The organism is Paenibacillus tengchongensis (genome assembly GCF_008973665.1).
GTDB classification, from domain to species: Bacteria; Bacillota; Bacilli; order Paenibacillales; family Paenibacillaceae; genus Paenibacillus_AQ; species Paenibacillus_AQ tengchongensis.
Genome location: NZ_WACP01000005.1, coordinates 344,696 through 391,215, shown reverse-complemented (window position 1 = coordinate 391,215; position 46,520 = coordinate 344,696). Strand labels below are relative to the sequence as shown.

The 46,520-nt window shown below is 55.2% G+C and carries 37 protein-coding genes (1 of these 37 cut by a window edge); 23 read left to right on the top strand and 14 right to left on the bottom strand.

The window, feature by feature from the left end:
- Nucleotides 1-262: 262 nt before the first annotated feature.
- A complete protein-coding gene (locus F1381_RS11500) occupies nucleotides 263-2,380 on the bottom strand; it encodes an ATP-dependent DNA helicase (protein WP_246187992.1) in 2,118 nt (705 codons plus the stop codon).
- A gap of 109 nt (nucleotides 2,381-2,489) precedes the next feature.
- Between F1381_RS11500 and F1381_RS11495 the strand changes: the two genes are divergently transcribed.
- From F1381_RS11495 to F1381_RS11485, 3 genes are read left to right on the top strand one after another with little or no spacing between them, the layout of a single operon-like run.
- Nucleotides 2,490-2,924 (top strand): MarR family winged helix-turn-helix transcriptional regulator, encoded by a 435-nt coding sequence (locus tag F1381_RS11495; protein WP_151734976.1) that lies wholly within the window; start codon nucleotides 2,490-2,492, stop codon nucleotides 2,922-2,924.
- Nucleotides 2,921-3,775: an SDR family oxidoreductase gene (locus F1381_RS11490; RefSeq protein WP_151734975.1), complete on the top strand. Its 855-nt coding sequence runs from the start codon at nucleotides 2,921-2,923 to the stop codon at nucleotides 3,773-3,775. Before F1381_RS11495 ends, F1381_RS11490 begins: the two co-directional genes overlap by 4 nt.
- 45 nt (nucleotides 3,776-3,820) lie before the next feature.
- Nucleotides 3,821-4,111 carry a DNA-directed RNA polymerase subunit alpha C-terminal domain-containing protein gene (locus F1381_RS11485; RefSeq protein ID WP_151734974.1) on the top strand — a complete coding sequence of 97 codons (291 nt, stop codon included), beginning with the start codon at nucleotides 3,821-3,823 and terminating at the stop codon, nucleotides 4,109-4,111.
- Nucleotides 4,112-4,200: 89 nt separating this feature from the next.
- Here the strand turns inward: F1381_RS11485 and F1381_RS11480 are convergent, their stop codons facing one another.
- A complete protein-coding gene (locus tag F1381_RS11480) occupies nucleotides 4,201-5,388 on the bottom strand; it encodes an ROK family protein (protein WP_151734973.1) in 1,188 nt (395 codons plus the stop codon).
- A 244-nt stretch (nucleotides 5,389-5,632) separates the two neighbouring features.
- On the opposite strand from F1381_RS11480, the gene F1381_RS11475 reads away from it, so the two are divergent.
- On the top strand, nucleotides 5,633-6,268 hold the full coding sequence (locus F1381_RS11475) for a chromate transporter (RefSeq protein ID WP_151734972.1): 636 nt from the start codon (nucleotides 5,633-5,635) through the stop codon (nucleotides 6,266-6,268).
- 13 nt (nucleotides 6,269-6,281) lie between these two features.
- On the top strand, nucleotides 6,282-6,815 hold the full coding sequence (locus tag F1381_RS11470; protein WP_151734971.1) for a chromate transporter: 534 nt from the start codon (nucleotides 6,282-6,284) through the stop codon (nucleotides 6,813-6,815).
- A gap of 13 nt (nucleotides 6,816-6,828) precedes the next feature.
- Here F1381_RS11470 and F1381_RS11465 read toward each other — a convergent pair whose 3' ends face one another.
- Complete coding sequence (locus F1381_RS11465) at nucleotides 6,829-7,890, bottom strand: isocitrate/isopropylmalate dehydrogenase family protein (RefSeq protein ID WP_151734970.1); 1,062 nt, start codon at nucleotides 7,888-7,890, stop codon at nucleotides 6,829-6,831.
- A 236-nt stretch (nucleotides 7,891-8,126) separates the two neighbouring features.
- Here F1381_RS11465 and nrdI point away from each other — a divergent pair, with 236 nt between their 5' ends.
- The 4 genes from nrdI (at nucleotide 8,127) to F1381_RS11445 (ending at nucleotide 14,147) form a co-directional block, all read left to right on the top strand.
- On the top strand, nucleotides 8,127-8,486 hold the full coding sequence (gene nrdI / locus F1381_RS11460; RefSeq protein WP_151734969.1) for a class Ib ribonucleoside-diphosphate reductase assembly flavoprotein NrdI: 360 nt from the start codon (nucleotides 8,127-8,129) through the stop codon (nucleotides 8,484-8,486).
- Nucleotides 8,473-10,557, top strand: coding sequence for a class 1b ribonucleoside-diphosphate reductase subunit alpha (nrdE, locus tag F1381_RS11455; protein ID WP_151734968.1), 2,085 nt, complete (start codon nucleotides 8,473-8,475; stop codon nucleotides 10,555-10,557). Before nrdI ends, nrdE begins: the two co-directional genes overlap by 14 nt.
- A 25-nt stretch (nucleotides 10,558-10,582) precedes the next feature.
- Nucleotides 10,583-11,542 carry a class 1b ribonucleoside-diphosphate reductase subunit beta gene (gene nrdF / locus F1381_RS11450; protein ID WP_151734967.1) on the top strand — a complete coding sequence of 320 codons (960 nt, stop codon included), beginning with the start codon at nucleotides 10,583-10,585 and terminating at the stop codon, nucleotides 11,540-11,542.
- Between the two features lie 268 nt (nucleotides 11,543-11,810).
- Nucleotides 11,811-14,147: a histidine kinase gene (locus F1381_RS11445; protein WP_151734966.1), complete on the top strand. Its 2,337-nt coding sequence runs from the start codon at nucleotides 11,811-11,813 to the stop codon at nucleotides 14,145-14,147.
- Nucleotides 14,148-14,228: 81 nt separating this feature from the next.
- On the opposite strand, the gene F1381_RS11440 is transcribed toward F1381_RS11445, so the two are convergent.
- The 3 genes from F1381_RS11440 to F1381_RS11430 form a co-directional block, all read right to left on the bottom strand.
- On the bottom strand, nucleotides 14,229-14,630 hold the full coding sequence (locus F1381_RS11440; protein ID WP_151734965.1) for a VOC family protein: 402 nt from the start codon (nucleotides 14,628-14,630) through the stop codon (nucleotides 14,229-14,231).
- A 70-nt stretch (nucleotides 14,631-14,700) separates the two neighbouring features.
- Nucleotides 14,701-15,645, bottom strand: coding sequence for a mannose-6-phosphate isomerase, class I (gene manA / locus F1381_RS11435; protein ID WP_151734964.1), 945 nt, complete (start codon nucleotides 15,643-15,645; stop codon nucleotides 14,701-14,703).
- A gap of 17 nt (nucleotides 15,646-15,662) precedes the next feature.
- A complete protein-coding gene (locus tag F1381_RS11430; protein ID WP_151734963.1) occupies nucleotides 15,663-16,580 on the bottom strand; it encodes an ROK family protein in 918 nt (305 codons plus the stop codon).
- A 135-nt stretch (nucleotides 16,581-16,715) separates the two neighbouring features.
- On the opposite strand from F1381_RS11430, the gene F1381_RS11425 reads away from it, so the two are divergent.
- From F1381_RS11425 to F1381_RS11395, 7 genes are all read left to right on the top strand, one after another.
- Nucleotides 16,716-17,738, top strand: a complete 1,023-nt coding sequence (locus tag F1381_RS11425) for a LacI family DNA-binding transcriptional regulator (RefSeq protein ID WP_151734962.1) — start codon at nucleotides 16,716-16,718, stop codon at nucleotides 17,736-17,738.
- A gap of 82 nt (nucleotides 17,739-17,820) precedes the next feature.
- Complete coding sequence (locus F1381_RS11420) at nucleotides 17,821-18,969, top strand: GntR family transcriptional regulator (RefSeq protein WP_187355296.1); 1,149 nt, start codon at nucleotides 17,821-17,823, stop codon at nucleotides 18,967-18,969.
- Nucleotides 18,970-19,242: 273 nt separating this feature from the next.
- Complete coding sequence (locus F1381_RS11415) at nucleotides 19,243-20,496, top strand: glycoside hydrolase family 125 protein (RefSeq protein ID WP_151735003.1); 1,254 nt, start codon at nucleotides 19,243-19,245, stop codon at nucleotides 20,494-20,496.
- A 103-nt stretch (nucleotides 20,497-20,599) separates the two neighbouring features.
- On the top strand, nucleotides 20,600-21,979 hold the full coding sequence (locus tag F1381_RS11410; RefSeq protein ID WP_151734960.1) for an extracellular solute-binding protein: 1,380 nt from the start codon (nucleotides 20,600-20,602) through the stop codon (nucleotides 21,977-21,979).
- A gap of 70 nt (nucleotides 21,980-22,049) precedes the next feature.
- Nucleotides 22,050-22,916, top strand: coding sequence for a carbohydrate ABC transporter permease (locus F1381_RS11405; RefSeq protein ID WP_151734959.1), 867 nt, complete (start codon nucleotides 22,050-22,052; stop codon nucleotides 22,914-22,916).
- 22 nt (nucleotides 22,917-22,938) lie between these two features.
- Entirely contained in the window at nucleotides 22,939-23,760 is an 822-nt protein-coding gene (locus F1381_RS11400) for a carbohydrate ABC transporter permease (protein ID WP_151734958.1), read from the top strand.
- 17 nt (nucleotides 23,761-23,777) lie between these two features.
- Entirely contained in the window at nucleotides 23,778-26,558 is a 2,781-nt protein-coding gene (locus F1381_RS11395; RefSeq protein WP_151734957.1) for an alpha-mannosidase, read from the top strand.
- A gap of 865 nt (nucleotides 26,559-27,423) precedes the next feature.
- Here the strand turns inward: F1381_RS11395 and F1381_RS11390 are convergent.
- The gene (locus tag F1381_RS11390) at nucleotides 27,424-30,090 is read right to left on the bottom strand and encodes a cation-translocating P-type ATPase (RefSeq protein ID WP_246187991.1); all 2,667 of its coding nucleotides are present in this window, start codon (nucleotides 30,088-30,090) and stop codon (nucleotides 27,424-27,426) included.
- Nucleotides 30,091-30,388: 298 nt separating this feature from the next.
- Between F1381_RS11390 and F1381_RS11385 the strand changes: the two genes are divergently transcribed.
- The 3 genes from F1381_RS11385 (at nucleotide 30,389) to F1381_RS11375 (ending at nucleotide 35,815) form a co-directional block, all read left to right on the top strand.
- On the top strand, nucleotides 30,389-31,438 hold the full coding sequence (locus tag F1381_RS11385; protein WP_151734955.1) for a LacI family DNA-binding transcriptional regulator: 1,050 nt from the start codon (nucleotides 30,389-30,391) through the stop codon (nucleotides 31,436-31,438).
- Between the two features lie 184 nt (nucleotides 31,439-31,622).
- Nucleotides 31,623-34,799, top strand: a complete 3,177-nt coding sequence (locus tag F1381_RS11380; protein WP_151734954.1) for an alpha-mannosidase — start codon at nucleotides 31,623-31,625, stop codon at nucleotides 34,797-34,799.
- 134 nt (nucleotides 34,800-34,933) lie between these two features.
- Entirely contained in the window at nucleotides 34,934-35,815 is an 882-nt protein-coding gene (locus F1381_RS11375) for a beta-1,6-N-acetylglucosaminyltransferase (protein WP_151734953.1), read from the top strand.
- Nucleotides 35,816-35,884: 69 nt separating this feature from the next.
- Here the strand turns inward: F1381_RS11375 and F1381_RS11370 are convergent, their stop codons facing one another.
- On the bottom strand, nucleotides 35,885-36,640 hold the full coding sequence (locus tag F1381_RS11370; protein WP_151734952.1) for a DeoR/GlpR family DNA-binding transcription regulator: 756 nt from the start codon (nucleotides 36,638-36,640) through the stop codon (nucleotides 35,885-35,887).
- A 200-nt stretch (nucleotides 36,641-36,840) separates the two neighbouring features.
- Here F1381_RS11370 and rhaM point away from each other — a divergent pair, with 200 nt between their 5' ends.
- Nucleotides 36,841-37,155 carry an L-rhamnose mutarotase gene (rhaM, locus tag F1381_RS11365; RefSeq protein ID WP_151734951.1) on the top strand — a complete coding sequence of 105 codons (315 nt, stop codon included), beginning with the start codon at nucleotides 36,841-36,843 and terminating at the stop codon, nucleotides 37,153-37,155.
- Nucleotides 37,156-37,417: 262 nt separating this feature from the next.
- Here rhaM and F1381_RS11360 read toward each other — a convergent pair whose 3' ends face one another.
- Complete coding sequence (locus F1381_RS11360; protein WP_151734950.1) at nucleotides 37,418-37,966, bottom strand: GNAT family N-acetyltransferase; 549 nt, start codon at nucleotides 37,964-37,966, stop codon at nucleotides 37,418-37,420.
- A gap of 209 nt (nucleotides 37,967-38,175) precedes the next feature.
- On the opposite strand from F1381_RS11360, the gene F1381_RS11355 reads away from it, so the two are divergent.
- A complete protein-coding gene (locus F1381_RS11355) occupies nucleotides 38,176-38,811 on the top strand; it encodes a serine/threonine-protein kinase (protein WP_151734949.1) in 636 nt (211 codons plus the stop codon).
- 12 nt (nucleotides 38,812-38,823) lie between these two features.
- On the opposite strand, the gene F1381_RS11350 is transcribed toward F1381_RS11355, so the two are convergent.
- From F1381_RS11350 to F1381_RS11335, 4 genes are all read right to left on the bottom strand, one after another.
- Nucleotides 38,824-39,459 carry an ABC-2 transporter permease gene (locus F1381_RS11350; protein WP_151734948.1) on the bottom strand — a complete coding sequence of 212 codons (636 nt, stop codon included), beginning with the start codon at nucleotides 39,457-39,459 and terminating at the stop codon, nucleotides 38,824-38,826.
- A 1-nt stretch (nucleotide 39,460) separates the two neighbouring features.
- On the bottom strand, nucleotides 39,461-40,324 hold the full coding sequence (locus F1381_RS11345) for an ABC transporter ATP-binding protein (protein WP_151734947.1): 864 nt from the start codon (nucleotides 40,322-40,324) through the stop codon (nucleotides 39,461-39,463).
- Nucleotides 40,325-40,326: 2 nt separating this feature from the next.
- Nucleotides 40,327-40,701, bottom strand: coding sequence for a GntR family transcriptional regulator (locus F1381_RS11340; RefSeq protein WP_151734946.1), 375 nt, complete (start codon nucleotides 40,699-40,701; stop codon nucleotides 40,327-40,329).
- Between the two features lie 156 nt (nucleotides 40,702-40,857).
- Nucleotides 40,858-41,727, bottom strand: a complete 870-nt coding sequence (locus tag F1381_RS11335) for an AraC family transcriptional regulator (RefSeq protein ID WP_151734945.1) — start codon at nucleotides 41,725-41,727, stop codon at nucleotides 40,858-40,860.
- Nucleotides 41,728-41,905: 178 nt separating this feature from the next.
- Between F1381_RS11335 and F1381_RS11330 the strand changes: the two genes are divergently transcribed.
- Nucleotides 41,906-44,629, top strand: a complete 2,724-nt coding sequence (locus F1381_RS11330; protein ID WP_151735002.1) for an alpha-L-rhamnosidase — start codon at nucleotides 41,906-41,908, stop codon at nucleotides 44,627-44,629.
- A 236-nt stretch (nucleotides 44,630-44,865) separates the two neighbouring features.
- Nucleotides 44,866-45,765, top strand: coding sequence for an alpha/beta hydrolase (locus tag F1381_RS11325; protein ID WP_151734944.1), 900 nt, complete (start codon nucleotides 44,866-44,868; stop codon nucleotides 45,763-45,765).
- A gap of 665 nt (nucleotides 45,766-46,430) precedes the next feature.
- On the opposite strand, the gene arfA is transcribed toward F1381_RS11325, so the two are convergent.
- On the bottom strand, nucleotides 46,431-46,520 hold the 3' end of the coding sequence (gene arfA, locus F1381_RS11320) for an arabinosylfuranosidase ArfA (RefSeq protein WP_151734943.1). Its footprint extends 1,422 nt past the window's final position; the window shows 90 of its 1,512 coding nt (coding positions 1,423-1,512); its start codon lies beyond the right edge, outside the window; it ends in the stop codon at nucleotides 46,431-46,433.

Sequence of the window (46,520 nt, the reverse complement as noted above, 5' to 3'; positions counted from 1 at the left end):
TTTTTAGCTTGGCAGTCAAAAACAAATGTAAAAACATCCCTTTAGATACTTTAATAAACAGCATCTAATTACATGTCAGGGTTAATGCAACGCTAGTGGCGATAATCGACTTATTTGCTGAAAAAACAGAAAAACAGCAAAATTAGTATGCGATAATCCACCTATTGCGCTGACCCAGCCAAGTCTAAGGGCGGGATGCCCGGCAGCCCAGCCCTTACTCACAAGTCAATAGTGCATGTGCATAGCCGCACTGGTCATGGAACTAGCTGCCGGGCACACGCTTTATTCCCTTCTCCCGCACAAACTTCTCCAGCACCCGGAAGTCCTCGGTCACCCGCTTGAACGGCAGCGTGTCCAGCACCTTGCGCCGGTAATCCTTGCCGGCAGCGGAGGACAGGCGGGAATCGAGGATGCTGAGGACACCGAGGTCAGTCTCGCTGCGGATCAGGCGGCCGGTGCCCTGTCTTAACCGGAGCAGCATGTCCGGCACGAATACCTCCTGCAGCGGATGCGCGGCCATAGAGGCTTTATATTCATAGACCGGATCGGCGGGAACCGGGAAGGGGAGGCGGAACACAATGACCTGCGACAGATCGGAGCCTTCGATGTTGATGCCTTCCCAGAAGACGCCGGTGCTGAGCAGCACGCCCTTGCTGCCCCGGAATTCCGCAATGACCTCGTCCTGCGACGATCCTTCCTTTTGCACATGCACCGCCCACGGCAGCCTGTCCGCCTCAGCCATCAGCTTGCTGTAGACCGCCTTCATATCCTCCTTGGCCGAAAAAAGCACCAGCGTCCGCCCCTCGGTGACTTTGCAGAGCCGCAGCATTTCTTTGTACGCCGCTTCCAGGTAGCCTGTCCGGTTCTCATGATGGTAGTGCGGGACGTCTTTGGCTATGTACATCATCGTGTGGTTGTCATAGTCAAACGGGGAAGCCTGGCGGTCCATAAAATCCCCCTTGTAACCGAGGGACTGGGTCAGATACGCGTATTGCTCCTCCAGCGTCTCTCCGCCCTGGCACAGGGTTGCCGACGTCAGGATCACAGATGTTTTTCCGTTAAATAGCGTATGCTTCAGAAACTGGCTGATGTTCTTGGGGCAGATGCTGACGGTGGCTTCCCGCTGGGGTTTACTTGCCCAGAGCAGATAACTGTCCTTCGTCCCGGCGAGTACCGCGAAGAGCTCGATCAGTCCGTTTACGGCTTCATAGGCGTCCTCGATCTCCCGCTCATTCCGCCGGCTCAGCACCGAGAGGCTGAGCCGGGCTTCTTTCAGTATCTCTACGCCCCGGCTGAACAGAATTCCGTGCATCTCCGAAACCTTGATCCGGTCATTCTCCTGCTTGGCATTCTGCAGCAGATCGGCTTCCACGTGCTTGAATATACCGCGGACGCAGCTTGTTAACCATTTGAATTGCGGCAGCAGCGATTTATCCGCCGTTTGCTTGAGCAGAATCTGCAGGGTGTCATCCAATGCGCGGCAGGCTCCGCGGAACGTGAATTCGAGCGTCCGCGCATCCCTGACCTTCGCTTCCAGATTATGCGCTTCATCGATGACAATCAAGGCGGGCCGTTCGGTGATTAATCCCTTGGTGCCTTCTTTCTTCTTGATCAGGTCGCGGATCAGCAGATCCTGGTTGACGATAATGAAATCCATGTCGCCGGGTCTGGCGTTAATCTTTGCACGCATGTCATAGAAGGCGCAGGTCGTTCTATACCGGCACTGTTCAAATTTACAATCGTTCACGCAGACATTGGACCACACGGCATCACTTACTCCGCCCTTAATATCCGCCCGCTCGTCGATTTCATAATTAACGATACGCTCTACAAGTCCGGACAGGGGGGAGCTTGTCTCACCAGGATTCAGTAAGCCCGCTGCCCTGTACCGGCAGGCATACTGGCCCATCCCTTTCCCGACGACGGAACGGACCGTGGTAAAGCCGAGCCGGCTGCCGATGACGCGCAAATCTTTATGGATTTGCTCTGACAGCTGAATGGAGGAGGTTGCAATGATAACCGGCTGCTGCGAGATGCGGTTGATGAGCAGGCCGGGAATGAGGTAGGCAAAAGATTTGCCGATGCCGACTCCGGCCTCGATCATGGCGTTGCAGCCCTGGACATATGCGTCGGCGATATCGAGAGACATGTTTTGCTGGCCGGTCCGTTCCCGCAGGCCGATTCTCGGGAAACGGTCATAGATCCGGAAGATGGCATTGATCAGATCGGGTTCGACGTCCTTTTTCGGCTCCCTCTGCTGCATTTTATAGAGATCACTTAACCAACTGATGACGATCGCCCCTTTTCCGGATTCAATAATCTTCCATAATGGAATTTTCAGTGAAACAATAATTATCTTCGATACGGTGCGAACAGTCAAGAATTTTGCTTGCTGCCGTGAGATCAGAAGGGGACCCCATTGACAGAGGCGGAGCTTAATGCAAAAATATAGTTAGTCATACTAACTATATTTGCGGAGGTTCACTGTTTTGAATGAGGAGAGGTTAAGCGAAAGTGCCGACACCATCGGTTTATTTTGCCGATTACACATGAATGCCAAGAACAATTTACCGGTCAGATCCAGCGAAATGGGGGTGCTTATTTACACCGACAAACAGCAGGGGCCTGTTACACCATTGATGGTAAGCAGCTTCCTGAAGGTAGCGAAGCCTACCGTAACCGCACTGATTAATTCGCTCGTCCGGCAAGCCTATCTTTACAAAACACTGTCGCCGACGGATGGAAGAAGCTATTATGTCTCGCTTACTCCGAAAGGCGCTGAGCTCGTCCGAACGACGGCCTCAGTATATTTCCGCAATATGGAAATGCTGGAGAAGCAAATGGGTGCGGCGGAGTTTCAAACGTTCATTACGCTGATGCAACAGGCAAACGCAATCTTACTGCAAGAAGAGGAATCGATATGATGAAAGTATTGGTTACAGGCGCATCCGGGAATGTCGGGGCTTTCGTTGTCGAAGAGTTATGCCGTCTGGGTGAAAGCGTCGTAGCTGCCGGAACCGATGTCCGTAAGCTGGAACGCAGGTTTGGCGCCCAGGCAGAGTGTGTGCATCTTGATCTGACCGATCCGGTTACATACCGCGGTGCGCTGGAGGAGATTGACCGGGTATTCCTGGTCCGGCCTCCACATCTGGGCAGACCGGAGGATCTATATCCCTTCATCGATGCGCTGAAGGAACGCGGGATTCAGCTTGTCGCTTTCCTCTCCCTGATGGGGGTGGAGAAGAATCCGATCCCGCCGCATCATAAAATCGAGAAATACATAGAAGCTAAGAATTTGCCGTATGTTCATATCCGGCCGGGGTTCTTTATGCAGAATTTGACGGGAATTCATGCGGCGGAGATTAAGGAGCTTAGCCAGGTGTTCATTCCGGCAGGACAGAGCAGAACCAGCTTTATAGACGCGGCTGATATCGGATTGGCGGCGGCGACATTGCTGCATGAGCCAAAGGTTTACAGGAATACCAGCTATACGTTAACCGGTTCCGAGGCGCTTGACTATCACCAGGTGGCGGAGATTCTCAGCCGGGTAACCGGCCGTACCATTACATACGCCAAGCCTGGACTGCTGAAGTACAGGCATTACTATATCCGCAGCCGGAAGCTGGACCCTGCCTATGTCAATGTAACGGTTGCGCTTTATCTGATGACAAGGCTTGGCACGGCCGAGCCGGTAACCTCTGATTTCAAACAGCTGACCGGGCGGGAGCCCCGGACTTTCGAGGAATTCGTTAGGCGTCATACGGACTGCTTCTAATTCTATCCGTTTACGGTTGAACAGAGTGCTGAGGTGATTTGCAAGATGGAATTATCGAGACGGTTATCCAAATCGTTAATAAGAGCCCCATTACAATCTTATGTTCATATCGACGAATGGTATTACAATCAGTCCATTCAGGTGCTCCGGCAGGCAAGCTGCCGGAATTCGCGGAGTATTTCGCGCATCCTGAACTCGCTGCAGGACAATCAGTACCTTACGGTCGGAGATTTGCTGCATGCCTCGCTGGAAGAGCTGGGCTCCAAAAGAAACTTCGGCGCAAGCGGTCAACTGATTGTGCTTGAGCTGCTGGAAGCTCTGGTTAAGAAGGTTTAAGATATCTCTCTAATATAAGTAGAAATGAGCAGAGCAGCGGTTTCCGGCTTTGGAGGAGACCGCTGCTCTCGCATTTATTTCCGGCGGTTCTACTTCTCCCAGCCCTGCAGAATCTGCAGGGCCGCTCCGGTCAGCGCGGCATCATCTTTAAGAATTCCGGGAGAGAAGACAGGATTATACTCCGGATGGCGGTAAATATTCCGGCAGGCGACCTGGACCGCCGTCTCATAGAGCAGCGGGTCGGCGCCGATCAGCGCGCCGCCCAGAATAACCGTTTCGGGATGCACGGTATTGATCAGATTGGCGAGACCGACGCCCAGATAAGAAGCCGTCTCCAGGAACAGCTCCCTGACAAGCGGGTCCTGCTGCTCCAGCGCATGGACCAGCAGCGGGAAGGTTACGGATTCCGGCGGGATTTCTGAGAGGAGGCTCACCCGGCCGATTTTGAGCTGTGACTGCACCCGTTCTTCAAGAGAAGGTACCGATACATAGGCTTCCAGGGACCCGTAGTTCCCCTTGTCCCGCAGCCGCGGCCCCCCCGTCTGGATAATGAGCTGTCCGACGGCGCCCTCGGTGTCGATGGAGCCCCGCAGGAGCTGCCCGCCAACCATGATGGCTGAGCGTATGCTCATCCCTGCATGGACATATAGCATATTGGTGCAGGCTTCATCGCGCAGCGCCCAGTGCTCGGCGAGCAGCGCTGTATTCGCCCCGTTATCAAGCCTCACCGGGATTTGCAGCTCCTTCTCCAGCAGCGCGCAGATCGGGACGTTGCTCCAGGCTTCGGAAGGGAAGAATTCCGTCTGCAGCAGCAGTCCCTTGCCGGAGTCGAGCGGACCGACCGCTCCAATGCCCAGACCCAGAAGCTGGCGGCGTTCAAGCTGATGCTCTTTAAGCATAGAAGCTGCATGATCAGCCACAAGTTCAACAAGCCGCTCCGGCGTAAGGCTGCGGTCCATGTCCCAGCGGACAATGGATAGGGGGCGGAGATGCAGATCGAACAAGCCGAGGGAGGAGCTCAGCCGGGAGATATCCAGCCCGAGAATATAACCGTAACCGGGATTGGTCTGAAACAGAATCGGCTTGCGTCCTCCGGTAGATGCCCCCAGGCCGGATACAATAACCAGCTGCTGTGCTGTCAACTCCTCCAGGATACGGGTCATGCTGCTGCTTGTAAGCGGGAAATAATCCAGCAGCTCAGCTTTGGACACCGTACCCAGATAGGCAATACGGTCATAAATCTGTTGATGTATGGATGAATGGACAGGCTTCGGCATCGGTATTGCACTCCATTTCCAAGTGAATAAGTCGGGATAAATTCAGTATAGTCAATACCATGGGTGTTTTCCAGCTAATTATATCAGATTAATCAGGTTTATTCTAAAACGAATTTAACTTTCGTGATTTCCGCCTATATATGCGTCTGTTTTGTGCGAAATTCCCTCACTTTATTTCAAAATGAAATTAAGGTGCTATAATAAAATATAGCTATAATTTTATAATGGTGAACAGAGGTGCGATATGAATGTACAACACAGAGCTTACATGCATACGCTGGCCCAGTTGTTTGTTGTGTTTCTGAAGCTCGGCCCGTCCACCTTCGGCGGTGGATATGCGATGATTACGGCGATTGAACGGGAAACTGTCGATAAGAAACACTGGCTGCAGCCTGGCGAGGTGGGAGACATGGTATCTGTAGCGGGCTCTGCGCCGGGCGGCGTGGCGGTCAACTCGGCTGCTTTTGTCGGCTACCGGCTTGCCGGAGTGCCTGGTGCAGTAACGGCCGTAATCGGCATCATCCTGCCGACCTTCGTTATAGTCTTTGCGCTCAGCATATTCGGGGCGATATTTAAAGACGTGCCGAAAGTAGAGGCGGCGCTTAAGGGAGTTCATGCTGCCGTTGTGGCGCTGATCATCGTGGCGGCATACAAAGTAGGGAAGACTTCCATATTTGATGCTTCAACCCTGGTCATTGCCGGACTCAGTGTTCTTGTGCTGCTCTTTACAACTCTTAACACCATTTATCTTATTCTGGGCGGTCCGGTGCTGGGTATGGCGGTTATTGCCGCGAAACGGGCGCTGGGTATGGCGGCTCTTACCGAGAAGGAAGCACAGGATAACCGGCTGGAGATCAACGTTCCCGAATATTACATCTAAAGGTGCTGATGATGTGTTATGGCAGTTGTTTTTTGTCTTTCTGAAAATCGGTTGTATTTCCTTCGGCGGCGGGTATGCCATCATTGCCCTGATCCAGCGTGAGGTTGTCGGCGCAGGGTGGATGGAGGGACAGCAGTTTCAAGAGCTTGTTGCACTGGCCGGGATGGCTCCGGGCTCCATTGCCACCAATACAGCGACCCTGATCGGATACTCCCAAATGGGGATTCCCGGAGCTGCTATGGCAACGATTGGCATTATTTTGCCTTCGCTGCTTATTGTCATCCTGTTCGCCTCTATATTTCTGCGGCTGCAGGGCAATTCATGGGTTAGAGCTTCGTTCTACGGCTTGCGTCCCATTATAACCGGACTCATTATGTATGCAGCGATCCACTTTGCGGCCGGCGGAACGAACCGGTCCCTGCTGAACTGGTCCACGCTGGGAATGGTCATCATATGCGCCGGCTGTCTGCTGGCAGTGCTTAAATTCAAAATCCATCCATTTGCGGTTATATTGTTGTCTGCGGTAGCCGGAATCGTTCTGTTCTAACTGAATCCTGCAATCAAAGATTAGCGATAACGGCCGCAGTGAATACGGTAGTCGAGGCTGAACCTTTCAGGTCGCGGGTCTTCACCCCTTCTTCCAGCGTCTTGAACACAGCCTGCTCGATCCGTTCACCGGCAGCCTGCAAGGCAGCGTCCCGGTGACGGGCGCTCAGCCACTGCAGTAGCATAACGGCGGAGAGGATCATGCCGACCGGATTGGCAATATTCTGCCCGGCAATATCCGGTGCGGAGCCATGGGCAGCCTGTGCCATCGCGTGCCTGTCACTCGTGTTAACCGAGGGGGCCAGTCCCAGGCTGCCCACCAGCTCACCCGTCAAATCCGACAGAATGTCCCCGAACATATTCTCCGTAACGATGACGTCGAAGTCGCGCGCGCGGCGGACCAGATGGGCTGTCATGGCGTCGATATGATAATCATCCACCTGTACCTCCGGGTAGTGCAAGGCAACCTCCAGACAGACCCTTTTGAACAGACCGGTACCCAGCTTGATCACATTTGCTTTATGTACAACCGTTACTTTCTTGCGGCGCTGCATAGCCATCCGGAAGGCTTCATGGGCGATGCGCTCCGCCGCTTTGCGGGTGAACACACCGGCGGAAATTACCAGATCCTCGGTAACCTGCCATTCCCCGGCTCCGGCAAACATATTGCGGTCACAGTAGAAGCCTTCCGTATTCTCGCGGAAAATAATTAGGTCAGTGTTCCGCACAACGCCCTCAATGCCGGGCATATTCTTGGCCGGACGAACGTTGGAGAAGAGATCGAAATCGTGGCGCAGCTCGCCGCTCGGGTTGCGGCCTGCCCGGTGCTGTCCGGGATAAGCTGCGGAATCATGCGGGCCCATCAGCCAGCCGTGCAGCTTCGCAAGCTCATCCTTGGTATGCTGCGGGAGCGGGTCGCCATACTTCTCAATCCCTTCCCAGCCCATGGGAAGCGTCACGAAGTCCATTTGCAAACCCTCCTTCCGCGAAGCTGCCTGCAATATATCCACCGCCGATTGGGTAATCTCCGGTCCGATCCCGTCTCCGAACAGAACGCCTAGCTGGTAAGTGGTCATGTGCTTCAATCCTTTCCGTTAAGATTAACATTAAAAAATAGAATAACGTACAGGAAGGCGGCATTGCAAAGGGATAGCCCTGAAAGGACCTGTTGTGGCAGCCTGCGGATGTAACCGCTTCTAGCAATAAGGTACAGATGGAACATTGACTTTTCAATATATAGTTGTAAAATGGATAAAGTCATCTAAATATAGTGGGTAACATCTTTTTCCATAGATTCAAGGAGGCGGCATCGATGCTCATTGTTTATGATTCCAAGACGGGCAACGTCAAACGGTTTATTTCCAAGCTTAAGCTGCCGGCGGTTCAGATCGACGAGCAAATGACGGTTGACGAACCTTATGTGCTGGTTACATATACAACGGGTTTTGGCCAGATTCCCCAGAGGGTAGCTGCCTTTCTGCAGCACAATGCCAAACACCTGCAGGGCGTATCCGCCAGCGGCAACCGCAACTGGGGAGAGCGGTTTGCCCTGAGCGCGGATTTGATTTCGCAGCAGTACCAGGTTCCGGTCATCAGCAAATTCGAGCTGTCCGGAACGAAGACCGATGTAGAGAGATTTGAAAGAGGAGTGAGCCTGGTTGCGACATATTGAACTTAATAACATGCTGGTGAAACGCGATGCCGAAGGATTCTTCCAGTTGGACAAGGACCTCGAGGCCGTGGCCGAATTCATGCAGGACGTGGAAGCCAGAAGCCTGAACTTTACGGATGCTGCCCAGCAGGTCCATTATATGATAGAGAATGATTATTACGAAGACTTCTATAAGCAGTACGCGGCTGAAGAAGTGTCGGAGATATTTGCGATTACACACAGCTATAACTTTAAATTTCCATCTTACATGGCCATCTCCAAGTTCTATACCGATTATGCAGTGAAGAGCAATGACCGTAAGACCTACCTGGAGCATTATCCGGACCGGGTCGCGGCTGTAGCGCTGCATCTGGGGCGCGGCAATGCCGAAACCGCCCGGATGCTCGCCCGTTCGATGATGGAGCAGCGGCTGCAGCCGGCGACGCCGACCTTCCTGAATGCGGGCAAGAGCCGCCGCGGCGAGATGGTCTCCTGCTTCCTGCTGGAGATGGATGATTCACTGAACTCGATCAACTATGTGCTGAACACCTGCATGCAGCTCTCCAAGGTCGGCGGCGGCGTAGCGGTCAACCTGTCCAAGCTGCGGGCCCGCGGCGAAGCGATCAAAGGCGTGGAAGGCGCAGCCAAAGGCATTATGCCGGTGCTGAAGCTGATGGAGGACGGCTTCTCCTATGCGGATCAGATGGGCCAGCGCAAAGGCTCGGGTGCGGCGTACTACAATATTTTCGGCTGGGATGTCGTGGAGTTTCTGGACAGCAAGAAGATCAACGCCGATGAGAGAGTCCGCCTGAAGACCTTGTCCATCGGACTCATTGTACCCAACCGCTTCTATCAATTGGCTCAGAATAATGAGCAGCTGCATGTATTTGCGCCTTATAGTGTGTTCAAAGCTTACGGCAAGCACCTTGATGATATGGATCTCGACGAAATGTACGATACCTTGCTCGCAGACGACCGTGTGAAGAAAAAGGCAGTGATGAGCGCCCGTGATATGTTGACCAAAATCGCCATGACCCAGCTGGAGTCCGGCTATCCCTACATCATGAACAAGAGCAATGCCAACAAAGGCCATGCCCTGAAAAATGTGGGCCAGATCAAGATGTCCAATCTGTGCACCGAGATCTTCCAGCTGCAGGAGACGTCCGAAATTACCGACTACGGCCAGCCCGACCAGATCCGCCGCGATATCAGCTGTAACCTGGCCTCGCTCAATATTGTCAACGTGATGGAGCATGGCAAGATCAAGGAATCCGTGCATGAAGGCATGGTTGCCCTGACCGCCGTCAGCGACATGACCCGGATCGACAACGCGCCGGGCGTTGCCAAAGCGAACCGGGAGATGCATTCGGTCGGCCTTGGAGTAATGAACCTGCACGGCTTCTTCGCCAAGCATAAAATCGCCTATGAAAGCAATGAGGCCAAGGATTTCGCGCGCACCTTCTTCATGACCATGAACTATCACTCGCTGGAGAAGAGCATGGAAATCGCCAAGGCTGCCGGTGAGGTGTTCTATGGCTTTGAGGGGTCGGAATACGCTTCGGGCGAATACTTCGGCCGTTATCTGGAGACGGACTACCGTCCGGCAACAGAGCGGGTGCAGGAGCTGTTCAGCGGCATGGACATTCCGGGACCGGAAGACTGGAAGGCGCTGAAGGAGAACGTGATGAAGCACGGGCTCTATCATGCATACCGTCTGGCGATTGCACCGACAGCGAGCATTTCCTATATCCAGAATGCGACCTCCAGCGTAATGCCTGTCGTAGAGCAGATCGAGACACGGACCTACGCGAACTCTACAACTTATTATCCGATGCCTTATCTGCGCAAGGATAATCTGTTCTTTTATAAATCCGCGTATCAGATGGACCAGTTCAAGGTCATTGATCTGATCGCCGAAATCCAGCCGCATATCGACCAGGGCATTTCGGCCGTCCTGCACGTGAACAGCGACGTGACTACGCGGGAACTGGCCCGCTGCTATCTGTACGCCGCCCACAAGGGGCTGAAATCCCTGTACTATACCCGCACCAAAAAGCTGTCTGTGGAAGAATGCCTGACCTGCTCGATCTAATGTTATCCGAAGGAGACTCAGAACTATGCCAGCAATTCAAGCGGTCAACTGGAACCGCCCGGACGACGACTTCACCATGATGTTCTGGAACCAGAACATTATGCAATTTTGGACAGACGATGAAATTCCTTTATCCGACGATAAAATGACGTGGGTAACCCTCAGCGAGCTGGAAAAGGATGCTTATATGAAGGTGCTCGGCGGCCTGACGCTGCTCGATACCATTCAGGGCGGCGTGGGGATGCCGCAGATTCTGGAGCATGTCGACGGGCTGCAGCGCAAGGCGGTCCTCGGCTTTATGGCCATGATGGAGCAGATTCATGCCAAGTCGTACAGCAGCATATTCACTACACTGGCTGCTACCGAAGAGATTGACGCAGTCTTCCGCTGGGTTGAAGAGAATGCGCATCTGCAGACCAAAGCAGAGACGATTCAGCAGTACTACAACAATATTCATACGAAAAAAGACCTCTTCATGGCCATGGCCGCATCCGTTCTGCTGGAAAGCTACCTCTTCTACAGCGGCTTCTTCTACCCGCTCTATCTGGCGGGTCAGGGCAAGCTTACCTGCAGCGGAGAAATCATTGACCTGATCCTGCGCGATGAAAGCATCCACGGGGTGTATGTCGGGGTGCTGGCCCAGGAAATTTACAATGAGCTGGACGAGGAGGAGCAGCAGGAGCTTTACCAGCGTTTGGTTGGGCTGCTGCGCTTCCTTCATGCCAATGAAGAGCAATATACGGAACAGATTTACACCTCCATCGGCCTGGTGGATGAAGTGAAGATTTTCCTGCGCTACAATGCCAATAAAGCGATGATGAATCTCGGCTTCGACCCGCTGTTTGAAGACGAGGAAGTCAATCCGATCGTGTTCAACGGCATCAGCACGCACACGAAGCAGCATGATTTCTTCTCCAAGAAGGGCAACGGCTACGTGCGGGCGCTGAATGTGGAGCCTTTGCGGGATGAGGATTTTAATTTCTAACGATTACCATGTGCACGGCAGCCTTTACAGGCTGCCGTGTTTTTTGGTGCGCCGGGACACAGATATTGGGGTCTCCGCAAAACATCTGCATTCGGCTCCCAGGCCAATGCTCTGCTTTATGGTGGACGGATTGATCTTTATACCATCCTAATGCTGCGGCCGGACTCTTAATCCCACGCTGATCCCCTGAATGATATACTCGCAGCAAAACAGGGTCTGGTTCCCGGCATCCGGGCCATTTATGCCCATACGAAAAACGGAGGAAGAAATGGTACCGCCATATCAACGCAAATCACCGGAAGAAATTCTCTATTCCATTTACAAACTGCACCGGGGTAGGCTGAAAATTGTGATCGGCTCGGTAAGCGGCGCGGGCAAAACCTATCATATGCTGAAGGAAGGCCGGTCGCTGAAGCAGCAGGGGATCGATGTGGTGGTCAGCGCAGTGTCGACGATGCAGCGTTCGGATACGGTGCAGCAGCTGCTGGATCTCGAGCGGGTGCCCAGCATCCATTGGTGGAAGGACGGCAAGGAGCAGAAGGACCTTCCCGTTGATGCTTTGCTGGAGCGCAACCCGGAGGTAGTGCTGGTGGACAGCCTGGCCCACCGTAACCGTGAAGGCGCCCGGTTCCCCACACGGCTGGAGGATATCCGGTTTCTGCTGGATCAGGGAATCAGTGTGATTACTACGATTAATGCATACGAGCTGGCAGGGGTCGGGGAGATTGTCCTGAAAATGACCGGCATCCGCGCGGAAGAGACGGTTCCGCAGGATACACTGGAACTGGCCGACGAAGTCCAGCTTATTGATGTCTCTCCAGAAACGATCCTCAGCCGGATCGACGAGGGGGTGCTGGGCGAGGGGACGCACCCGGCCATGGCGCGCCGCGGCAATCTCGGGGTGCTGCGCGAAATTTCACTGCGGCTGGTCGCGGAGGGTGTGAACGATACCCTGGAGAAGCACCGGGAGCAGCAGGGCCTGATCGGTCCTTCGGGGGCGATTGAACGCATTCTCGTCTCCGCCCAGTATCATTGGAACGGGTCGCTGCATGTGCGCCGGGGGCAGCAGATTGCCAAGCGGCTGAACGGCGATCTGCTGGTGGTGAGCTTTGTCCTGTCCAAACGGAAGCTGACGAAGGAGCAGCAGGCTTTTAAGCGCGAGGTCCGCAAGCTGACGGAGAAAGTGGACGGCCGGTTCGAGGAGCTTCCGCTGCTGCATAGCCGCAAGCTGCCGACTGTGCTTGTCCGCTACGCCATCCGCAACAACGTGACCCGGATTGTGCTGGGCCATTCCAAGAAGAGCCGCTGGCAGGAGCACCGGCAGGGCTCGATTGTTAACCGGGTGCTTCGAAGGACCAGGAACATCGACATCTTCGTCATGGCCGACCGGGCAGAGCAGGAGGGGGAACGTATTTTGCCTGTCAAAGCCAGGCCGGAACGGCAGGAGGAGCCGTTTCACCGGCTTAGCAGCAAAGAGATGGAGCGAAGAATCCGAACGATGGGCCGCGGCACCTTCAAGGTGTATATTGGAGCGGCACCCGGGGTAGGCAAGACCTACAAAATGCTCCAGGAAGGCAATATCCTGCTGGGCAAAGGGATTGATGTTGTCATCGGTCTGCTGGAAACGCACGGACGCCAGGAAACCATTAAGCAGGTGGGCAGCCTGCCGTTAATCCCCCGGGCCAAAGTCTCCTACCAGAACACGGTCCTGGAGGAGATGGACACCGACGCAATCATTGCCCGCTGCCCCGAGGTCGTGCTGGTCGATGAGCTGGCGCATACCAATGTGCCGGGAAGCCGGACCCGAAAGCGGTACGAGGATGTAGTCCGGCTGCTGGAGAACGGCATCTCCGTGATTACGACGGTCAACGTCCAGCATCTGGAGAGTCTGAATGATGCGGTGGAGCAGCTGACCGGGGTGCGCGTCCGCGAGACGGTGCCTGACGCCGTCCTCAAGCTGGCGGATGAAGTGGAGCTGATCGATGTGACGCCGCAGATGCTTCAGGAACGGATGCGCGAAGGGAAAATCTATGCGGCCGAGAAGATCCATCAGGCGCTGGAATCGTTCTTTAAGATCGGCAATCTGATCGCTCTGCGGGAGCTGGCTTTGCGGGAAATTGCCGATGATGTGGATGAACGGCTGGAGGCCTGGGACCGGGAGGCCTCGCTGCGCGGACCGTGGGGCAGGCGTGAGGTCATCTTCGTCTGCGTGGATCTGGGCGCAAGATCGGAGCGGCTGATCCGCCGCGGCTTCCGCATCGCCCACCGCCTCAAGGCGCAGTGGTATGTGCATTATGTCCATGGCGGCGGTATCAGGTCAGAGCATGAGCAGAAACGGCTGGAGGTGCTGCGGCAGCTGACGGAGCGGCTGGGCGGAATCATGGAGGTAGCGGAAACCGGCAGCCGCAAGGCCATCCGCGTGGAGCTGCTGCACCGGATGAACGAGGTGCAGGCAACGCAGCTTATTATCGGCCAATCCCGCAAGCCGCTCTGGTACACCCTGCTTAAAGAGAGTGTCGTCCACTATCTGCTGCGGAACGCCCGCCATATGGATATGCTGATCGTAGCCGACTTTGATCCGGCAATCGGGGAGCAGATGCTATAAGTTAACTCGCCTATACCTGCGTTCTAGGCATCAGGTACAAAAAACGCCGGTAACCTGTAGCAGGTGACCGGCGTTTCCATATTAGCTTCTCGGCATCTTGCTCTCATCCATGTACAGCAGGTTCCAGCGGTGACCGTCCGGGTCGGCAAAGCCTGCGCCGTACATCCAGCCGTCAATGTCGCCCGGCCGGCCAAAGATGCTTCCCCCGGCAAGTTCTACTTGCCGGATAATGGCATCAACTTCTTCTCTGCTGTCAGCGCCAACAGAAAATATGACTTCTGCGCTATGGGAAGTGTCTGCGGTGTTCGAACCTGTGAATTTCTCGAACGCTGCCTCCGGGAACAGCAGAATAGGGGTTTGTCCCACGTCAAGCTTGGCTCTCTCGTGACCCACATTCGACGCTGGAAATCCAATCTCATTGTAAAAGGCAGTGGACTTTACAACATCCTTGACCGGCAGGTTAATCCAAATCTCCTTGGACATGGCTGTAGCCTCCTGGAATCTATTATTAGCTACTCCTACTATACTCTACTCCCGGCAGCAGAAGCGATTGTTATTCCTGCGAAACGATAAGCCGAAGCTCCCCTTCGAGCCCGTAAGCCCCGAATCCGGCCGGAAGGATGAGATGATCGCCTTTGTTCAGTGTGTATTCATCGCTTGGGGTGCGCAGGCAGCCCTTACCTTCGATAACGCTGACAAGGGTGTATTTCTCCTGCTCCGGCAGAGCGGCGTTCCCGGAGATTTCCCATTTCTGGACAGTGAAGAAGGAGTTGGCCACAAAAGGGGTCTTGACCAGACCGTCAACCTCATCGGTGGTGTATTCTGTCCGCTCGTATACCTGCGGAATGGCCGTTACGTCAATGGCCTTGTCCAGATGAAGCTCACGCAGGTTACCTTCTTTGTCCCGGCGGTCATAATCGTAGACGCGGTAGGTCGTGTCGGAGCTTTGCTGGGTTTCCAGAACGACAATCCCTTTGCCGAGGGCATGAATGGTGCCGCTCGGTACATAGAAGAAGTCCCCTGGCTGCACAGGAACTTTGGTCAGCAGGTCATCCCATTCCCCGCTGTAGATCATCTGTTCCAGTTCGGCCCGGGAAGTGGCCGCGTGGCCGTAGATGATAGCCGCACCGGGCTCCGCAGCGACAATGTACCAGCATTCCGTCTTGCCCAGCTCGCCGTTCTCGTGCTTGCCGGCATATTCATCATCGGGATGCACCTGCACCGACAGATCATCCGAAGCATCAAGCAGCTTGATGAGCAGCGGGAACACCGGGGATTGGGAACGGAACAATTCCGGGTGCGAAGTCCATAATTCGCCAAGCGGCAGGCCCTGGTAAGGCCCGGCTTTGACCGTACTCTGTCCGTTTGGGTGCGCCGAGATGGCCCAGCATTCGCCGGTGGAATCATTGGGAATGGAATACCCGAACAAATCACGCAGCTTCGTTCCGCCCCAGATCCGTTCCTGGAAGACCGGCTGCAAATAGATAGGCTGATTCATGGAATAACACTCCTGTTCTAATATTGGGTATGAATGAGTGCGGCTGCACCGATCAGTCCGGCATCCTGCTGCAGGGCTGCAGGGACGATGCGGGTGCTGCGTCCGGAAGGGTTCAGCGCGTAACGCCCCACATAGTTGCGCACCGCATCGAACAAAGGCGCGCCGATCTGGGAAACTCCGCCGCCGATCACCAGCAGCTCGGGGTCGAAGGTGTTGATCATGGTCACGCAGCCGGTACCGATGTAGCCGAACACGCGGTTAACGAGCGCCTCCATGGCGGGGTCACCGCCGGCCAAAGCCAGCTCGAAGACTTCCTTGGATGTCACCGGACGTCCAAGCAGGTAGCTGGCTTCTCTGGCGATGGCTGTCCCGGAGGCCACATATTCGAAGCAGCCGCGCTGGCCGCAGCTGCAGACCGGGCCGCTGGCATCAATCGCCATATGCCCGATATCGCCGGCATTGCCCGTAGCGCCGGTTATCAGCCGGCCGTGGCTGTAAATGCCCGCCCCGATGCCGGTGCTGATCGTGATGTACACGAAATGGTCCGCAGCCTTGGCTGCGCCGAGCCATTTCTCCGCGAGGGCCGCGGCCGTAGCGTCATTCTCCAGCACAATCGGCACCTCAAAGTGACGCTTAAACTCCTGCACCACCGGGAAGCTCCACCAGCTTCGCAGGTTGGGAGGCTCGGCGATCTGCCCCAGCTTCGTATTCAGCGGACCGGGCGCCCCGATGCCGATGCCCTGCAGGTCTGCCTGCTGCAAGCCTTGATCCGCCAATAACCGGTTAGCCGCTTCGGCGATCTTGTCAACCATGTCAGAGGGGGGGATAGATAAGTCGGTGGTGAGTGAAGCCTTGGATAACATCTGCCCGTCGTTGGAGACGAGGCCAAGCGCGGTCTTCGTCCCGCCAATGTCGATACCCATTGCGTAGTTCACGGATAGTTCCTCCTGATTCATCATTCAAGTGTACTGTTTAAAAGTGGAATATAACTTGACAAACTTGACAAAACTGATGTTTGTAAAGTAAATTTGGCTTAAGCTTATCACGGATTGAAAGGATTGAAAAGATCAATGGCCCGTAAGAAGAGAATATCCATGCAGGATATCGCCGACCGGCTGAATATTTCCAAGAATGCTGTATCGCTCGCCCTGCAGGACAAGAAGGGCGTCAGCGAAGAGATGCGCTACCGCATTCTGAGTACGGCAAGGGAGATGGGCTACGGCGAATATGCCGGGCAGCCGCCGGCCGGCGGGAATGTGCTCGTTCTGGTACCGGAGCGGGTCATGAGCTATCAGGACAACGATCATTTCCGGTTCTATCATGATCTGATCTGGGGACTGGAGAAGAGTATCCGCAAGCGGGGCCTCAGCGCAGTAATTGCCCCCATCGGCCGCGAAATGGAGGAACGTCTGCAGCTGCCGCGCCAGTGCAAAGAGATCTCCTATACAGGCATCATTCTGTTCGGAATCGTGGAGCAGGCGTATGCCAGACTCGTCTGGGAGCTGAAGACGCCGCTGGTGATGTTCGATTCCTACCACCGGGATCTGCCCTGTCCGGCGGTCACTTCCGCCAATATGGAAGGGGCCTATGAAGCGGTGTCGATGCTGCTCCGGTCCGGCCACCGGAGCATCGGCTTTATCGGCCCGGCCAACCTGACGACCAGCCATGAGGAACGCTGGCTCGGTTACTGGCGGGCCATGCAGGAAGCGGGCTGTGAGCTTGAAATGAAGCAGGTGCTGACGTATTCCGCCGGCTTCCGGCAAACGGAACAGGAGATTGAGGCTTACCTGAATGCTGCAGATGAATATCCTTCGGCGTTCTTCTGCGGCAACGACCGGATTGCGTATCTCCTGGCAAGGCAGCTGCGCAAGCGCGGACTGAGCGTGCCGGAGGATATCTCCGTCGTCGGCTTTGACGATCTTCATTACGAGGAAGAGAGCGGACTGGCTATGACCACCATGCGGGTAGAGAAAGAGCAGATGTGCGAGGCCGCCGCCAGTCTGCTGCTATCTCAGAAAGGTCCTTGCAGGGAAATGCTGCGTATGTACATCCCGCCTACCCTCGTCGCCCGTAAATCTGTGCTTGTGAAATAAACCAATCTTCACATTCCTAATATAACATGGTATATTAGTATATGTCCTTTTAGAGGGAAAGCTGTAAATGGAGGTGGAGGATATGCCCAACGACTCAGGTTCAATGCCGATGTACGAGATGATTTTTCAGACATTGAAAGAGCGGATAACAAGGAATGAATATAAAGTCGGCGACCGGGTCCCATCGGAGCAGGAGCTCTGCACGGAGTTTGGCGTCAGCCGGATTACCTCAAAGAAAGCGCTAAAGCTGCTGGCCGATGAGCAGCTGATTATCCGTCAACCGGGCAGAGGCTCCTTCGTGGCGGATGCCGATTCCATGCTGCTGAAGCCGTTCGAGCACCAGCAGACCGCCCGCCCGTCCGCCAAGAAACGGATTATCGGGCTGGTGATTACGAATTTCAGCGACATGTACGGTACAGAGCTGATCTACGGGATGGAGGAGGCTTCCCGGGAGCATGACTGCTTCCTGGTCGTCCGGCGCTCCTTCGGGACGCCGGAGCTCGAAGAGAAAGCCATCCAGCAGCTGCTGGGGCTTGGCGTGGACGGGCTGATCATTTTTCCGGCCCAAGGCGAATTCTTCAGCGCCGAAATTCTAAAGCTGGTCATCCAGAAGTTCCCGTTCGTAATGATCGACCGTTATCTGAAGGGGATTCCCGCCTCTTCGGTCAGTACGGACAATATCCGCGCAGCCAAAGAGGGAACCCAATACCTGTTCGGATTGGGGCACCGGCATATCGGGTTTCTGGCACCGCCGCCGGCAAACACCACAACCATCGAGGAACGGATTGAGGGAATTATCGAAGCGTATGCGGAGCAAGGCCAGGCCGTCAACCGGGAGATGTGGCTGGAGACCTTTACTTCGACCATGCCGAATGTATTTGACCCGCAGGCCCGCATAGACGATGTGGACAAGCTGGTGGAGCATCTCCGCAGAAATCCTGAGATTACTGCGCTCTTCGCGGCAGAGTATAACATTGCCCTGCTGGTGGAAGAGGCGGCCGGCAAGCTGGGCCTGCGGATTCCCGAGGATTTATCGGTGATCTGCTTCGACAGTCCCGAATCGCAGGAGGGCTGCCGGATCACCCATATGCGGCAGAACCAGTTTGAAATCGGCAAGCAGGCGTTCGAGCATGTTCTTGATATGCAGGGTCATGAACAGCCGATTACCCGGATTCTGTTGCCTGCGGCGTTAATTAAAGGGAGATCGACGGCTCCTGTCCATCCGGAGTAACCGGAGTAACCGGCAGATTCAACCCGGAGCAAGAGGTACGCAACGAGAGCAAAGCCTTCGTACAGAAGGCTTTTTTTGGTGTCTTTTAAACAAATATACTTATACTAATATACCAATACAAAATAAACTCTATTAATATACCAATAATTATATTGACATATTAATATTAATTGTTTAATATGATGAAAGCGTTTGAAGTTAGTATAATCTAATGCGGAGGTGCAATATTCAACCTTGAAGCTGCAAAATGATATACCAAAGTCAGTATATGATATGATTGGTAAGGTGCAATTGGAGCTGGCTGGCTCTCCGAAGCTGGCCAAAATGTTTGAAGACTGCCTGATCAACACAATTGGAACCACGATTTCCCGCAAGCCGGATGGAACAACCTTTGTAATTACTGGCGATATCCCGGCGATGTGGCTGCGCGATTCGGCCGCCCAGGTCCGACCTTATCTGCTGCTTGCTGCAGAAGACCCTGAGATGGAGGCGATGATTGCCGGACTGGTCAGACGGCAGATGAATTACATACTGCTTGACCCGTATGCCAATGCCTTCAATGAAGAAGCGAACGGCAAGGGGCATCAGTCGGATGTTACAGAGATGGGCCCTTGGCTTTGGGAGCGTAAATATGAAATCGATTCACTGGCGTATCCGCTCCAGCTCAGTTATCTGCTGTGGAAGAACAGCGGCTGTGTAACCCAGTTCGACGAGAGCTACCGCCGTGCCGCCCTTGAAATTATCAAGCTCTGGAGAGTGGAGCAGCATCATGAGACGGAGTCGGGCTACCGGTTCCAGCGGCTGGATGCACCGCTTACGGATACGCTGCCGCGGGAAGGCAAAGGGACTGAAACTGTCTATACCGGAATGACCTGGTCGGGCTTCCGTCCGAGCGATGATGCCTGTGAATACGGATATCTGATTCCTTCCAATATGTTCGCTGTGGTGACGCTTCGTTACCTGGAGGAAATTGCGCAAGAAATTTACAGAGATCAGGAGCTGGCGGAAGCTGCCCGGAAGCTGGCCGCTGAAATTAATCAGGGGATTCAGGAGTACGGTATCTGCGATCATCCGGTCTATGGAAGAATTTATGCTTATGAAACCGATGGTCAGGGCCAGTATAATCTGATGGATGATGCCAATGTGCCAAGCCTGCTGTCACTGCCTTATCTGGGGTATACCGACGAGAGTGACGAGGTGTACCGGAATACCCGGAAATTTATCCTCAGCGAAAATAATCCTTACTACTATAAAGGCGCAGCGGCAGAGGGCATCGGCAGTCCGCACACTCCCGAGGGCTATATCTGGCATATTGCCCTATCGATGCAGGGACTGACTTCGCCGGAGCGCAGCGAGAAAGCACGCCTGCTGCAGTTAATCCAGGATACGGACGCAGGCACGGGACTCACCCATGAAGGCTTCTGCGCCGAGGATGCCGGCAAATTCACCCGTCCGTGGTTCTCCTGGTCCAACATGCTGTTCAGCGAGCTGGTCATGGACTATTGCGGGTTCCGGGTGTTGAAGTAGCTCATTAACCTTTCTGTTTTTTTGCGAAAAGGCGGCTCTGCCGTTCTTTTCAAAGCTGATATGAAAGCGTTTTGAAATCATACAACAAAAGGGGCAAAGACACATGAAGACAAACAAACTGAAAGTATCGATGACAGCAGCGATGGCTTCCCTCCTTCTCCTGACGACGGCATGTTCCGGCGGTAATTCCGAATCCGGAGCCGCAGCCGAAGGCCAGGAAGAAGTGACCATCACCTTCCGTTCCTCGGGCTCGGAAGACACGCTGACCAAATATTTTGAATCCGGCCTGATTGATGAATTCGAGGAAGCGAACCCGGACATCAAGATCAACATCGCTCCGGTATTGGCCAGTGAAGGCGACTATACTTCGAAGATTGTACTGCAGATGAAATCCCCCGATACCGCGCCGGATATTGTGGCCGAAGATACTTCGATCATTAAATCCGATGCTGCCGCAGGCTATCTGGAGCCGCTGGACACCCAGGTTGCCGGCTGGAGCGACTGGCAGGACAAATTTATCGAGAACCTCAAAGCCGGCGTAACTGGTGAAGACGGCAAGATTTACGGTGTTCCGGCCACTTCGGATACCCGGGGCATCTGGTACAACAAGGAGCTGTTCGCCGAGGCGGGCCTACCGGTGCCGTTCCAGCCTGCGAACTGGGAAGAGGTGCTTGAAGCTGCACGGACCATTAAAGACAAGCTTCCGGGCGTAACCCCGCTGAATCTGATCGTCGGTAAATCCAGCGGTGAGGGCGTAACGATGCAGACGCTGGAAATGCTGCTCTATGGTACGAACGATACCCTTTACAATGACGAAACCAAGAAATGGGTCGTGAACAGCCCGGGACTGCTGGACTCCTTTAATTTCATTAACCAGGTATTCAATGTAGACCAGACCGGAACCTCGATGCAGGTGGCCCTGAACGGACAAGCCGGCAGTATTGCCTTCCAGCAGCTCTTCCCGCAAGACAAGCTGGCGATGGCGGTGGACGGAAGCTGGGCGGGCTCGACCTGGTTCGAGAACGGCGCGGCTCCGATCGAGAACGTGGAAGAGAAGATGGGCTTCGCGCCATTCCCGACCCAGAACGGCCAGGAACCGGGAGCGATCACGATGTCCGGCGGCTGGGCCTGGTCGATTCCGGCACAATCACAGAATAAAGAAGCAGCCTGGAAGTTCCTGGAGTTCCTGATGAACCAGGAGAATGCTACCGCACGCGTAGTTGCCGAAGGTAACCTCAGCCCGCGCAATGACTCCGTGGATGTAGCAGGATACACCGACCGTACCTTTGTTGCCGAAGCTCAGGCGCTGCTGGATGTAGCCCATTTCCGTCCGGCCAATGACGAGTATGCCACGGTGTCGGCACAGATCCAGAGCCTGGTGGAAAGCGTAGCTTCCGGTAAGCTGGCTCCGGCGGATGCGGTACAGCAGCTGCAGGATAATGTGACCCGCTCGCTGGGCGAAGACAAAGTAGAAGTAAAATAAAGAGTTAACCATCCGGATAAAGGGGAGAAGCCATTCTCCTCTTTCGGATTTGGAGGGGGAGTGACCTACTATGAAGAGGACATCGCGGAGCGCATTTCTGTTTCTGACGCCATCGGTTTTGCTGCTGCTGATCTTTTTTATCGTTCCGATTATATTGACGGTTTACTTTGCATTTACAAATATGGCCTTGACGGGGAGCGCTGCCCAGAATCTGGAGTTTGTCGGCTTCCGCAACTTCACTAATATGTTTCAGGACCCGGATTTCCGCATCAGTGTGTGGAGAACGCTGGTCTTTCTGATCTTCTCCGCGGTCATCGGCCAGGTCGTGCTGGGATTCATTCTGGCGCTCCTGATGAAGGAGAAAAATATTACGTTCCGCCGGATTATCGGTATCATTGTTATCGCCGGCTGGGTTACTCCGGAGATCGTAGTAGCCTTCTGCATGGTAGCCTTCTTCAGCGATAACGGTACGCTCAATCAGATTATCGGCTGGTTTGGGATAAGCCCGATTTCGTGGCTGTTCAGCTTCCCGATGGTCAGCGTCATTATCGCCAACATCTGGCATGGTACCGCTTTTTCGATGATGGTTTACCAATCTGCACTGGATGAGATTCCCAAGGATATTGAGGAAGCCGCTACGATCGACGGGGCGGGCAGCTTTAAAATACTGAGCTACATCACCATTCCGATGGTCAAGGGCTCGATTGTCACCAACATGATGCTGGTCACCCTGCAGACGCTCGGCGTCTTCACACTCATCTATACGATGACCGGTGGCGGGCCGGGTACGGCTACGCAAACTCTGCCGGTATTTATGTACAACCAGGCCTTCGTCAATTATCAATTCGGATACGGTACGGCCATCTCGCTCGTGCTGCTGCTGATCGGAATTGTTGCAAGCTTATTCTACATGAAATCAATGAAAGTCAAAGTCTAGCCCTGAAGGAGGTGCATCATCTATGGTCAAGCATAGGCTTCAACGCAATATTCAATATGGTATTCTCGTGGTGCTGGGACTCTGCTTCCTGCTGCCGTTATTCTGGATTCTGCTGGCTTCGTTTGATACCAACGCCCAGCAGGGCATCAAGATGCCTAATTTCACGCTGGATAACTTCTCGGCGGTGCTTGGGGACAGCGGCAATCTGCGCTCGTTCGGCGTCGGGATCATTCTCTCCGGCGGGCAGGCGACACTGGTCGTCCTTGCCTCAGTACTGGCGGCTTATCCGTTGTCCCGTTATGAGATGAGGTTTAAAAAGAGCTTTCTGCTGAGCATTCTGTTCATGACCTCGCTGCCGATTACGGCAGTAATGGTTCCGGTCTTCCAGATGTTCCTGTATTTCAAATTGCAGAATTCCATCTTCGCTACCATGCTCTTTCTTACCTCTTCGTCTCTGCCGTACGGCATCTGGATGATGAAGAGCTTTATGGATTCCGTACCGATCGACCTGGAGGAAGCGGCCTGGATTGACGGCGCATCCGTATGGGGCGGGCTGAGAAAGGTGGTTGCTCCCCTGATGCTGCCGGGGATTGCCACGATTGCGATCTTCACCTTCTCGGGCAGCTGGGGCAACTTCTTTGTGCCCTACATTCTTCTGCAGACACCGGAGAAGCTGCCGGCATCCGTCACGATCTATCAATTCTTCGGCAGCCACGGCCTCGTCGAATACGGCAGACTTGCCGCTTTCTCCTTGCTGTATACGATGCCTTCCGTGGTGCTGTATATGTTCTCCCAGCGGTATATGTCCAAAGGGTTCAGCATGGGCGGAGCAACTAAAGGATAATTGGAGGGATTACGTACATGGAGAGCAAAAAAACGGCGCATATCATCTCGCACACCCATTGGGACCGGGAATGGTATATGCCTTATGAATATCATCACCTGCTGCTGATCGAGCTGGTCGACAAGCTGCTGGACACTCTCGATCAGGACCCGGATTACCGTTATTTCCATCTGGACGGGCAGACGATCATCCGCGAGGATTATTTGCAGGTCCGCCCGGAGCAGCGGGAGCGGCTGGACCGTTACATTGCGGAAGGACGCATTCATTTCGGACCGTGGTATGTGCTGCAGGATGAGTTCCTGACGAGCAGCGAAGCGAATCTCCGCAACCTCTTGATCGGGCACAAGGATGCGAAGCCGTTCGGAATCATCTCCAAGACCGGCTATTTCCCCGATTCCTTCGGGAATATGGGCCAGGCGCCGCAAATTCTGCAGCAGGCGGGCATTACGAATGCGATCTTCGGACGCGGCGTGAAGCCGACAGGCTTCAATAATACCGTCGGTGAGATGGACAGCTATGAGTCGCCGTATTCCGAGATGATCTGGCGTTCGCCGGACGGCTCGGAGGTGCTGGGTGTGCTCTTTGCCAACTGGTACTGTAACGGGATGGAGGTTCCGGCCGATCCGGCTGCAGCCAAGGCTTACTGGGACAAAAATCTCGCGGATGCCGAGAAGTTCGCCTCGACTCCGCATCTGCTGTTTATGAACGGCTGCGACCACCAGCCGATTCAGACCGATCTGTCCCAGGCGATCCGCACCGCTTCCGAGCTGTATCCGGACGTTGAATTCGTCCATTCGAACTTTGATGAATACCTGCAGGCCCTGCAAGCAAATCTTCCGGAGGATTTGGTGGCAATTGAAGGGGAGCTGCGCAGCCAGCGTACCGACGGCTGGGGAACGCTGGTCAACACGGCATCGTCGCGGGTGTATCTGAAGCAGCTTAACCAGGCCGGACAGACGCTGCTGGAAAAGGTGGCCGAACCGCTTGCCGCCTTCGCGGAACTGGCGGGCGTGCAGGCTTATCCGCATCATCTGCTGACCTATGCCTGGAAGACGCTGATGCAGAACCATCCGCATGACAGCATTTGCGGCTGCAGCCTGGATGAAGTACACCGCGAAATGATCACCCGGTTCGCCAAGAGCAGTCAGATGGCGGAGGCCATTATTGCTGAAAGTGCTGCTGCCTTGGCGGAAGCCATCGATGTTACCGGCATAGAAGTCTGGGGAACGGCGCCGGTGCCGTTTACCGTATTCAATACAAGCGGCTGGGAGAGAAGCGGAACCGTCACGGTCGAGCTGATTACAGCGAAGAAGTATTTCCCTGAAGGTCCGAATCCGCAGGCCCTTGCACGTGAGCTGGGGCAGGAGCCGCTGGGTTCCCTGCAGGTGATGGATGAAGAGGGCCATGTGTACAGAGCCAAGATTGAGGATCTCGGCGTTCATTTCGGCTACGAGCTGCCGAAGGACCGCTTCCGCCAGCCGTATATGGCCCGGAAGGTGCGGGTAACCTTCCCGGCGACAGAGATTGCCGCACTGGGCTACCGCACGTATGCCTTGGTTGCCGGCACTGCGGATGTGGCTGAGGCTGCTCTGGATGCCGTCCGGGTGCAGGGCTACACGATGGAGAACAGCAAGCTGAGCATGAAGGTCGCTTCTAACGGTTCGGTTACGGTTACCGACAAGCTGTCTGGGGCCGAATACGCGGGACTTAACGTGTATGAGAATACCGGCGATATCGGCAATGAGTATGTGTACCGCCAGCCGGAAGGCGAGACGGCGCTGACTACCGAGAGCTTGGCGGCTGAGATTTCGGTGCTTGAAGCCTCCCCTTACCGCGCAGTAATTGAAGCTGTGCTGAAATGGGAGATTCCGGCCAGTGCCGATGAGACCTTCCTCACGGAGAAGCAGGAGATGGTTCCTTTCACTGAACGTAAAGCGCAGCGTACGGAGCAGACAGTTCCGCTGGTATTGACCACGCGTTATACGCTGGAAGCCGGCAGCGGCATGGTACAGGTCAGAACCAGCTTCAACAACCAGGCCAGGGATCACCGGCTGAGAGCCTTATTCCCTACGGGTCTTGCCGCCGATCATCACTATGCCGACTCCATCTTTGAAGTGGCGAAGCGCAGCAACAAGCCGGAGGCGGTGTGGGTGAATCCTAGCAATGCCCAGCATCAGCAGGTCTTCGCCAGCGTTGAGGGCGGTACCAATGGTCTTGCCATTGCCAACAAGGGACTGAACGAATACGAGGTGCTGCTGGACGGCAAGAACACCATCGCGGTGACGCTGCTGCGTGCTTCGTCCGAGCTGGGCGACTGGGGCGTGTTCGAAACGCCGGAGGCCCAGTGCCTGGGTGAGCAGACGGCTGAATATGCGATTATTCCTTATACCGGCGACGGCGCGACATCCGGTGCGTACGCGCAGGCGTACCAGTATCAGATTCCGTGGACCATCGTACAGACCCACGGTCCGGCCGTACGGGTGCCGGCTGTGAACGGCCAGCCGCATGCGGGCAACGTGAAGCTGCCGGTATCAGGGCAATGGCTGAACTGGAACTCCGCTGCTTCGCCGCTGGCCTTCTCGGCCTTGAAGTTTGCCGAAGAGACGGGCGACCTCGTAGCCCGCTGGTATAACCTGGGCGCGGAACCGGCGGAGCTCCGGGTGCAGCCATCTTTTGAAGCGGCGGCCGTGTTCGAAAGCGATGTGCTGGAGCGCCGTGTGGCGAGACTGGACAGCGGGGAGCAGCAGGTGGACGGATATAAAATTGTCACCCGGGCGTATCAGCTGGGGGAGAAATAAGAAACAGGATGTAGGAGCGGGGGGCGGCTTGTCTGCGGACGAGTCGCTTTTTGTTATGGAAATGGCGCTGCCGGCTGCTGGAAATGGCGTAATTCTGGGATTGTTCGGCCTCCGCGGCCAAGTTTACGCCACCTGATTTCATTTGTATGGAGTTATCGCAGGCATAGTTGGAAAATCGCCATCTAATTTCTCCTATATGCAGAGTATCACCAATCTAATTGGAAAATCGCAACTTAATACGGGGAGAAGCTGGTTTCCATGCCGGTATTGGCCCAATGAAGTGGCGGTAATCGAATGAATGTGCTGAAATCCGTATATAAGGCATTATTAGTGTGCGGAAATCAAACTATTCGTGAGGAGCTATTGGATGTCACTTGGGACTTCGCCGAGATTACGAGGGCTGGCATTCTAACCCGTTCCGGGCACGGTATGTTACTTTCGGAAGTGAGAGGTCCGGTGGTGCTCAGCTATTAAAGCATACGTCCGATTAAGGCATACGTCCGGATATTCCGGCCGGGATTGACGGGCGTTTGTGTAGGTCGGCTTGTTTCCGGGGCTCCTGCTCCGAGCTTGCTTGCGAAGGGACCCTACAGACCTTATTTCTCCGGAAATGATGATTTGGCTGGGCTTTCGGACACAGATAACCTTATCCCGGTAGCAACCGCTGATGAATGCGTGATCATTTAACCATAAGTGCACTGGAGTCCGTTACTCTGGATAATCCATGCAGAAATAGGATATAACGTCTCCTGGATCCGTAAGCGGAAATTAAAACGGGAACTTCCAAAAGCAAAACAGCTGTCCCAAACAGCCATTTCATGGCTCTAGGGACAGCTGTTTTGTCTCTTAGTACATTTCAGCTTGCTTACAGTCCGGCATTTTCGGCCTTGCCTGACGTGAACGCTCTACGGATCAGCTTAATCACTTCCATCAGGATAACGGCTCCGAGGGCCAGGCCGGCGGCGGTCAGCCATTCCTGCATTCCGAACGAATCCGGAATGGAGAAGATATCTCTGACTCCCGGCAGCACCGTAATGCCGTAAAAGGCGAAGCAGACCAGCACGGCACCAATGACATATTTGTTGCTGAAGAAGCCGGCTTCCACCGACGTCTGGCTGTTCGAACGGGCGGCAAAGGTCTGCAGCGTCCGCGACAGAATCAGAGTGGTGAAGGCCATGGCTACACCCATTTCGGAGGAATGCTGCAGCCCGATATACATCGAGACAATGACGGCTATCCCGATCAGCAGACCGCGGGTTATGATTGCCTGCATCATCCCGCCGGCGAAGATGCCTTCCTTGAGGTCGCGCGGCTTGCGGTTCATGACATTCGGTTCAGGCTTCTCCATACCCAGCGCAATGGCCGGAAGGGAATCGTTCGCCAGATTGATGAACAGCAGCTGAATAGCTGTAAAAGGATTGACCCAGCCGACCACCAGGGCGAAGAGGATGGCAATGATCGCTCCAAGGTTGCCGGAGAACAGGTAGGCGATCGCCTTTTTAATATTATCGAACACCGTCCGGCCCACAGATACCGCATTGACGATCGAGACGAAATTATCGTCGGTCAGAATCATCGCCGCCGCATCCTTGGCCACGTCGGTTCCGCTGCCCATCGCTACGCCGATATCCGCCTGCTTCAGGGCAGGGGCGTCATTGACGCCGTCACCGGTCATGGCGGTTACTTTACCCTTGCGCTGCCAGGCGCGGACAATACGGATTTTGTTCTCCGGGGAGACCCGGGCGTACACGCCGATCTGTTCCAGCTTCTGATCCAGCTCCGCATCGGACATGGCGTCGAGCTCCTGGCCGGTGACGGCGATTTCCTGCTCGGTCATCAGACCAATGTCGCGGCCGATGGCTTGTGCCGTGGTTTTGTGGTCACCGGTGATCATGATGGTCCGGATACCGGCCTTTCGGGATTCGGCAATTGCCCCGTATACCGCTTCGCGCGGCGGATCGATCATGGCGGTCAAGCCTACGAGCACCAGATTCTGCTCATCGGCCAGCCCGATTTCGGTTACGGAGTTCGGCACGGGTTTGTAGGCATAGGCCAGTACGCGCAGGGCTCTTTCCGAGAATCCTTCATTGGCTTTAATAAAATACTCACGCAGCTCCGGGGTCATCGGCACTTCCTGCTCGCCCAGAAGAACATGTGTACACCGGTCAAAGAGGACGTCCGGCCCGCCTTTGGTCAGCAGTGCCTTCTGTCCGTCGAACGTGTGCAGCGTAGTCATCAGCTTGCGGTCGGAGTCAAACGGAATTTCCGCTTCGCGGGGGAAGTTATCGCGGATTTCCCTGTAATCCTTGTTCTTACTGTTGCTGAAGGCGATCAGCGCGACTTCTGTCGGGTCACCGAGCTCTTTTCCGTCCTCATTAATATGGGAGTCGTTGCAGAGCACAGCGATGTGCAGAAGCCGTCTGGCCTCCACCGGCCATTCATCGGGATGCCTGTTGAAGGGCTCGCTGCCCCCTTCCGGCAGGAAGTAATCGACGACCGTCATTTTGTTCTGGGTGAGCGTGCCGGTCTTATCCGTACAAATAATGCTGGTGGAACCCAGCGATTCGACGGCAGGCAGCTTGCGGATAATCGCATTCTGCTTGGCCATCTTGTTCGTGCCTACGGACAGAACGATGGTAACGATGGAGGAAAGGGCTTCCGGAATGGCGGCAACCGCCACCGCGACGGCAAACATAACGGCATTGAGGATGGCCTCCGTGGTATCCACGGTTTCATCCGACAGCCAGATCCGGCCGGCCTGAATGGCAAAGATCAATACGGACAGCACCAGAACGGCGATGCCGAGCTGCTTGCTGAAGGCTTCAAGCTTGCGCTGCAGCGGGGTCTGCTTGGCTTCGGCGCTTTCGAGAAGTTCGGCGATTTTTCCAATTTCGGTAGTCAGCCCTGTTCCCGTGACAGTAAAGGTTCCGCGGCCATAAACAACCAGTGAACCGCTGAATGCCATGTTGCGGCGGTCGCCAAGGGGGGCTTCCTTGCCGATGGTGTCCGAATGCTTCTCGACAGCCTCGGATTCACCCGTAAGCATGCCTTCATTGATCTTCAGGCTTTCCGATTCCAGGATACGGCCGTCGGCGGGTACGAAATCCCCGGCTTCGAGGATGACGATATCCCCGCGCACAAGCTCTCTGGCCGGCACGGTTGTCAATGCCCCGTCACGCAGCACCTTGGCCTCCGGCGCCGACATCTGCTGCAGGGCAGCGAGCGAGCTCTCCGCCTTACGGGTCTGCACCACACTGATCACGGCGTTGAGAATCAGCACCAGGAAGATGATCAGCGATTCCATAACATGCCCCATAACAATCTGAACGCCTGCCGCAATCAGCAGCACTACCACCATAGGATCTTTAAAATTCTCCAGAAAGAGCTTCCAGAGGGGGTCCTTGTCCCGTCCCTTAATTTCATTGAATCCGTCTCTTTCCTGACGCCTTGCGGCCTCTGCGGAGCTTAGCCCCTGGGCTGTACTCTGCAGTTCCTCTAAACTTTCTGTCCCACCGATACGGTAATACTCCACTGATGATAGCTCCTCTCTGCAATGCTTGCCTTTGGGCTTGAATGTTGCCATGCTTCGGTTTACTGCACTAATACCCATAAACTGCGTGTTATACACAAGAAGAGTATGTCCATTTATTGATCCGGCAGAATTGCGAAGCTATTCTAGAACTTACGGTCCAGGCCGGAGCAGGTTTCAGTGAAAATAGTATGCGCTGCCCTTTACTGAAAAATGTTAAAGACAGGCACAATATCGTTAACAATTTAAGCTACACACTTTTCATAACACGTGTTATACTCTTGCCGAGGTGCTGATGATTATGGGCAAAAAAAGAGTGACCAGCCACGATGTAGCCAGGCTGGCGGGCGTATCGCGCAGCGTCGTATCCGCCGTGCTGAACGGAACGCCCGGCATCGGGGTCAGCGTCCAGACGCGGGAGGCTGTGCTGCGCGCGATCTCGGAGCTGAACTATCATGTCGACGCCCAGGCGCGCAGCATGAAGACCGGACGCAGTATGACGCTGGCGGCCTTCGGCGATACCCGCCACCCGCTGTTCATGCGCCTGCTTGAAGGCATGCAGCGGGAAAGCGATGCACGGGGTTATCATCTCCTGCTCTGCTCGCCTGGTCTGAGGCAGAGCGGGGAAGCCAGGAACGGGCTGCTGGATTTGTACCATCAGCGGAAGATCGACGGAATTATTACGCTGGACGAGACGAGCTACCGCAGCGCCGATTGGGCGGATAAGGTCAAAGAGGCCGGAGTTCCTTACGCATCCGTTGAGGGTTATGCCGAGACGGAAGGTATCTATTCCGTGCTGGCCGACTACTGCGGCAGTGTGGAAATGGCGCTGGATTACCTGTGCCGCAGCGAAGCGGCTGCGGATCAGGTGCCGGTATATGTAGAGATTTATCACGGCACCGGAGCCAAGCGGCTTAATTGGGCGGAGAAGAACCGCCGGAACGCTTACCGGAGCTGGTGTACCCGGCGCGGCATGAAGCCGCAGATGCACCGCCTGGAGGAGCGGGAAGGACGCACGGACTGGCTGGATTGGCTGACCGGGCTGCAGGCTGAGACCGGCGGGGTGCTGCCGCCGGTGCTGGTAAACTGGTCGAGCGCCGTCCCGGATCTGTATCGTACAGCCCGGCATCTGGGGCTGGACATCGGCGGCAGCCTGCGCATCATGGCTGCCGACAACACGATCCAGGGCGACCGCTTGAGCGTACCCACACTGAGCTGCGTCGAAATTCCGTATGCCGGTATGGGCGAAGCGGCGGTCCGCTGCATCCTGCAGCAGCTGGAGGAGCAGGCGGAGGGAAGTCCCGGCAAGCTGTGGCTGCCAGCTGTACTGAAGCCGGGAGAAAGCGCATAGACGGGATCACTAATCCGGCACGGCACGCCTGCCCCGTCACCTGCTGCCGGCTTCGCTTCCATGGCAGCCGGAATTACAGCAGGTGACGGCCCCCAGTAGGCTGCAGGATCGCAAATGGCATCACCCTGCGGGGATGCCGTTTCTTTTTAGCACATAACACGTGTTATACGAGGAGGAGAAATCAATGTTTTGGACGGAAGAGAAGCTGGGCGCGCGGATTACAGAACTGGAACGTTACCGGTACCGGGATGCGGTGATTCTGAGGGAATGGCTGGGGCTCGAAGACAATGAAGGGGCTAACGGTGTGTATCCCCCGGCGATAGAAGGCGGACAGACCTACCAGGTCGGCGATTACTGGACCGGGCGCGACCTGTACCTCTGGCTGCACCGGGCGGTGGAGGTTCCCGCGCAGTGGCAGGGCAGACGCATAGTCGGCCTGTTCGACTTCGGCCGGACCGGCGGCGGCAATAACAGCGGCTTCGAAGCGCTGCTGTTTCTGAACGGCAAGCCGTATCAGGGCGTGGATTCCAACCATCAGGAGGTGTTTCTGGAGCCGGAAACGGCGGGGACTACGGTGGATTTTACTTTCCGGCTGTGGTCCGGCCTCGAAGGCGGAGGCTTGCCCGTTCCCCAGGAGCACCGGATCGGGCGGGCTGAGCTCGCTTGTCTCGATGAAGCAACTGACAACCTGTATTATACGGGCCGGGCGGTGCTGGCCGTATCGCAAGGCTTAAGCAGCAGCGATCCGCTGAAGCAGGAGCTCTTGATGGCGCTGGACCGGGCGTTCCGCCTGCTGAACTGGTCGCGGCCGGGCAGCGAAGGCTTCTACGCCTCCGTACGGGAGGCGGATGAACTGCTGGCCTCGGCGCTGGCGGCCATGAAGCAGAAGCATCCGGTAACAGTAACGGCGGTGGGGCATACCCATATCGACGTCGCCTGGCTGTGGCGGCTCACCCATACACGGGAGAAGGCGGCCCGCTCCTTCTCCACGGTGCTGCGGCTGATGCAGCAGTACCCGGAATATATTTTTCTGCAGACTCAGCCCCAATTGTACGACTACATGAAGCGGGATTATCCGGAGCTGTATGCCGGAATCAAGGAGCGGGTTCAGGAAGGCAGGTGGGAGGCCGGGGGCGCGATGTGGCTGGAGGCGGACTGCAACCTGACCAGCGGCGAGTCACTGGTCCGCCAGATTCTGTACGGAACGAAGTTCTTCCGTGAGGAATTCGGTGTGGAATGCAAATATCTATGGCTGCCGGATGTGTTCGGTTACAGCTGGGCTTTGCCGCAGATTCTGCGCAAATCGGGCATTGATACGTTCATGACAACCAAGATCAGCTGGAGCCAATATAACCGCATGCCGCATGATACGTTCCACTGGCGGGGCATCGACGGCAGCGAGGTGCTGGCCCATTTCATCACAACGCCCGAAGGGCCGGATTCCAGCGCCTGGTACTACACTTATAACGGCTTGATTGAGCCGTTCTCGGTGCAGGGCATCTGGGACCAATACCGGGATAAGAACCTGAACCGCGAGCTGCTGCTTGCCTACGGCTACGGCGACGGGGGCGGGGGCGTGAACCGCGAGCATCTGGAAATGCGGCGGCGGCTAGACGCCATCCCGGGCGTGCCGAATGTGAGAACCGGCCGGGCCGACGAGTATTTTGAACGTTTGAATCATACCATCAGCACCACAGATCAATATGTCCATACCTGGGACGGCGAGCTGTATCTGGAATATCACCGCGGCACCTATACCAGCCAGGCGTACAACAAACGGATGAACCGTAAGCTGGAGCTGCTGTACCGCGAAGCCGAATGGCTGCAGGTGCTGCTGGCAGCGGAAACGGGCAATTTGGCGGCTTACCCGGCCCAGGAGTTAGCTGAAGGCTGGAAGATTATTCTCCGCAACCAGTTCCACGACATTATTCCCGGCTCCTCCATCCGGGAGGTGTACGAGGATTCCCGGATCGAGTATGCCGAGGCACAGCGGCTGGGAAACGAAGCAGCGGCGGCAGCAGCGAAAGCCCTGACAGCAGCAGAGAAAGCCCTGACAGCAGTGCCGGAAGCGAAGACGGAAGGAACGGAATACACGGTGTTTAATGGTGCCTTCTTTAACCGGTCCGGCTTGGTGATTGTGGATGATGCTGGTGACGGGCATATGGAATGGCGGGATGAGAACGGACGTCTGCTCCGTTCCCAGCGGCTGGAGAGAGCCTGGCTGATCGAGACGCCGGAGCTGCCGATGCTGGGAGCTGCAGTCATTATAGCCTCCGCAGCAGACGAAGAACAACCCGTGCGGGAAGAGCAGGCTCAGCCTTTTAAGTGGGAGAATTCCCGCCTGACGACTCCGCACTATCTTCTGGAATGGAATGAGGCCGGGCAGCTCAGCCGCCTCTATGACCGCGATGCCGGCCGGGAAGTGCTGGCCGCCAGAGAATGCGGGAATGTGCTGCAGGTATTCGAGGATAAGCCGAAATTGTATGACGCCTGGGACATTGACCTGTACTATCAGGAGAAGCAGCGCGAGATCACCGGATTGCTCTCGGCGGAGCTGACGGAATCGGGCCCCCTGGCCGCAGGCTTGAAGTTCACCTGGCGCTATATGGACTCCGCCGTAAGCCAGACAGTCTGGGTATATGCCGGAAGCCGCCGGATCGATTTCGAGACGGTGGTCGACTGGCAGGAGCAGCATCAGCTGCTGAAGACTGCTTTTCCGGTGGCTGTACGGTCGACAGAAGCCACCTACGATATTCAGTTCGGCAACGTCAAGCGCCCGACCCACTGGAATACGAGCTGGGATTACGCCCGTTTCGAGAGCGTCGGCCATCAGTGGGCGGATCTCTCGGAGCGCGGCTACGGTGTAAGCCTGCTCAATGACTGCAAGTACGGCTACGACATCAAGGACCATGTCATCCGCCTGTCCCTCATCAAATCGGCGACGGCGCCGGATTGGCAGGCCGACCAGGGTGAACACCGGTTCACGTATTCCCTGCTGCCGCATACAGGCGACTGGGTAGCCGGCCGGACGGCGGAGGAAGCCTGGATGCTGAACAATCCGCTGCGGCTGGTGCAAGGGGCCTTCCGCGGAGATGCAGGCCGCTCATTGCTGCATACAGACGCCGAAGGGATCGCTGTTGATGCCGTGAAGCTGTCGGAGCAGGGGGACAGCTGTGTTGTCAGACTGCATGATTTCCACGGAGGACGCCGTAAGGTCACACTCAGCAGCGGCTATACAGTACATTCGTGGCAGCTCTGCGATCTGCTGGAGCGTCCGCTGGAGCAGCCTGTTCATGGCAGCACGCTGGAGCTGGAATTCAAGCCTTTTGAAATTCACACACTGCTGGTCAAATTCTCTTAACAGATCCGGGGAACCGGCAGATTTACCATCTGCACGGTTCCATATTTTCATCCAGTTGCTGACAAATTTACAGATATGATATTTTTCACACGCTCCCTTATAATATTTGGAAAAAGGAGTGGGAGGAGCATATCATGCAAACCTTCAAAATGGCATATGTTATCCTTTGTCACAAAAATCCGCAGCAGATCAACCTGCTGCTGGAAGCATTAACCGCTGAGCATGTTGAATTCTTTCTGCATGTTGACCGCAAAAGCAGTATCGAGCCGCAAATCCTGCACCGGAAAGACATCCACTTCGTCAAAGATCCAGTGGATGTACAGTGGGGACACTATGGACAGATTGAATGTATTCTGAGAAGCTTCGAGCTGATCCGCGAGCATGGCGTCTATGATTACATCCATATGATCAGCGGGCAGGATTTGCCGCTCGTTGCAAACGGAGAGATTGTTGATTTTTTTAAGGAGAACAGAGGCAAAGAATTCGTCAAACACCTGAAATTACCCATTGAAGCGGAGATGTGGGGCTGTCTGTACAGAGTATCCGTCTTTTATCCGCGTTTTCTCATCTCGCGGGCCAAAGCCGTCTCGGAAATCCGCAACCGCTACATTAACCTGGTGATGTCGGTGCCGGTGCTGAAGCGCAGCCTCAAGGACCTGCCGATGGACTTGTACAAAGGGTCGAACTGGATGTCGATTACTGGAGAATGCATGCAGTATATTCTGGAATTTACTAAGGCAAATCCGGGATATGTTAAGCTGTTCAAGAACTCGTTCTGCGGCGATGAAATCTTCTTCCATACTATAATTCTGAACAGTAAATTTAAAGCTAATGTAGTCAATGAAATCAAGCGCTATACGGACTGGGATACCGGGCCGGAATTTCCGCGGACGCTCCGGGCGGAGGATTACAGCCGGATCCGGCAGCAGGGAACGGAATGCTTCTGGGGCCGGAAATTTGACCTGGATGTCGACCGGGTGATCGTTGAGGATATTCTGCAGCGTCAGCTGGCGTAGAGCTGAATAGAAAGAGGATAGCAGCCGCCTTCGCGTAACGCGGGCATTGCTGCTATCCTCTTTATTGTATTATCCGCATTCAATGACGATCCCCGCTTCGCGGAATTGCCCGGCAATGTCCTGGTCAAGCCCCTTGTCGGTCAGGATCGTATCCACCTGATCCAGGGAAGCGAAGGTCCGCAAAGCGACCTGCCCGAATTTGTGATGGTCGGCGACCGCATACACCTGGCGGGCAGTCTCTGTCAGTGCCTGTTTATAATCAATCAGATCGCCCGTATAGATGGTCAGGCCGTGCCGGATATGAATGGCGGTCGCAGACAGGAAGGCCTTCTGGATATTGAGCTTCCGTACATAAGCGGCTGCCTCCGGTCCGGCCAGCATGTTGCGTACACGGGTTCCCCCCGGTACGACCAGCCGGATCTGATCTTTAGGTATCAGCTCGCTGATAATATACACGTCATTGGTGACGACGGTCAGCGGCATATCCTCCAGCCGGCGGGCAATTTGCAGTGTAGTGCTGCCGCCGTCCAGGGCAATGATATCGCCTTGTTCGATATGGGACAGCGCCAGCAGCGCAATTTCTGTCTTCTCGGCGGAATAGGTACCCAGCGGCTCCCGGGATGCTAGGATGCCGAGCTGGTCGGCTTGGGCCAGCATAGCCCCGCCATGGACACGCTGCAGCAGTCCCTGTTCCTCCAGCCTGCTCAGATCCTCGCGGATCGTTTTCCCCGTAACCTGGAGCTGTTCGCTCAGCTCGTTCACTGTAACCTCTTTGCGGTTTAGCAGCACTTCCATAATCATTTCATGACGGCGCACCGGATTCATACGTCTGCCTCTACTTTCCTTAACGTTTTATTCCTATTCTAAATCGGGAGGGGAGCCGGGGTCCACAGGTTCTGTATTCTTTATATATGTAATGTTTAATTAGGTTTAATTGTTCTTCAAAAATGTTCATTCATCAACTATAATGTTCATTATAGTTCATTTATGTTTTTTCAAACCTATTATGTCTGGAGTGCTGACAAGTGATCCGAAAAGCAAGTGTAATGCGTGTTTATCCCGACTGTTACGAAGAGTACAAGCGCCGTCATGATGAGCTTTGGCCGGAAATGGCGGAAGAGCTGAGAAACCATGGCTCGCACAACTATTCCATTTTCCTGGATGAAGAGACAGGCAATCTGTTCGCTTATGTGGAAATCGAGGACGAGGCGAAGTGGGACCGGATGGCCGAAACGGAAATTTGCCAAAAGTGGTGGGTATACATGGAGCCGCTGATGGAGACGAACCCGGATCACAGCCCTGTCTCCAAAACGCTGAAAGAGGTATTCTTTTTAAAGTAAATAAAATTCATACTGTACGCGCATAGGGGTAGAGCTGGCCCGGAGAGTCATTGTGATGACTGCCGTTAAGCCGGAGCTGGTCGGAGAGGATTTTAAAAGCGGGGAGTGGAATCTCCATCTGAGCACCACCGGGAGGAGGAGCGGGCGTCCGTAGCAGCAAGACCGGGTGCTAACGGAACGTACAGCGTAGTATTGAGGCAGGATGCCAAAGAAGCCGGGCCGACAGCCATTATATGGTTGCTGGTGCGGCTTCTTCTGTCTGCTATGTATTCTTCACAAAGTAATCATCATAAATCATCAGCTTCCGGTTCAGCGGCTGATATCCCTGATGCAGTAAGGCGGCAATTCTCTCAGAAGCTTCCGGTACCGCCTTCGTAAGAATAGAATTTACATTAAACAGCTCGAAAAAGTGGTCGTCGGCAACCTCCAGCAGCTCAGTGATCACAGGCGCGGTCTCGTAGGTGCTTCTCAAGTCGATCCGCAGTACTCCAAAGTGGTTGAATTCATCCTCGGCAATCCGGTGAAACATTTCGATGGTGCCGATCATCTCCCCGGTCTCGTTATGTATGACAGTCCATCTGACAAAATACCTATGTGTGTACGAGTAATCCCAAAAATCGATCGCTTGCTTCATCCGCTCCACCGTTTCATAGTGGAAATCATCGCCGTGACAGTTGTCGGAATTGAAGAATGGAACCGCTTGACAATCCGAGTAGCAGCGCAGCAATTCCTCAGCATCTGCTTCCCGGGTTTGTCTCAGTGAAACTAACGCTTTGGCATATGACGGACATTCTGTGTAGACGTCGATCATAAATGGCAACCCCTCGCTTTAGTTATTATTTTCACATATTCAATCTCCTAAATTATAGAACAAATGTTCGGATTATTCAATTGCATTTATTATAAGGCCAAGCCGCTTTATCAAGCGGAGTTATTCAGCAATAAGGATGTGCTTATGGACGATTTTATCGTAAACTGAAGGATAGGAGAGCAGGAAAATGAGCTTGGGGAGCGTTAAAGATGGAGAAACTGGTGGAACGGGTACAGGGTGAACTGATGCCGGAAGTAACGATAGAGAGCGTGGATCCGCAGAACCCGGTGCAGGTGAGCGGTGTGCCTAAGCCTTGGAAACTGCTCGGAAACGGGAACTACGCCGCCGTATTCTGTCATCCGGAATATGAGAATTACGCGGTGAAGATATATGCCCCAGGAAGGCCCGGCCTGGACAATGAACAAGAAGTATACCGGCGCCTCGGAAGTCATCCCGCTTATGCCGGATGCTGCTACGCCGGATCTGATTTTCTGATTCTCGAACGGCTGCGGGGAATGACCTTCTATGACTGCATGAAGCGCGGGGTGCTCATCACGGAGCAGGCTGTCCGGGATATTGACCATGCGCTGGATTATGCCCGTTCGCGGGGACTTCATCCCCACGATGTCCACGCCAAGAATGTGATGCTGCGGGACGGGCGGGGCGTTATTGTGGATGTGTCCGATTTTCTGAACCGGGAACCCTGCACCATGTGGGAGGACTATAAAAAGGTCTATTACCGGCTGTATAAGCCGATTGCCTCCCGGCGCACGGTTCCGGTTCCCCGCTTCATTCTGGAAGGTGTCCGTAAAGGCTACCGGCTGTGGAGGCACCGGAGGGACTGAAGCAATGATGCCTCAAAACTCCTTATGCCGCTGAATCCGCGCCGATATCAGATAGGACACAGCAAAGAGCAGGAGGGCGGCAAGCGTGGACACGATGCCTACGGTCCGGCCATTAAAGTTAATATCGTTATTAAACATGTATAAAATATACCAAATCACCATTTTGAGTCCGATCGACAAGCCTGCCGCCGTAAGGAGCAGGACATCGCTTTTCTCAGCACCCAGCTTCAGAATAAGCGGATACACAATGGCGATACTGGTAATGGCCAGCTGCAGGCCGAAGAGATAGCCGTCAATCACGGCGTTGACATCAAGCTCGCCGATGAAGCCGTGAAGCAGCAGCGTCACCAGACTGCTGGCCAATCCCATTGTGATCAAGAATATAAAAGAAATATATTTGGCATTAATGACCGCTGTTCTTGTCACCGGCAAAGTGAGCTCCCACTTGTTCCATTTGGAGGTCTCATCCATCTGCAGCGAGGTGCCCATATTGGAAGCAAAGACAAACGTCTGTACCGCAATGATCATCGACATGACCTTTGAACCCGAGGCGAACAGGGGGATCAAGACAACGGCCAAAGCAATACCGAACGAGAGCTTAATATTGTCCTGCATCGAATAATAATTATTGATCAGCAAGCCCTTCATGTTACTGGTCCCCCTTAATCAGCAAAAGCATAATTTCGTCAATAGTGCCTCTGTCGACAATAATACCGGCGTACTTCCGCTCGAACGCTTTGCGGTCCTCCACGAGCACGTCAATCTGATAATCCCTTTTGCGGTAAGCGAGCCGGTCTGCAGGGTCGATGTCCTGGAACTGTCCGGCTTTGCAGCGGGCGATGCCGTATTCGTAGATCAGCTTATCCTTACTCTCGGTGAGAATCACCTTTCCGCGGTGAATGAAGGTGATATAATCGGCGATCTTCTCCAGATCGCTGGTGATATGCGAGGACATGAGAATCGAACGGCTGTCGTCTTCGACAAACTCCAGGAACACATCGAGAATTTCATCCCGCACAATCGGGTCGAGACCGGCGGTCGCTTCGTCCAGAATCAGCAGCTTGGCCCCGTGGGACAGGGCTACGGCCAGGGCCAGCTTCATCGTCATTCCCCGCGACAGCTGCTTGATCTTCACATTCAGCGGAATGCCAAACCGGGTCAGGGAACTCAGATACATGTCCGGGTCCCACCGCCGGTAGACGCCGGCCATTACCCTGGATAGCTTCGACGGCGTCAGTACGCCGGAGAAATTGACGGCATCGAACACTACGCCGAGCTGTTCACGCAGGTCCGTATCCTGATCCTCCATCTCCCGGCCGAAAAAAGTCACACTGCCACCGTCTCTCTTGACTGTGTTCAGAATAGCGTTCATGGTGGTCGTCTTCCCCGCGCCGTTCTCGCCGACAAAGCCCATAATCGTTCCGCGCGGAATCGCGAAGGAGACATTGTCCAGGCGGAAAGCGGAATCCGCATAGGTCTTGGTCAGATTCTTGATTTCCAGGCTGTAAGTCATTCTTATTCCTCCGTATAAAAGATAGTCAGCAGCTCCATCAGCTTCTCCAGCGGAATTCCGCCGCTCCGGGCCGTCTCTGCCGCAAGTTCCAGATACTGTTCGACCTTCTTCTGTAGTTCCTCCTTCAAAAAATCCCTGTTCTTCGCCGCGACAAAGCTGCCGCGCCCTACCGTTGTTTCAATGTAACCGTCCCGCTGCAGGTCCTCATAGGCCTTCTGGACGGTAATCACACTGACGTGAATCGATTTGGCCAGCGACCGCATCGAGGGGATAGGGTCTCCGGTCTGCAGTTCCCCGTTCATAATCATGGCTTTGATCTGTGAGGTGATCTGCTCATAAATCGGTTTGCTGGTGTTGCTGCTGATGATAATATCCACATGTACCACCTTAATGTATCGTAGTGTACTGGTTTAATAAGTACACTATGATACATTTGGTTTGTTTTGTCAACCGTTTCTGGGAACTGCAGCAAACAAAAGACCCTGCAGCGGAAGCCGGCAGAGTCTTTGTTTCGTGTGCGCTGCGGGCATAGGTCAGCGGTTGGCGCTGCGGAACTGCCGTGGAGTCATGCCGGTCTTCCGCTTAAACAGCCGGTGGAAGAACTTCAGGTCGCTATAGCCGACGGCGGCGGCAATCTCCGCGACGCTGCTGCGGCTCTCCAGCAGCAGCCGGCAGGCGGCTTCCATCCGGATGCCCTGCATATATTCGGTGAAGCCCATCCCGGTCTGGCGCTTGAACAGGCGGCTGAACTGGCGCTCGCTCAGGCTGGCTTGCGCAGCCAGCCCGCTGAGCCGCAGCTCTGCGGCATAATGGCGGCCGATGTATGACACCGCTTCATCGATGCTCAGCCATTCCGGCTTGCCGGCCGGAGCCGGAGCTGCCTGCAGCTGGTGCCGGAACAAGCCGGTCAGAATCCGCACCACCAGCGAGGCCAGGACAGCCGGGTAGCCGGGCGGCCTGGAGGAGAACTCGCGGTAAAGCTCGCGGAACATGGCATGATATTCGCCGGAAGCGTCCTGCACGGAGAACCAGCCCATACCTTCGCGGGAGAAGCTGTCACAGATTTCCGAAGCATATAGCGAACCACTGCGGAGCTCCGCTAAGTAGGACACCGGGAATAAGCAGTTGTAGACGATCAGCGGCCGGTCCTTCTTGATTGTCTTCGGACGGAACACATGGCTCTGCCCGACCGGAATGAAGAATAGCGTACCATACCCTGCAGGGATGGCCTCACCGGCGATATAATGCACGCCGGCACCTTCGCTTACATACGTCATTTCGATAAATTCATGCGAATGCTCGGCCAGATCAAAGGTTTCATACGCCCTGTTGACAAAGATCGGCAGTCCCGGTTCAAAGAAATCTTGGCCCGACATTACATATCTGCTCCGTTCGTTCCCCATGCCTGCCTCCTGATAGTCGTCTTATTCATCTTATTAATTCGCTTACATAATGTCCAAATCAGCCTATATAAATGTCCAGATTGTCCCCTGAATGAACATGCTGCAGCCGATACAATTGGAGCTATGGATGCCATCCGCAAGCGGCATATCATCACTTGATCTAAAGGAGAATCTAATGATGGATACAGGGAACAGCCTTCAAGTCAAGCATCTTCGCTGCGAGTACCGCCATAACCCGTCCGGGCTGGGAACGGCTAGGCCGCGCTTCAGCTGGCAGCTGCATTCGGACAGCAAGGCCGTTATGCAGCAATCTTACCATATCCAGGTCTCCGCAGGACCCGGCGGTTTCAGCGAAGGGCGGCTGATCTGGGATTCCGGCCGTGTGGAATCGGACCGCAGCGTATGGGTGGAATACGGCGGACCGCCACTTGAGACGCGCGGACGTTATCTTTACCGCGTCAAGGTGTGGGATTGTACGGACAGAGAATCGGCGTGGAGCGGGGAAGACGCAAGCTGGGAAATGGGCCTGCTCAGCCCAGCCGACTGGTCGGCGGAATGGATCACGCCCGCTGTCGGAGCCATCGGTCCGCAGGCCGAAGCCACCGGTACGCAGGCCGAAGAGATTAATCTGCTGCGCACTGCCTTTACCGCGAGGCCCGGCGTCCGCCGGGCAACTGTGTACGCGACAGCTCTGGGGCTGTACGAACTGGAGCTGAACGGAACACGCGTGGGCGACTGGCAGTTTACCCCCGGCTGGACCAGTTATAATAAACGCCTGCAGGTGCAGACTTACGATGTGACACCGTTCATCCGCAGCGGTGCAGACAATGCGCTTGGCGCCGCTCTGGCGGACGGCTGGTATAAGGGCCGTCTCGGCTGGGAGAGCAAGGACGGGATATACGGGGAGCACCGAGCCCTTCTGCTGCAGCTGCATCTTGATTATGAAGACGGATCGCAGGACGTGGTGGTCAGCGACCGTTCGTGGCGGGCTGCGACGGGACCGGTTCTGCGGTCCGGGCTGTACGACGGCGAGACCTACGACGCCCGGCTGGAACGGGCCGGGTGGGCGGCTCCAGGATACGACGACGGGGATTGGTCTGCTGTAACCGTGCTCACGCACCCGAGGGATATTCTGGTTATGCAGGAGAGTGAGCCAGCCCGTATCACGGAGCGGCTGAAGCCTGCTTTCCTACTGCAGACCCCGGCCGGCGATACGGTCATCGACATGGGACAGAATATGGTCGGACGGCTGCATCTGCGGCTAAATCTGCCCGCAGGCACATGCCTTACGTTAACCCACGCAGAGGTGCTGGACCACGAAAGCAATTTCTACACCGGCAATCTGCGGAGCGCCAAGCAGACGGTCCGTTATATCTGCAAGGGCGGGGAAGAGGAATACGAGCCGCATTTCTCCTTCCAGGGGTTCCGGTATGTCAGGATCGAAGGCTGGCCGGCCGATACTCCGCTTGAGCCGGAACGGTTCACCGGCCATGTCATTCACACGGATATGGAACGGAGCGGCAGCTTCGCATGCTCGAATCCTCTGCTGAACCGGCTGCAGCAGAATATCGTGTGGGGGCAGCGCGGCAACTTCTTGGATGTGCCGACCGATTGCCCGCAGCGCGATGAGCGGCTGGGCTGGACGGGCGATGCCCAAGTGTTCCTCCGCACCGCAGCATTCAACTACGGCGTAGCGCCGTTCTTCTCCAAATGGCTGCATGACCTGCGCGCCGATCAACGGCAGGATGGCGGGGTGCCGTTCGTCATCCCGAACATTCTGGATGAGAACGCACACTCTTCTTCCGCCTGGGGCGATGCGGCTGTGATCTGTCCATGGATGCTCTACGTATGCTACGGCGACACCCGTATTCTGGAGGAGCAGTATGACAGCATGAAGGCATGGGTCGATTATATACGGTCACAGGGGGAAGACGAGCATCTCTGGAATACCGGCTTTCATTTCGGCGACTGGCTGGGCCTGGATGCCAAAGAGGGCAGCTATGTCGGCGCAACCCCGAAGGACCTGATCGCCACCTGCTTCTATGCTTATTCGACGGAGCTGTTCGTCAGGGCGGCGGAAGTGCTCGGGCGTCACGGGGATGCGGCGGAATACCGCAGCTTGCACGGGGACATTCTTGCCGCTTTCGAACGGGAGTTTCTGACGGCAAACGGCCGGCTGGCGGCGCATACCCAGACCGCCCACGTGCTTCCGCTGATGTTCGGGATGGTACAGGGAAGCGTGCGTGAACGGCTGGCGCGGACGCTGGCCGGATATGTAGAGGAGCAGCAGTGTCATCTGACGACAGGCTTTGTCGGGACGCCTTATCTATGCCATGTCTTGTCCGCGAACGGCTACCATGATTTGGCGGTAAAGCTGGTGCAGGAGGAGGATTATCCGTCCTGGCTGTATTCGGTCCATCAGGGGGCGACGACGATCTGGGAGCACTGGGACGGGATCAAGCCGGACGGCACGTTCTGGAGTGATGACATGAATTCCTATAACCACTATGCCTACGGCTCCGTCGGCGACTGGCTGTACCGCGCCGTTGCCGGGCTGGACCTGGATGAGGCGCAGCCGGGTTATAAGCGGATGCTGTTCCGGCCGCGCCCGGATTCGGGCCTGACCTATGCAAAGGCTGTTTACGAGTCCGCCTATGGCCGGGTCTGCAGCGGGTGGAGCCTGGAGGAGGACGGCACGGCGGCCTATGAGGTTGAAGTCCCGCCGAATACGACGGCGCAAGCGAAGCTGCCGGGTGCCAAGGCGGGGGAAGCGAGCGTCAATGGCGCCGCACCTGAACAGGCGGACGGCGTTGCCGCTGTCCGCCAGACCGGCGGGGAACTGGTGCTGGAGCTGGGCTCCGGGGTGTACCGGATCGTCTGCCGGAGCGCAGTGAAGGCCTGAGCCAAACCGGTGCGGCACACTTTTTAATACTGCTCTGCGGGTTCCCCGGAAACGGGAAAGGAGCTGTCCCCAATGCCTCTTCAGGGCTAAGGGGCAGCTCCGAACAGGTGCTAGTGGTCCCGCGCAGCGCTGGCTGCTAAGTTATCCAACTCTGTATGCGGTTTCACACAGGAGTGTGATACAATCTTTGGTATAGCAGGTTTGCTATATTCCAATTATACAAGGAGTTGTTGCCTGTGGATCAGAGAGCGGCGGAGCTTGCCGCCTATGAGACCCCCGAAGGAACCCAGATTCTTTACGGGGATTTTGCGGAGGGAGGTTCCTTTTATTCCTGTGCCTACCGTCCTGATGTCGTATATGCCGCTTATGGCGATGTGGAAAGAAGACTGCAGATCATTATGCCGGACCGCACCGGGTACCAATTTCCCCTGGTCGTCTATATCCAGGGCTCAGCCTGGCGGAAACAGGATGTCCATGCCTCCCTTCCGAATCTTTCCCATATCGCTGCCAAGGGATATGTTGTAGCCAGTGTAGAGATAAGGGACACGGACATTGCCCGCTTTCCTGCTGCGTTGGAGGATGTAAAATGCGCGATTCGCTTTATGCGCCTGCACGCAGAGGAGTATGGGGTAGACCCGGAGCGTGTCGCGGTATGGGGGGATTCCTCGGGCGGCCACCTTTCCCTCATGACGGGCCTGACCATCGGCGAATATGACAATGGTCTGTACAGTGGACAGTCGGACGCCGTCAACGCAGTCATTGATTATTACGGGGTTTCGGATTTGCTGACCTTAGGCAAATACAATGATATTCTGGACCACGACGCAGCCGATTCCCCGGAGGGCTTGTTCATCGGCGGTAAAGTGAAAGAACATACGGAACTGGCGAAGCAGGCAAGCCCGCTTCATCAGAATTTGAAGAAGGTGCTCCCCCCGTTTCTTATCATGCATGGAGACAGTGATCGTGTGGTACATATTAACCAGAGTATCGAGATGTTTAAGGCCTTGAAGGCGCAGGGACAGAATGTGCTGTTCTACAAGGTGGCAGGCGCCGATCACGGGCCGGGCTTCTGGAGCCCGCAGGTGCTTGACGTTACGGCGAAATTCCTGGCGGCGCACTTGAAACGGCCGCGGTGAGGAGGGGGCTGCGCGTCAGAGCCTGAACTGCTGGACCTGGCCTGCCGCAGGCTTGACGGCTGCAGCTATGCCGACATCAAGCAGATTGTGCTGAAGGCGAAGCGCAAGGCGATTATCGCAGGCAGGCAACTTTCTCTGGAGCATCTCGCCATATCCTATGAGGAATATGCCCCCTCCGTTTCCGTATCCCACGTCTGAAGCGCCTAAACCTGCACCGTGAAACCCGGTGAACATTCGGACTGAAGCTTCCCTGTACCCCATGCCGGGGATATACAGGAAAGCTTTTTTTTGTTGGACAGCTTAACACGCTACCCTATGCCCTGGAGGCCGGATGCTTTCCCTTGCGCATAACCTTGGAGAATTAGCAGCAGTGAATCCAAAGAGCCGGGCAGCAATTCTCTAATATATAGAAGAGTTGCTGCCCGGCTATTTTTTACTGAAGGTTCAACTTAATGTAGTTTGATTTTCGTACACTAATTTTGCTGTTTTTCCCGATTTGAAATATTTAATTGGATTATCGCATCTTAATTCGGCCAATATTGGTGTAATCATGGATTGGCCTCTATATTAAGTGGCGGTTATCTAACTAGATTTGCGGTAAGCTCCATACAGGTGAAATTAGGCAGCGATTTTCCAACTAAATAATTTGAACACGTAGCATCCGCTTACCCCTTAACCGCCTGCAGCCGGATTACGTTCCAGGAAGCCCGGCTCAGTTGGGAGGTCACCACGCCCTGATCTACCTTCGTCTGGCC

Coding starts and splice junctions, on each gene's coding strand:
- F1381_RS11490 (WP_151734975.1), top strand. CDS start 2,921: ATGATGAAAGTATTGGTTACAGGCGCATCCGGGAATGTCGGGGCTTTC.
- F1381_RS11485 (WP_151734974.1), top strand. CDS start 3,821: ATGGAATTATCGAGACGGTTATCCAAATCGTTAATAAGAGCCCCATTA.
- F1381_RS11480 (WP_151734973.1), bottom strand. CDS start 5,388: ATGCCGAAGCCTGTCCATTCATCCATACATCAACAGATTTATGACCGT.
- F1381_RS11475 (WP_151734972.1), top strand. CDS start 5,633: ATGAATGTACAACACAGAGCTTACATGCATACGCTGGCCCAGTTGTTT.
- F1381_RS11465 (WP_151734970.1), bottom strand. CDS start 7,890: ATGACCACTTACCAGCTAGGCGTTCTGTTCGGAGACGGGATCGGACCG.
- nrdI (WP_151734969.1), top strand. CDS start 8,127: ATGCTCATTGTTTATGATTCCAAGACGGGCAACGTCAAACGGTTTATT.
- nrdF (WP_151734967.1), top strand. CDS start 10,583: ATGCCAGCAATTCAAGCGGTCAACTGGAACCGCCCGGACGACGACTTC.
- F1381_RS11445 (WP_151734966.1), top strand. CDS start 11,811: ATGGTACCGCCATATCAACGCAAATCACCGGAAGAAATTCTCTATTCC.
- F1381_RS11440 (WP_151734965.1), bottom strand. CDS start 14,630: ATGTCCAAGGAGATTTGGATTAACCTGCCGGTCAAGGATGTTGTAAAG.
- manA (WP_151734964.1), bottom strand. CDS start 15,645: ATGAATCAGCCTATCTATTTGCAGCCGGTCTTCCAGGAACGGATCTGG.
- F1381_RS11425 (WP_151734962.1), top strand. CDS start 16,716: ATGGCCCGTAAGAAGAGAATATCCATGCAGGATATCGCCGACCGGCTG.
- F1381_RS11420 (WP_187355296.1), top strand. CDS start 17,821: ATGCCCAACGACTCAGGTTCAATGCCGATGTACGAGATGATTTTTCAG.
- F1381_RS11415 (WP_151735003.1), top strand. CDS start 19,243: ATGATTGGTAAGGTGCAATTGGAGCTGGCTGGCTCTCCGAAGCTGGCC.
- F1381_RS11410 (WP_151734960.1), top strand. CDS start 20,600: ATGAAGACAAACAAACTGAAAGTATCGATGACAGCAGCGATGGCTTCC.
- F1381_RS11405 (WP_151734959.1), top strand. CDS start 22,050: ATGAAGAGGACATCGCGGAGCGCATTTCTGTTTCTGACGCCATCGGTT.
- F1381_RS11400 (WP_151734958.1), top strand. CDS start 22,939: ATGGTCAAGCATAGGCTTCAACGCAATATTCAATATGGTATTCTCGTG.
- F1381_RS11395 (WP_151734957.1), top strand. CDS start 23,778: ATGGAGAGCAAAAAAACGGCGCATATCATCTCGCACACCCATTGGGAC.
- F1381_RS11385 (WP_151734955.1), top strand. CDS start 30,389: ATGGGCAAAAAAAGAGTGACCAGCCACGATGTAGCCAGGCTGGCGGGC.
- F1381_RS11380 (WP_151734954.1), top strand. CDS start 31,623: ATGTTTTGGACGGAAGAGAAGCTGGGCGCGCGGATTACAGAACTGGAA.
- F1381_RS11375 (WP_151734953.1), top strand. CDS start 34,934: ATGCAAACCTTCAAAATGGCATATGTTATCCTTTGTCACAAAAATCCG.
- F1381_RS11370 (WP_151734952.1), bottom strand. CDS start 36,640: ATGAATCCGGTGCGCCGTCATGAAATGATTATGGAAGTGCTGCTAAAC.
- F1381_RS11360 (WP_151734950.1), bottom strand. CDS start 37,966: ATGATCGACGTCTACACAGAATGTCCGTCATATGCCAAAGCGTTAGTT.
- F1381_RS11355 (WP_151734949.1), top strand. CDS start 38,176: ATGGAGAAACTGGTGGAACGGGTACAGGGTGAACTGATGCCGGAAGTA.
- F1381_RS11350 (WP_151734948.1), bottom strand. CDS start 39,459: ATGAAGGGCTTGCTGATCAATAATTATTATTCGATGCAGGACAATATT.
- F1381_RS11345 (WP_151734947.1), bottom strand. CDS start 40,324: ATGACTTACAGCCTGGAAATCAAGAATCTGACCAAGACCTATGCGGAT.
- F1381_RS11335 (WP_151734945.1), bottom strand. CDS start 41,727: ATGGGGAACGAACGGAGCAGATATGTAATGTCGGGCCAAGATTTCTTT.
- F1381_RS11330 (WP_151735002.1), top strand. CDS start 41,906: ATGGATACAGGGAACAGCCTTCAAGTCAAGCATCTTCGCTGCGAGTAC.